At 62.9% G+C, this 56490-nt stretch carries 53 protein-coding genes, 1 rRNA gene, 1 other RNA gene and 1 riboswitch; of the genes, 33 read left to right on the top strand and 22 right to left on the bottom strand.

Translation table 11 applies throughout. The annotated features are described in order from the left end of the window. The 6 genes from JaAD80_RS16550 to JaAD80_RS16525 form a co-directional block, all read left to right on the top strand. Nucleotides 1–825 (top strand): MFS transporter (locus JaAD80_RS16550; RefSeq protein WP_180979452.1); only part of this gene is annotated, 825 nt, incomplete at its 5' end. Beyond that, nucleotides 822–1373 carry a DUF3833 domain-containing protein gene (locus JaAD80_RS16545; protein ID WP_374755249.1) on the top strand — a complete coding sequence of 184 codons (552 nt, stop codon included), beginning with the start codon at nucleotides 822–824 and terminating at the stop codon, nucleotides 1371–1373. The genes JaAD80_RS16550 and JaAD80_RS16545, both read left to right, overlap by 4 nt. Then, complete coding sequence (locus JaAD80_RS16540) at nucleotides 1370–2137, top strand: SDR family oxidoreductase (RefSeq protein ID WP_102295567.1); 768 nt, start codon at nucleotides 1370–1372, stop codon at nucleotides 2135–2137. Before JaAD80_RS16545 ends, JaAD80_RS16540 begins: the two co-directional genes overlap by 4 nt. Next, entirely contained in the window at nucleotides 2134–2598 is a 465-nt protein-coding gene (locus JaAD80_RS16535) for a nuclear transport factor 2 family protein (RefSeq protein WP_102295565.1), read from the top strand. Before JaAD80_RS16540 ends, JaAD80_RS16535 begins: the two co-directional genes overlap by 4 nt. A 974-nt stretch (nucleotides 2599–3572) precedes the next feature. Further along, nucleotides 3573–4637 carry a porin gene (locus JaAD80_RS16530; protein ID WP_102295563.1) on the top strand — a complete coding sequence of 355 codons (1065 nt, stop codon included), beginning with the start codon at nucleotides 3573–3575 and terminating at the stop codon, nucleotides 4635–4637. Between the two features lie 151 nt (nucleotides 4638–4788). Next, complete coding sequence (locus JaAD80_RS16525; protein WP_102295562.1) at nucleotides 4789–5358, top strand: hypothetical protein; 570 nt, start codon at nucleotides 4789–4791, stop codon at nucleotides 5356–5358. A gap of 71 nt (nucleotides 5359–5429) precedes the next feature. Here JaAD80_RS16525 and JaAD80_RS16520 read toward each other — a convergent pair whose 3' ends face one another. Further along, nucleotides 5430–7133: a thiamine pyrophosphate-binding protein gene (locus JaAD80_RS16520; RefSeq protein ID WP_102295560.1), complete on the bottom strand. Its 1704-nt coding sequence runs from the start codon at nucleotides 7131–7133 to the stop codon at nucleotides 5430–5432. 242 nt (nucleotides 7134–7375) lie between these two features. Here JaAD80_RS16520 and rnpB point away from each other — a divergent pair. The 17 genes from rnpB to JaAD80_RS16435 all read left to right on the top strand — a co-directional run bounded on the left by rnpB (nucleotide 7376) and on the right by JaAD80_RS16435 (nucleotide 26440). Beyond that, nucleotides 7376–7735, top strand: an RNA gene (gene rnpB, locus JaAD80_RS16515) — RNase P RNA component class A. Nucleotides 7736–8397: 662 nt separating this feature from the next. Continuing rightward, nucleotides 8398–8826: a division/cell wall cluster transcriptional repressor MraZ gene (gene mraZ / locus JaAD80_RS16510; RefSeq protein WP_086145305.1), complete on the top strand. Its 429-nt coding sequence runs from the start codon at nucleotides 8398–8400 to the stop codon at nucleotides 8824–8826. Nucleotides 8827–8835: 9 nt separating this feature from the next. Beyond that, entirely contained in the window at nucleotides 8836–9804 is a 969-nt protein-coding gene (gene rsmH, locus JaAD80_RS16505) for a 16S rRNA (cytosine(1402)-N(4))-methyltransferase RsmH (protein WP_102295558.1), read from the top strand. Continuing rightward, nucleotides 9801–10070 (top strand): cell division protein FtsL, encoded by a 270-nt coding sequence (gene ftsL, locus JaAD80_RS16500; protein ID WP_010394930.1) that lies wholly within the window; start codon nucleotides 9801–9803, stop codon nucleotides 10068–10070. The genes rsmH and ftsL overlap by 4 nt, the downstream gene beginning before the upstream one ends. Continuing rightward, a complete protein-coding gene (locus JaAD80_RS16495) occupies nucleotides 10070–11848 on the top strand; it encodes a penicillin-binding protein 2 (RefSeq protein WP_102295557.1) in 1779 nt (592 codons plus the stop codon). Before ftsL ends, JaAD80_RS16495 begins: the two co-directional genes overlap by 1 nt. Before the next feature lie 8 nt (nucleotides 11849–11856). Continuing rightward, entirely contained in the window at nucleotides 11857–13371 is a 1515-nt protein-coding gene (locus tag JaAD80_RS16490; protein ID WP_102295555.1) for a UDP-N-acetylmuramoyl-L-alanyl-D-glutamate--2,6-diaminopimelate ligase, read from the top strand. Between the two features lie 11 nt (nucleotides 13372–13382). Next, nucleotides 13383–14813 (top strand): UDP-N-acetylmuramoyl-tripeptide--D-alanyl-D-alanine ligase, encoded by a 1431-nt coding sequence (gene murF / locus JaAD80_RS16485; RefSeq protein WP_102295554.1) that lies wholly within the window; start codon nucleotides 13383–13385, stop codon nucleotides 14811–14813. Between the two features lie 2 nt (nucleotides 14814–14815). Next, nucleotides 14816–15991: a phospho-N-acetylmuramoyl-pentapeptide-transferase gene (mraY, locus tag JaAD80_RS16480; RefSeq protein WP_034748886.1), complete on the top strand. Its 1176-nt coding sequence runs from the start codon at nucleotides 14816–14818 to the stop codon at nucleotides 15989–15991. Next, nucleotides 15991–17571 (top strand): UDP-N-acetylmuramoyl-L-alanine--D-glutamate ligase, encoded by a 1581-nt coding sequence (murD, locus tag JaAD80_RS16475; RefSeq protein WP_102295552.1) that lies wholly within the window; start codon nucleotides 15991–15993, stop codon nucleotides 17569–17571. The genes mraY and murD overlap by 1 nt, the downstream gene beginning before the upstream one ends. Continuing rightward, the gene (ftsW, locus tag JaAD80_RS16470) at nucleotides 17571–18782 is read left to right on the top strand and encodes a putative lipid II flippase FtsW (RefSeq protein ID WP_102295550.1); all 1212 of its coding nucleotides are present in this window, start codon (nucleotides 17571–17573) and stop codon (nucleotides 18780–18782) included. The genes murD and ftsW overlap by 1 nt, the downstream gene beginning before the upstream one ends. After that, complete coding sequence (murG, locus tag JaAD80_RS16465) at nucleotides 18779–19873, top strand: undecaprenyldiphospho-muramoylpentapeptide beta-N-acetylglucosaminyltransferase (protein WP_258003031.1); 1095 nt, start codon at nucleotides 18779–18781, stop codon at nucleotides 19871–19873. Before ftsW ends, murG begins: the two co-directional genes overlap by 4 nt. Nucleotides 19874–19883: 10 nt before the next feature. After that, entirely contained in the window at nucleotides 19884–21287 is a 1404-nt protein-coding gene (gene murC, locus JaAD80_RS16460; RefSeq protein WP_102295549.1) for a UDP-N-acetylmuramate--L-alanine ligase, read from the top strand. Between the two features lies 1 nt (nucleotide 21288). Then, nucleotides 21289–22257, top strand: coding sequence for a D-alanine--D-alanine ligase (locus tag JaAD80_RS16455; RefSeq protein ID WP_180979451.1), 969 nt, complete (start codon nucleotides 21289–21291; stop codon nucleotides 22255–22257). A gap of 1 nt (nucleotide 22258) precedes the next feature. Then, nucleotides 22259–23071 (top strand): cell division protein FtsQ/DivIB, encoded by an 813-nt coding sequence (locus JaAD80_RS16450; protein WP_102295545.1) that lies wholly within the window; start codon nucleotides 22259–22261, stop codon nucleotides 23069–23071. A gap of 41 nt (nucleotides 23072–23112) precedes the next feature. Next, nucleotides 23113–24345, top strand: coding sequence for a cell division protein FtsA (gene ftsA, locus JaAD80_RS16445; protein WP_010394955.1), 1233 nt, complete (start codon nucleotides 23113–23115; stop codon nucleotides 24343–24345). Between the two features lie 154 nt (nucleotides 24346–24499). Continuing rightward, the gene (ftsZ, locus tag JaAD80_RS16440; protein WP_102295543.1) at nucleotides 24500–25708 is read left to right on the top strand and encodes a cell division protein FtsZ; all 1209 of its coding nucleotides are present in this window, start codon (nucleotides 24500–24502) and stop codon (nucleotides 25706–25708) included. A gap of 225 nt (nucleotides 25709–25933) precedes the next feature. Further along, on the top strand, nucleotides 25934–26440 hold the full coding sequence (locus JaAD80_RS16435; protein ID WP_102295541.1) for a peroxiredoxin: 507 nt from the start codon (nucleotides 25934–25936) through the stop codon (nucleotides 26438–26440). 171 nt (nucleotides 26441–26611) lie between these two features. On the opposite strand, the gene JaAD80_RS16430 is transcribed toward JaAD80_RS16435, so the two are convergent. Continuing rightward, nucleotides 26612–27379, bottom strand: a complete 768-nt coding sequence (locus JaAD80_RS16430; protein WP_102295539.1) for a class I SAM-dependent methyltransferase — start codon at nucleotides 27377–27379, stop codon at nucleotides 26612–26614. A 104-nt stretch (nucleotides 27380–27483) separates the two neighbouring features. Here JaAD80_RS16430 and JaAD80_RS16425 point away from each other — a divergent pair, with 104 nt between their 5' ends. The 3 genes from JaAD80_RS16425 to lpxC all read left to right on the top strand — a co-directional run bounded on the left by JaAD80_RS16425 (nucleotide 27484) and on the right by lpxC (nucleotide 30270). Next, on the top strand, nucleotides 27484–28257 hold the full coding sequence (locus JaAD80_RS16425) for a helix-turn-helix transcriptional regulator (RefSeq protein WP_102295537.1): 774 nt from the start codon (nucleotides 27484–27486) through the stop codon (nucleotides 28255–28257). Nucleotides 28258–28416: 159 nt separating this feature from the next. After that, a complete protein-coding gene (locus tag JaAD80_RS16420; RefSeq protein WP_102295576.1) occupies nucleotides 28417–29259 on the top strand; it encodes a DMT family transporter in 843 nt (280 codons plus the stop codon). 75 nt (nucleotides 29260–29334) lie between these two features. Beyond that, entirely contained in the window at nucleotides 29335–30270 is a 936-nt protein-coding gene (lpxC, locus tag JaAD80_RS16415) for a UDP-3-O-acyl-N-acetylglucosamine deacetylase (protein WP_102295536.1), read from the top strand. 128 nt (nucleotides 30271–30398) lie between these two features. Here lpxC and JaAD80_RS16410 read toward each other — a convergent pair whose 3' ends face one another. Next, nucleotides 30399–30908: a DciA family protein gene (locus JaAD80_RS16410; protein ID WP_102295534.1), complete on the bottom strand. Its 510-nt coding sequence runs from the start codon at nucleotides 30906–30908 to the stop codon at nucleotides 30399–30401. A gap of 280 nt (nucleotides 30909–31188) precedes the next feature. Here JaAD80_RS16410 and secA point away from each other — a divergent pair, with 280 nt between their 5' ends. From secA to JaAD80_RS16380, 6 genes are all read left to right on the top strand, one after another. Further along, nucleotides 31189–33957 carry a preprotein translocase subunit SecA gene (gene secA, locus JaAD80_RS16405; protein WP_102295532.1) on the top strand — a complete coding sequence of 923 codons (2769 nt, stop codon included), beginning with the start codon at nucleotides 31189–31191 and terminating at the stop codon, nucleotides 33955–33957. A 153-nt stretch (nucleotides 33958–34110) separates the two neighbouring features. Further along, nucleotides 34111–35349, top strand: coding sequence for a bifunctional glutamate N-acetyltransferase/amino-acid acetyltransferase ArgJ (gene argJ, locus JaAD80_RS16400; RefSeq protein WP_102295530.1), 1239 nt, complete (start codon nucleotides 34111–34113; stop codon nucleotides 35347–35349). After that, a complete protein-coding gene (locus JaAD80_RS16395) occupies nucleotides 35346–36227 on the top strand; it encodes an ATP-binding protein (RefSeq protein ID WP_102295528.1) in 882 nt (293 codons plus the stop codon). Before argJ ends, JaAD80_RS16395 begins: the two co-directional genes overlap by 4 nt. Further along, nucleotides 36224–36646 carry an NUDIX domain-containing protein gene (locus tag JaAD80_RS16390; protein WP_102295526.1) on the top strand — a complete coding sequence of 141 codons (423 nt, stop codon included), beginning with the start codon at nucleotides 36224–36226 and terminating at the stop codon, nucleotides 36644–36646. The genes JaAD80_RS16395 and JaAD80_RS16390 overlap by 4 nt, the downstream gene beginning before the upstream one ends. Nucleotides 36647–36764: 118 nt before the next feature. Beyond that, on the top strand, nucleotides 36765–36974 hold the full coding sequence (locus tag JaAD80_RS16385) for a DNA-binding protein (RefSeq protein ID WP_102295525.1): 210 nt from the start codon (nucleotides 36765–36767) through the stop codon (nucleotides 36972–36974). 12 nt (nucleotides 36975–36986) lie between these two features. Next, on the top strand, nucleotides 36987–37403 hold the full coding sequence (locus JaAD80_RS16380; protein WP_102295523.1) for a PIN domain-containing protein: 417 nt from the start codon (nucleotides 36987–36989) through the stop codon (nucleotides 37401–37403). Nucleotides 37404–37426: 23 nt separating this feature from the next. Here JaAD80_RS16380 and yacG read toward each other — a convergent pair whose 3' ends face one another. From yacG to cobT, 19 genes are all read right to left on the bottom strand, one after another. Next, the gene (gene yacG, locus JaAD80_RS16375) at nucleotides 37427–37615 is read right to left on the bottom strand and encodes a DNA gyrase inhibitor YacG (protein WP_071325269.1); all 189 of its coding nucleotides are present in this window, start codon (nucleotides 37613–37615) and stop codon (nucleotides 37427–37429) included. 11 nt (nucleotides 37616–37626) lie between these two features. Continuing rightward, nucleotides 37627–38382: a cell division protein ZapD gene (gene zapD / locus JaAD80_RS16370; protein ID WP_034748811.1), complete on the bottom strand. Its 756-nt coding sequence runs from the start codon at nucleotides 38380–38382 to the stop codon at nucleotides 37627–37629. A gap of 62 nt (nucleotides 38383–38444) precedes the next feature. Continuing rightward, nucleotides 38445–39092, bottom strand: coding sequence for a dephospho-CoA kinase (gene coaE, locus JaAD80_RS16365; RefSeq protein WP_102295520.1), 648 nt, complete (start codon nucleotides 39090–39092; stop codon nucleotides 38445–38447). 39 nt (nucleotides 39093–39131) lie between these two features. After that, nucleotides 39132–40001, bottom strand: coding sequence for an A24 family peptidase (locus JaAD80_RS16360; protein WP_102295519.1), 870 nt, complete (start codon nucleotides 39999–40001; stop codon nucleotides 39132–39134). 107 nt (nucleotides 40002–40108) lie between these two features. Beyond that, nucleotides 40109–41305 carry a type II secretion system F family protein gene (locus JaAD80_RS16355; RefSeq protein WP_102295517.1) on the bottom strand — a complete coding sequence of 399 codons (1197 nt, stop codon included), beginning with the start codon at nucleotides 41303–41305 and terminating at the stop codon, nucleotides 40109–40111. Between the two features lie 73 nt (nucleotides 41306–41378). After that, nucleotides 41379–42851: a DHA2 family efflux MFS transporter permease subunit gene (locus tag JaAD80_RS16350; RefSeq protein ID WP_258003030.1), complete on the bottom strand. Its 1473-nt coding sequence runs from the start codon at nucleotides 42849–42851 to the stop codon at nucleotides 41379–41381. 111 nt (nucleotides 42852–42962) lie between these two features. After that, nucleotides 42963–44420, bottom strand: a complete 1458-nt coding sequence (locus tag JaAD80_RS16345; protein ID WP_258003029.1) for a cobyric acid synthase — start codon at nucleotides 44418–44420, stop codon at nucleotides 42963–42965. Next, the gene (locus tag JaAD80_RS16340) at nucleotides 44417–45223 is read right to left on the bottom strand and encodes an ABC transporter substrate-binding protein (protein WP_102295514.1); all 807 of its coding nucleotides are present in this window, start codon (nucleotides 45221–45223) and stop codon (nucleotides 44417–44419) included. The genes JaAD80_RS16345 and JaAD80_RS16340 overlap by 4 nt, the downstream gene beginning before the upstream one ends. Next, nucleotides 45220–46119 (bottom strand): cobalamin-binding protein, encoded by a 900-nt coding sequence (locus JaAD80_RS16335; protein WP_102295512.1) that lies wholly within the window; start codon nucleotides 46117–46119, stop codon nucleotides 45220–45222. The genes JaAD80_RS16340 and JaAD80_RS16335 overlap by 4 nt, the downstream gene beginning before the upstream one ends. After that, the gene (cobD, locus tag JaAD80_RS16330; RefSeq protein WP_102295510.1) at nucleotides 46116–47102 is read right to left on the bottom strand and encodes a threonine-phosphate decarboxylase CobD; all 987 of its coding nucleotides are present in this window, start codon (nucleotides 47100–47102) and stop codon (nucleotides 46116–46118) included. Before cobD ends, JaAD80_RS16335 begins: the two co-directional genes overlap by 4 nt. Further along, the gene (gene cbiB / locus JaAD80_RS16325; protein WP_102295508.1) at nucleotides 47095–48048 is read right to left on the bottom strand and encodes an adenosylcobinamide-phosphate synthase CbiB; all 954 of its coding nucleotides are present in this window, start codon (nucleotides 48046–48048) and stop codon (nucleotides 47095–47097) included. Before cbiB ends, cobD begins: the two co-directional genes overlap by 8 nt. Beyond that, the gene (cobU, locus tag JaAD80_RS16320; protein ID WP_102295572.1) at nucleotides 48042–48608 is read right to left on the bottom strand and encodes a bifunctional adenosylcobinamide kinase/adenosylcobinamide-phosphate guanylyltransferase; all 567 of its coding nucleotides are present in this window, start codon (nucleotides 48606–48608) and stop codon (nucleotides 48042–48044) included. Before cobU ends, cbiB begins: the two co-directional genes overlap by 7 nt. Nucleotides 48609–48615: 7 nt before the next feature. Continuing rightward, a complete protein-coding gene (gene cobO, locus JaAD80_RS16315) occupies nucleotides 48616–49248 on the bottom strand; it encodes a cob(I)yrinic acid a,c-diamide adenosyltransferase (RefSeq protein WP_102295507.1) in 633 nt (210 codons plus the stop codon). Next, entirely contained in the window at nucleotides 49245–50018 is a 774-nt protein-coding gene (locus JaAD80_RS16310) for an ABC transporter ATP-binding protein (RefSeq protein ID WP_102295505.1), read from the bottom strand. The genes cobO and JaAD80_RS16310 overlap by 4 nt, the downstream gene beginning before the upstream one ends. A gap of 7 nt (nucleotides 50019–50025) precedes the next feature. Continuing rightward, nucleotides 50026–51051, bottom strand: a complete 1026-nt coding sequence (locus tag JaAD80_RS16305; RefSeq protein WP_102295503.1) for an iron ABC transporter permease — start codon at nucleotides 51049–51051, stop codon at nucleotides 50026–50028. Between the two features lie 86 nt (nucleotides 51052–51137). Next, nucleotides 51138–53099 carry a TonB-dependent receptor domain-containing protein gene (locus tag JaAD80_RS16300; RefSeq protein WP_258003028.1) on the bottom strand — a complete coding sequence of 654 codons (1962 nt, stop codon included), beginning with the start codon at nucleotides 53097–53099 and terminating at the stop codon, nucleotides 51138–51140. A gap of 31 nt (nucleotides 53100–53130) precedes the next feature. After that, a riboswitch (cobalamin riboswitch) is annotated at nucleotides 53131–53373 on the bottom strand. Nucleotides 53374–53417: 44 nt separating this feature from the next. Then, the gene (locus JaAD80_RS16295; RefSeq protein WP_102295500.1) at nucleotides 53418–53972 is read right to left on the bottom strand and encodes a histidine phosphatase family protein; all 555 of its coding nucleotides are present in this window, start codon (nucleotides 53970–53972) and stop codon (nucleotides 53418–53420) included. A 4-nt stretch (nucleotides 53973–53976) separates the two neighbouring features. After that, nucleotides 53977–54789, bottom strand: a complete 813-nt coding sequence (locus tag JaAD80_RS16290) for an adenosylcobinamide-GDP ribazoletransferase (protein WP_102295570.1) — start codon at nucleotides 54787–54789, stop codon at nucleotides 53977–53979. 3 nt (nucleotides 54790–54792) lie between these two features. Next, nucleotides 54793–55833, bottom strand: a complete 1041-nt coding sequence (gene cobT / locus JaAD80_RS16285; protein ID WP_102295498.1) for a nicotinate-nucleotide--dimethylbenzimidazole phosphoribosyltransferase — start codon at nucleotides 55831–55833, stop codon at nucleotides 54793–54795. Between the two features lie 464 nt (nucleotides 55834–56297). Here cobT and JaAD80_RS16280 point away from each other — a divergent pair. Next, nucleotides 56298–56490: ribosomal RNA gene (locus tag JaAD80_RS16280) — 16S ribosomal RNA — on the top strand; the annotation flags it as partial.

Below are 56490 nucleotides of genomic sequence, written 5' to 3'. Positions count from 1 at the left end.
TGCGGCCTGCTGGGCGTGATCCTGGCGGCGGGCCTGACCGCCGTTTTCGGCTACGACGGCTTGTCGCTGGCCTTTGCCATCTGCCTGCTGGCGTCGGGTGCGCTGCTGCTGGCGCGCGCCCCCCGTCCCGCCGTGCACGCCAGAGCCCAAGCGCCGTCGCCCGGCGGCTGGAAAGTGCCGTTTCGCCAGCGCGCGTTTCGCTGGCTGTTTGCCGTGCTGCTCGTCAATGGCGTGGCGGCCGCCATTCCCGCCACCCTGTTCCTGTTCTTTGCCAGCGACTATTTGCGCCTTGGCCACTACGCGGGTCCCTTCCTGATCGTGTATTTTTGCGCGGCGGCCGTCTCGATGCCCGTGTGGGTGGCCCTGGCGCGCCGCTTTGGCGAGGCGCGCGCCTGGGGTGGCGCCATGCTGCTGGCCGCCGCCGTGTTTGTCTGGGCCTATGGCCTCGGCGCGGGCGCCGCCTGGGGTTTCGCGGCCATTTGCCTGCTGTCGGGCCTGGCCCTGGGCGCCGACCTGGCCTTGCCGCCGGCCCTGCTGGCGGGACTGATCGGCGCTGCCGGCCATGCCGAACGGCACGAAGCGGCGTATTTCGGCTGGTGGAACTGGGGAGTGCAGATGAGCCTCGCCCTGGCGGCCGGCATCGCCTTGCCCCTGCTGGCCTGGCTCGGCTATGTGCCGGGGCAGGGCGGCGGCTTGCCGGCCCTCTCGGCGGCCTACGCCTTGCTGCCCTGCGTCCTGAAACTGCTGGCGGCGCTGCTGCTGTGGCGCGCGCCCCTGCAGCATATATATACACACACTACGGAGACCCGCATATGCGCCTCATGACTTTTTGCAAACGCGGCATGACAGCGGCGGCCTTGCTGCTGGCGCTGGCCGCCTGCTCCACGCCGCCCACGCCGGCCACCTACGCGCAGGAATTGCCGAAGCTGGACCTGCAGCAATACTTCAATGGCACCCTCGATGCGCACGGCATCTTCCAGGATCGCGGCGGCAAAGTCGTCAAACGCTTCACGGTGGTGATGCGCGCCAGCTGGGTGGGCGAGACGGGGACGCTCGACGAGGATTTCACCTATGCGGATGGCAGCAAGCAGCGGCGCGTGTGGACCTTGCGCAAGACGGCGCCGGGGCGCTTCATCGGCACGGCACCTGACGTGATCGGCGAGGCCGTCGGCGAAGTGGCCGGCAACGCGCTGCGCTGGCAATATGTGCTGGCGCTGCCCGTCGATGGCACGGTGTACCACGTCGACTTCGAGGACTGGATGTTCCTGATGGACGACAAGGTCATGCTCAACCGCGCCGCCATGAGCAAATTCGGCTTCGGCCTGGGCGCCGTGACCCTGTCGTTCAGCAAGCGCCCGCAGGCGGCCCCATGAATCGCAAGATCAGCAGCTGGGCAGGCAAGCACGTGTGGATCATCGGCGCCTCCAGCGGCATCGGCGCGGCCTGCGCCAGCATGCTGCTGGAGCAGGGCGCGTGCGTGGCCCTGTCGGCGCGCCACCGTGCCAGCCTGGAGCAATTGTGCGTAGGACAGCCGCTGGCGCTGGCCTTGCCGCTCGATATCACCGAACCGCTGCAAGTGCGCGCCGTGTGCGATGAGCTGATCCGGCAATGGTCGCATGTCGACCTGATACTCGTGGTCGCCGGCGGCTACCAGGCCATGCGTGCCGACGATTTCGACCTGGAAGCGGCGCAAAGCCTGCTGGCCCTGAACGTGGGCGGCGTCTTCAATTGCCTGGCGCAGGCCTTGCCGTTGCTGCTGCGCCAGGGCGCGGGCGGGATCGGCATCGTCGCCTCGGTGGCAGGCTACGGCGGCTTGCCGAAGGCGCTCGCCTATGGCGCCAGCAAGGCGGCGCTGATCAACCTGACGGAGTCGCTGTATCTGGACTTGCATCCACGCGGGATTGATGTGTATCAAATTAACCCTGGCTTTGTTGCCACCCCCTTGACCGCCGGCAATGATTTCACGATGCCGGCCCTGATCACGGCGCAGCAAGCGGCGGCGGCCATGCTTGATGGCATCGAACGGGGGCGGTTCCACATCCACTTCCCCAAGCGCTTTACCAATAGCATGCGGCTGGCGCGGCTATTGCCGTACCGCGCGTATTTTTGGCTGATTCGCAAGGTAACAGGACTATGACTGAACAAGAGAGCAGTGTCGTGCCCGCTGTTGCCCCCGAAGGCGCGCTCGCGCGCCTGGTGGGCTTCTATGAAAACCTGAGCCTCGAAGGGCTGGCCCAGCTGGGAGCCGTGTATGCGCCCGAGGCCCGCTTCAAGGACCCGTTCAATGAGGTGGCGGGGCATGCCGCGATCCTGGCCATCTTCGAGCACATGTTCGTGCAGGTCGATGCGCCCCGCTTTGTCGTGCTCGACAGTATGGGGCAGGGCGAGCAGGCGTTCCTGACCTGGGAGTTTCGTTTCCGCATGAAACGCTGGGTCGCCGGGGAACAGTGCATCCGCGGCGCCACCCATGTGCGCTTCGATGCGCAGGGGCGGGTCGTGCTGCACCGTGACTATTGGGATGTCGCCGAGGAACTGTACGAAAAATTGCCATTGCTCGGTGGTTTCATGCGCCTGCTGCGGCGCGCAGGGCGGCGTTGATGCCGGCGCGTCGCCATTTCAGGAAAGAAATGGCTGAAGGGCGGCGGCAGGCCGGGAGAAATGTTGCGCAAGAAGCTTGATCTGGGTCAAAGTGTCGTTTTTTTGAAACAAATATATCGAAATATTGAGAAGGCAACATTGTAAGAAATTGTTTCAACTGATGCGCAATTTGCAAGCAATAGTCGTCCGCGACCGGCGTCGGGCACCTCCGCCAAATGGCTGAGGTCGGCATGGAAAATAGTTCTGCCAATGCAATTTAAATTACCGGAAAGTCAGTTATTCCATTGTCAGTCTGACTAGTTTCCTAACGCTTGCGCCGACGTCGAAATTTCTCCCTACGCCCCTGAATCATGCGGCGGCGCACCAAAAAAGTGCGCACTATTTCCCATTTTCGGGCACGCCACAGCAAACATTGGCAATGCGGTGTATGCTTCGTCCCGTTTATCCATTATCACCTTACAAATTGTGCGCTTTGTCGTGTAAATCATGGACGGCGAATGACGGGTAAAGCATGTTGACGTTTTAATCATGCGCCTGATACTGTTGCACTAATACAACGGGTGTCCACAAGGCATGCGCTATGATGGAATGGTCAATCAGGCCAATGCATTGGTTGGCAAGGGGCACTGGCTCTGTCGCGTAGTACGGTTGGCGATGGTCGGGATGCCTGAAAAAGCCCTCGGCCTGGTACCGGAAGTAACATGTTGGAACTTGATGGAATGTGAAACGGTCGTTATAGTGCCGCTTCCGGTGCCCTCTGAGCACCCGAAACGGCGCACGAATGACGGTCGTTATGCAGCCTCAAGCTTATCGGTGCAATAGCGTGCCGATACCGATATGAATGTTCCTCTGACCGGAACAGCAATGTGGCAGGTGGAGACCTTGCCCTCACTCATAAAAAGCGCTCTGTTAGAGCGCAGCTCGAGATGCATAGGCTGTATTACTTTTTGCTTCAAAAATTAAAGGAAATTGCAATGAAAAAAACTCTGATCACCCTGGCAGTCCTGGCAGCAGCCACCGGCGTAGCCCAAGCTCAATCGAGCGTTGTTATCTACGGTACCGTTGACGCTGGTTTCGTCAGCGAGCGCGGCGGTGTTAACGGCAACGTTAACAAGCTGGACAGCGGCGTTGCTTCGGCTTCCCGTATCGGCTTCAAAGGCACCGAAGATCTGGGCAGCGGCCTGTCGGCACTGTTCGTTCTGGAATCGGGTTTCAACGTTGACAGCGGCGCGCAAAATGCAAACGAAGGCCTGTTTGGCCGTCAAGCCTATGTTGGCCTGAGCAGCAAAACGACCGGTACCCTGACCCTGGGTCGTCAATACACCCCTTGGTACAACACCCTGTCGAAAGTTGCTGACCCATTCGCAGTTGGCTACGCTGGTTCCGCTAAGAACTTGTTCCCATCGAACACCCGTACCAGCAACACCGTGCTGTACGCATCGCCAAACTTCAACGGCTTTGACGCTGACGTGGCTTACACCTTCGGCGAACAAGCTGAGTCGAACAAAATCGGCCGCAAAATCGGCGCGTCGGCTGGCTACTCGAACGGTCCTCTGAACGCTCGTATCGCTTACAACAACACCAGCAACGACACCGCGCTGACCGAAGCTGGTAGCGGCCGTAACTGGTTGGCTGCAGCTAACTACGACTTCGCAGTTGTTAAAGCTTACGTCGCATACGGCGTGAACAAAGGCCTGAACAGCGCCATCCGCAACAACGGCAACGTTAACGCGTTTGACTACACTTCGGCTGGCTTCAGCACCGACAGCGCTACCGCCCTGATCGGCGCAACCGTACCAGTTGGCGCCGCTGGCACCGTGATGGCTTCGGTTATCCACGTCAACGACAAAAACGCTGCTAACGCTGATGCTAACCAGTTCGCAGTGGGCTACTCGTACGCTCTGTCGAAGCGCACCAGCACCTACGCTTCGTACGCCAAGATCTCGAACAAAAACAACGCTGGCTACACCGTTGGTAACAACAGCAATGCTGGTACGGGCGACAAAGCCTTCAACGTTGGCGTTCGTCACTCGTTCTAATATTCGCGCAAGCGAAGCTTAGTACCGCTGCAGGCATCCCTTCGGGGATGTCTTCAAGCAAAGAAACGCGTCTCCAGGCTAGTCCTGGCGGCGCGTTTTTGCATTCGCGGCGGCAGTTATAATGTTGCTGTTACTAAAGTATAGGAATGCCATGTATTCAATGAAATCGCCGCGCCTGGCCGCCATGCTGGCCGCGCTGTTGCTGGCAGGCGCCAGCGGCGCCGCTGCCGCCGCCGTCAAGGGCAAGAAGCCAGCCGGACTGGAGCGCTATGGCGTGGCCGTGTATTCCGACCTGTGCCTGCAGAAGGACAGCGGCGAAATTGGTGGCCAGCGCGTTACCCTGCACCGTTTTGCCGAGGCCGATTCCGTCATCTATGAATTCACGGCAGGCGCCCTGAGCTGGCCCATCGTCGCCAGCGACGTCAATCTCGATGCCGCCACGGGCGCGTTCGACTTCACCATTACGGGCGCCGACAGCGAAGAGCGCACCATCGCCGGCAAATTTTCCAGGGATGGCCAGACCCTGACCCTGGAAGGCGATTACTGCGGCGGCAATGTGCGCATGCCCATGAAGCTGAGCCGCGTGCGCGACTTTGGCCGCGCCTTGAAAACGTGCACGCCATGCCCGGTCGTGCCCGAAGCGCCCGCCGAGGCGGAACCAGCCGAGCCGGCACCGGCCGCGCCCCTGCAGGAGAGCGCGCCCGCGCCGTCCGCCGCATAGCTTGTTGTCGTATGAAATGAAAAAGGCCCGGTATCGACCGGGCCTTTGCCATTTTGCAGCCTGCAGCGGGCCTATTTTGCCAATTGCGCCTTTTCCGCCGTGGCGCGGATGGTGGCCAGGGTGGCGTTCGGCGTGATCAGGTTGCCGTCATAGCGCAGCTCGATCAAGGCCGGCAAGCTGTGTGCCTGGGCATGCGCCAGCGCGCGCCGTAGGGCGGGAGCGAACTCTTCCGTTGTATTCACCACTTCGCCGTGCGCGCCATACGCCTGCGCCAGCGCCGCGAAGTCCGGGTTATGCAAGGTCGTGCCCGATACGCGGCCCGGGTAGTCGCGCTCCTGGTGCATGCGGATGGTGCCGAACATCTGGTTATTGAAGACGATGATGACCACGCCTGCCTGATATTGCACGGCGGTGGCCAGTTCCTGGCCATTCATCATGTATTCGCCATCGCCGGCAAAGGTGATCACGGTGCGCTCGGGATGCACGATTTTTGCCGCCACGCCGGACGGCACGCCATAGCCCATGGCGCCGTTGGTCGGCGCCAGCTGCGTGCGCATGCCGCCGTAGCGGTAGAAGCGGTGTGCCCACGAGGCATAGTTGCCGGCGCCATTCGTCAGGATGGTGTCAGCCGGCACTTGCTCCATGATCTCCTGCGTTACCTGCCACAGGTCGAGCGGCGCCTGGCCATCCTGGAAGATGGGCGGCTGCTGCTGGTAGGCGGCCAGCTCGGCCCTGGCTTCGGCCGGAGTCTGCTGCCAGGCGGCTGCGTCGACGGGCGCCATGGCGGCCAGCATCGCGCATATTTGCGGCATGCCGCTGTTGATCATCAGTTCAGCCTGATAGACGCTGCCCAGTTCCTCGGCATCCGTGTGGATGTGCACCAGGCGCTGGCGCGGCACGGGCGAGTCGAACAGGGTATAGCCGCCCGTGGTCATTTCACCGAGGCGCGGGCCGATGGCGATGACCAGGTCGGCTGCCTTGACGCGCGCGGCCAGTTTCGGGTTGATGCCGATGCCGACGTCGCCGATGTAGTTCGGGTGGGCATTGTCGAGCAAGTCCTGGAAACGGAAGGCGCACGCGACGGGCAGATGGTTGCTTTCGGCGAACTGTTGCAGGTCGGCGCAGGCTTGCGGCGTCCAGGTGGTGCCGCCCAGCAGCACCAGCGGACGCTGCGCCCCGGCCAGCATGGCGCGCAGCTGCTGCAGCTGTGCCGTGGAAGGGGCCGCCTGCACGGGCTGGTAGGGGCGCGTATCGGCCACGGCCGCCATGGAAATAAGCATGTCTTCCGGCAAGGCCAGCACGACGGGGCCGGGGCGGCCGCTGGTGGCCACCTGGAAGGCGCGCGCCAGGTATTCGGGGATGCGCTCGGCGCGGTCGATCTGCGCCACCCACTTGGCCATCTGGCCGTACATGCGGCGGTAGTCGATTTCCTGGAACGCTTCGCGGTCGACGAAATCGTTGCCCACCTGGCCAATGAAGAGGATCATCGGGGTCGAATCCTGGTAGGCCGTGTGCACGCCGATCGAGGCATTGGTGGCGCCCGGGCCGCGCGTGACGAAGCAGATGCCGGGCTTGCCCGTCAGCTTGCCGTAGGCTTCTGCCATGAAAGCGGCGCCGCCTTCCTGGCGGTTGATGATGAAGCGGATGCCCGAATCGTGCAGGGCGTCGAGCACGTCGAGGTAGCTTTCGCCAGGCACGCCAAAGGCGGTGTCGACGCCGTGGATCTGCAGGGCATCGACCAGGATCTGGCCACCGGTACGGGATTGTTGCGTCATGTTCGGCTCTTTATGTTCTAGTGGGGTGGCAAAGAAAAATCGGACAAACGGTGCGCATGCGCCGCATCGGCACGCGCGCAGCTTGCGCCATTCTATGTGAGCCGATTTGGCCCGGCTTTTGAAATGGCGACACCGAATTACACAATCCCCCAGGCGGGGGCCGGCAAAGGGCCCGGCCGGCCGTGTCGCACCCGCACAGGCCTTTTTGCAGAAACATGCTGCGGCGCGGTACAATGCCGGGTGAAGCAGGCCAGACAGTCGCTGGCTGGCGCAGCAATGCGCCGGCGGGAGGAAGGTCCGGACTCCATAGAGCGGGGTGACGGTTAACGGCCGTCCGCTGAAAGCCGACCCGGCGTACTTGTATGTTGGGGGAGTATAAGGCGAGGAATAGGGCCACAGAGACGAGCGTATTAAGTTACGGTGAAACGCGGTAACCTCCACCTGGTGCAATTTCAAATAGGCACGCGATGATGCTGCTCGCGGAGCGTGCGGGTAGAAAGCTTGAGCGCCCGAGTAATCTGGCGCCTAGAGGAATGACTGTCATAGCGCCGACCGCAAGGAAGGCGCCGTAACAAAATCCGGCCTACCGGCCTGCTTCACTTGAATTCATGCTTCCTGGCGCGCCAGGCAGCGACATGGCGCGCGGCAGATGGATGCTGCGCGCCACCCAAAAAGCCCCCGCAACGGGGCTTTTTTTGTTTCTAAAAATATAGCGTTTAAGATAAAGTTGTATAGACAACTAAAAATGAACAATTGGTTAAAGTTTCTTGGTTTTAATTAATTGCTGCATTGCAAAATAAGTTTTCGGTGCTGAAGCCAGCCCCGGAAAATGGCGGAAGGGGGTGTCCTGTGCAGTATTTTTTTGCCGAAAACCAAGTCTTTCCTGCGGGTAAATTACCGTTGTGTCCGACTGACGAAAGTATTGTCATGTGTCAACTAACTGTAAAAAATTCAATTTTTCGATTTCGTCTTTTTCGATGTTTACGGTAGGAAAACACATGTGTGCAGATGAGGTACCACATTCACTATCTGTCATAAGTATCTAATTTATCGATATATTTTTATTTGAGACTCCTTCAACGATATGCGCTAAGTCCTTAATTTCATTAATAAAATTCCTGTTTTGCCAATCGGAAACCGCTTGACCACTATCTTTGCTTACTCTAAAGTGGGCAACTGTGTGAAAAAGTGTATTTTTGTGGGAAATTATCCCTGGCAGCGCGGCACCACGATGTCGCAACCCAAGCTAAAAAAAAGGTCTTCCGTGTTTCAAGGCGCGTCCGCAATCAATCTCGATGCCAAAGGCAGGATGTCTATCCCTGCCAAGCACCGTGACGCGCTGGCGATTCAATGCGAAGGCCGCCTGACCCTCACCAAACACCCGGATGGCTGCCTGCTGTTCTTTCCCCGTCCCGTGTGGGAAAGCCACCGCCAGCAAATCGCCACCTGGCCCATGTCGGCGCGCGCCTGGCAGCGCATCTTCCTCGGCAACGCCTGCGACGTCGAGCTGGACTCGGCGGGCCGCGTGCTGATCTCCCCTGAATTGCGCAACGCCGTCGGGCTGTCGCGCGAAGTGATGATGATCGGCATGGGCAGCCACTTTGAAATATGGGATGCCGCCAAACTGGCCGAACAAGAACAGCAGGCGATCGATGCCGGCACCCCCGATGTACTCTCCAATTTTTCTTTCTAAGGCTCCGTAATGACACTACTCACGGTGCCGGAATTTCAGCATCGCACGGTGCTGCTTGATGAAGCGGTCGACGCGCTCGACCTGTCGGGCGAACGCGCGCATGGCATTTATGTCGACGGCACGTTTGGCCGCGGCGGGCATAGCCGATTGATTCTGTCGCGCCTGGCGGACGACGCGCGCCTGATCGGCTTCGACAAGGACTTGCAAGCCATCGCCACGGCCGAACAGATCGCCGACCCCCGCTTCCAGATTGTCCACGACAGCTTTGCCACCATGACGGCCAGCCTGGCCGAACGTGGCGTGCGGCAGGTCGATGGCATCCTGCTCGACCTGGGCATCTCGTCGCCGCAAGTCGACGACGCGGCGCGCGGTTTCAGCTTCCGCAACGACGGACCGCTGGACATGCGCATGGATACCACGCGCGGAATCTCCGCAGCTGAATGGCTGGCGGTGGAAACCGAGCAGAATTTAGAGAAAGTGATACGCGATTATGGGGAAGAACGGTTTGCTTTTCAGATTGCAAAGGCGATTGTTGCTGGCCGGGCAGTCCAGCCAATTTCAAGCACACGACAGCTTGCCAGCATCGTGGCAGGCGCCGTCAAGACCCGCGAGAAGGGTAAGGACCCCGCTACCCGCACCTTTCAGGCCATACGCATTTTCATTAACAAAGAGCTCGAGGATCTCGAGATCGGTTTGAATCAGGCGTATGCCTGCCTGGCGCCCGGCGCGCGCATGGCCGTGATCAGTTTCCATTCGCTGGAAGACCGCATGGTCAAGCGCTTCTTCGCCTCGAAGGCGAACGTCGAGCAGCCTGACCGCCGCCTCCCGATCCGCGCGGTCGACTTGCCGCAGCCGGAAATGAAGCTGATCTCGAAAATGAAGCCGTCCGACGCCGAGATCGAGGCGAATCCGCGTTCGCGTTCGGCCGTGATGCGCGTGGCGCAGCGTTTGCCCATTCCAGCTGGCGGCCCCCGATGACTGGCAAGCTGTGTGTCGTGCTGTCGGCCCTGCTGGTGTGCTGCGGCCTGTCGCTGGTGAATGCGCAATATCAGTCGCGCCACCTGCTGATCGACCTGGAGCGCGCGCAAGCGCTGTCGCGCCAGCTCGACATCGACTGGGCGCAGCTGCAGCTGGACCAGTCCACCCTGGGCAAGCACGAACGCATCGAAGCCATTGCGCGGCGCGACCTGAGCATGACGCCGCTGACGGCGGCACGCACGCAGTACCTGACGGAGGGTGAATAATGAAGTTGGGCGGTAACAGCAACGGCCGGGTGGCGGCATCGACAGGCGTGCCATTCTCGAAGAACCCCGTACTGGCAGTGCGTCTGCCCGTCTGGCGTTCGCGCGTCGTGCTGTTCCTGCTGTTCTTCGCTTTCGCCGGCCTGGGCGCGCGCGCCCTGTGGCTGCAAGGCGTGTCGACGCAGTTCCTGCAAAAGCAGGGCAAGGCGCGCTACGAGCGCACCCTGGAATTGCCGGCCACGCGCGGCAAGATCACCGACCGCAACGGCCAGGTGCTGGCTTCGTCCGTTCCCGTGAAAGCCATCTGGGCGATTCCCGACGACGTGCTGCAGGCGTCGCCCGAAAAAATCAATGCGCTGGCCGGCCTGCTGGAAATGAACGTCAACGAATTGCGCAAGAAGCTCGATTCGGACCGCAGCTTCGTCTACCTGAAACGCCAGGTCGAGATGGACGTGGCCGACAAGATTTCCAAGCTGGGCATCGACGGCATCGACGAGCGCAAGGAGTACAAGCGCTTTTATCCGCAGGGTGAAGTGATGACCCACGTGGTGGGCTTTACCAATGTGGAAGACGTGGGCCAGGAAAGCATGGAACTGGCGCAGCAGAAAACCCTCGTCGGCACCACCGGCAGCCGCCGCGTGATCAAGGACCGTCTGGGCCACATCGTCGAAGACATCGGTTTCATCCACGAACCGCACGACGGCAAGGACCTGACCCTGTCCGTCGACAGCAAGATCCAGTACATCGCCTTCACCCAGTTGAAGGAAGCGGTGGAGAAATTCAATGCCAAGGCCGGCGGCGCCGTGGTGCTTGACGTGCACACGGGCGAAGTGCTGGCCCTGGCCAACTACCCGAGCTACGACCCGAACGACCGCCGCAAGCTCACCGGCCAGCAGTTGCGCAACCGCGTCATGACCGATACCTTTGAGCCCGGTTCGACACTGAAGCCGATCACTGTCTCGCTGGCGCTCGACACGGGCAGGGTCAAGCCGGGCACCCTGATCGACACGGGACCTGGCCGCTACACCATCGCCGACCGCACGATCACCGACACCAAGCCGCACGGCGTGATCAATGTCTCCGAAATCATCGAAATGTCGTCGAACATCGGCACCTCGAAAATCGCGCTGGGCATGCCATCGCAGGAAATGTGGGAGATGTTTACCAAGGTGGGCTTCGGCCAGCAGCCGAAATGGGGTTTCCCCGGCGCCGTGGCCGGCCGTGTGCGCCCGTATAAATCGTGGCGCCCGGTGGAACAGGCGACCATGAGCTACGGTAACGGCATTTCCGTCTCGCTGATCCAGTTAGCGCGCTCCTACATGATGTTCGCGCGCGACGGCGACACGATTCCCCTGTCGTTCCAGAAGGTCAATGAACTGCCCGTGGGCCAGCAAGTGATCAAGCCGAAGACGGCCGCCGAAATGCGCGCCATGCTGGAACTGGTGGTCTCCGGCGCGCACGGCTCGGCCAAGCGCGCCCAGGTCGCCGGCTACAGGGTCGGCGGCAAGACCGGTACCGCCTATAAAGTGGAAAACGGCCGCTATGCGATGCCGCGCAAATATATCGGCTCTTTCGTGGGCATGGTGCCGATGTCGGCGCCGCGCTTCATCATTGCCGTGATGATCGATGAACCGACCGGCCCGGCCCACTATGGCGGCCAGGTTGCCGCTCCCGCTTTCGCGGCGATTGCGACCAACGCGCTGCGCGCGATGAACGTACCGCCCGATTCCTCCGTTACCGAAATCGTGGTCCCGGCCAATGCCGGCCCGGAGGCCATGTGAAGTCACTCATGACCATACAAGACATCAGTTTGTGGATCAAAGCGGCTGCCCCGAACGGGCAGCTGACGTCCGACTCGCGCCGCGTGCAGCGCGGCGACGTGTTTTTCGCCTATGCCGGCGCCACGCATTTCATCGCCGCCGCCATCGAGCAGGGCGCCGCCGCCATCGTGTTTGACGATACAGGTTTCTCCTGGGATGCAGCCTGGAATGTGCCGCAGCTGGCCGTGGCCGACCTGAAACGCCTGGCCGGTCCCATCGCCCACGCGTTCTACGGCATGCCTGACAGCGCCATGTTCAGCGCCGGCGTGACGGGCACGAATGGCAAGACCTCGTGCGCGCTGTGGCTGGCGCAAGCGCTGGCGCGCCTCGGCGAAACTGCGTCCGTCATCGGTACTTTGGGCGTTGGCCTGTGCAAGCCGCGTGGCGCCATCGAATTCGACGTCACAGGCTACACCACGCCGGACGCCGTGCTGCTGGCGCGCAAACTGGCCGCCATGCGCGACGCCGGCGCGCAAGCCGTCGCCATCGAGGTGTCGTCCATCGGACTGGACCAGGAACGCGCGGCCGGCATGCATTTCGATGTCGCCATGTTTACCAACCTGACGCGCGACCATCTCGACTATCACGGCGACATGGCCGCCTACGAGGCGGCCAAAGTAAAACTGTTCGACTGGCCGGGCCTGAAAACGGCCGTCATCAACCTCGATGACGCCATGGGCCTGCGCCTGGCGCGCCACGTGGACGGCAAGCTGGCCGGTGAATATCCCGTCATCGGCTATACCTTGCAGGACGCGGCCAGCTTGCCCGACCTGCCCGGTGTGCTGATGCTGCGCGCCAGCCAGTTCCGCAGCCGCAATGCGGGCACGGACTTCCACCTGGAATGCCCGCTGGGCGTGGCGCTGGTCAAGACGCAGCTGGTGGGCCACTTCAATATCAGCAACGCGCTGGCCGTGCTGGGTGCCTTGCTTGCGCACGGCAGCGGCTTGCGCGCCGCCGTCGACGGCATCGAATCGCTGCAGCCGGCCCCGGGCCGCATGCAGCAGGTGGGCGGCCAGGAAGCGCCGATGGTCGTCATCGACTACGCGCACACGCCGGACGCGCTGGAAAAAACCCTGGCTGCCTTGCGCCAGGTGGCGCAGGAGCGGGGCGGCGAACTGTGGTGTGTATTCGGCTGCGGCGGCGACCGCGATCCGGGCAAGCGTCCGCAGATGGGCGCCATCGCGCAGCTGGCCGACCACGTGCTGGTTACCAGCGACAATCCGCGCAGCGAAGATCCGCACGCCATCATCGCGCAGATCGTCGCCGGCATGCGTGCCGATGGCGCGCAGCCGCAAGCGATCGAAGACCGCGCCGCGGCGATCCTCTCGGCCATCAAGCATGCGGCCAAGCCGGACGTGATCCTGTTGGCGGGCAAGGGCCATGAGCCATACCAGGAAATCAAGGGCAAGAAACTGCCGTTCTCCGATGCCGACCATGCGCAGCTGGCCTTGTCCGCGCGCCTGACGATGATGAGGACGAACTGATGGATAGCTTGATGCGCGCAACCCTGGCAGAACTGATGCCGTCGCTGGACGGCGCGCAGCTGACGGGCGACGCCGTTTTTGACGGCGTGTCCACCGACAGCCGCAGCGCCCCGGCAGGTTCCTTGTTCGTCGCCCTGCGCGGCGAGAGTTTCGATGCCCATGACTTCCTGGAACAGGTGGCCGCCAGCGGCGTGGCCGCCGTGGTGGTCGAGCGCCTGCCCGCAAGCTGGGACAGCGCCAGGGTGCCGGCCATCGTGGTGCCCGATACCCTGGTGGCGCTGGGACGCATCGCCAATCACTGGCGCGCGCGTTTCAATTTACCCGTCATCGGCGTCACCGGCAGCAATGGCAAGACCACCGTCAAGGAGATGATTGCATCGATCCTGGCGGCGGCCTTTGGCGAAGAAGGCCGCCTGGCCACGCGCGGCAACCTGAATAATGAAATCGGCGTGCCCCTGACCCTGTTCCGCCTGAGCGGGCAGCACAAGGCGGCCGTCATCGAGATGGGCATGAATCATCCGGGTGAAATCGCACGCCTGGCGGCGATTGCCGCGCCAACCCTGGCGATGGTCAACAACGCACAGCGCGAACACCAGGAATTCATGCATACGGTGGAAGCGGTGGCGCGCGAGAACGGCGCCGCGCTGGCGGCCCTGGGCGCTGACGGCGTGGCCGTCTTCCCGCATGGCGATGAATTTACGCCCGTGTGGCGTGAGCTGGCCGGTGCGCGCGCCGTCATCACCTTCGGCCTGTCGAAAGAGGCGGACGTGAGCTGCACACACCGCGCGGCCGAGGATTTTGGCAGCGACATGTTCGTCAGCGTGCGCGCACAAGACGGCAGCCTGCGCCAGTTCTTCATCGGCTTGCAGGCGGCGGGCGAGCACAATGTGCGCAATGCGCTGGCGGCGGTGGCCTGCGCCATTGGCGCCGGTATCGCCATCGACCATATCAAGCAGGGCCTGGAGGCGTTTTCTCCCGTGAATGGCCGCCTGCAGAAAAAACGCGCGGCCAACGGCGCCACCATCATCGACGACACGTACAACGCCAATCCGGATTCGGCGCGTGCGGCCATCGACGTGCTGGCGCAAGCGGCCGCGCCGCGCATCCTGGTGCTGGGCGAGATGGGCGAAGTCGGCACGCAGGGGCAGCAGTTCCACGAAGAGATCGGCGCCTACGCCGCCGCCAAAGGCATCGAACACGTGCTGGCGACGGGCGGCCTGGCGCGCCATCTGGTCAATCCGGCACAGGCTGCCGCAAGCCAGGAATCAGGCACGGTCGTGGAGTTTTTCGAACAGTTCGACGGTTTGCTGGCGGCGCTTGATGCGCATTTGTCCGGCCGTTCGGATGCAACAGTATTAATCAAGGGCTCCCGCTTCATGAAAATGGAACGGGCCGTGCAGCATTTGATTGGTTCAAACAACAAAAACAAGGAAGCTCACTAATCATGCTGCTCTGGCTCGCTCATTATTTCCAGGACGACATTGGCCCACTGCGGGTCTTTAACTTCATCACGTTCCGCGCCGTCTTCGCCACCCTGACGGCGATCCTGATCGGCCTGTGCGCCGGTCCCGCCGTGATCCGCATGCTCACGCGCATGAAAGTTGGCCAGGCCGTGCGTACGGATGGTCCGCAAACGCATTTGAAAAAACACGGCACCCCGACCATGGGCGGTGTGCTGATCCTCATCGCCATCGGCATTTCCACCCTGCTGTGGGCCGACCTGTCGAACCGCTTCATCTGGCCTGTGCTGATCGTCACCCTGGGCTTTGGTGCCGTCGGCTGGGCCGATGACTACCGCAAGGTGGTGCACCAGGATCCGGAAGGCATGCGCTCGCGCGAAAAATACTTCTGGCAGTCGCTGATCGGCATCGTCGCCGCCTTCTACCTGGCCTTCTCCGTCTCCGTCTCGGAACCGGATGCGGGCCACGTATGGAATCTGATCTACGCCTGGGTGCAGTCCGGCTTCGCCATGGACCTGCCGCCAAAAGCCGACTTGATCGTGCCATTCTTCAAGACCATCAGCTATCCGCTGGGCGTGTGGGGCTTCATCGCACTGACCTACTGCGTCATCGTCGGCACCAGCAACGCCGTCAACTTTACCGATGGCCTCGACGGCCTGGCCATCATGCCAACCGTGATGGTGGGCACGGCCCTGGGCCTGTTCGCCTACCTGACCGGCAACGCCACCTATGCGCGCTACCTGTTCATCCCGCACATCCCGGGCGCCGGCGAACTGGTGATCTTCTGCGGCGCGCTGGCCGGTTCGGGCCTGGCCTTCCTCTGGTATAACACGCACCCGGCCAAGGTCTTCATGGGCGACGTCGGCGCGCTGGCACTGGGCGGCGCACTGGGCACCATCGCCGTCATCGTGCGCCAGGAAATCGTCCTGTTCATCATGGGCGGCATCTTCGTCGTCGAAACGCTGTCCGTGATCATCCAGGTCGTCTGGTTCAAGTACACCAAGAAACGCTATGGCGCTGGCCGCCGCGTCTTCCTGATGGCGCCCTTGCATCACCATTTTGAACAAAAAGGCTGGAAAGAGACGCAAGTCGTCGTGCGTTTCTGGATCATCACCATGATGCTGGTGCTGCTCGGCCTGACCACCTTGAAGCTGCGCTGATGATGTACCTCGATAAAACCGCACTGGTACTGGGCCTCGGCGAATCGGGGCTGGCCATGGCCCTGTGGCTGGCGCGCAGCGGAGCTTGCGTGCGCGTGGCCGACACGCGTGAAGCGCCGGAGCGCCTGGCCGCCCTGCAGGCCGCCGTGCCGCAGGCGCGGTTCATCGCCGGCGCCTTCACGGCGGAACTGCTCGATGGCGTCGATTTCGTCGCCGTCAGCCCCGGTCTGGCGCCGCAGCGTGAACTGGCGCACATCGCGCCGGCCGCCGCCGAAAAAAATATCCCCGTGTGGGGCGAGATCGAACTGTTCGCGCAGGCGCTGGCCGCCCTGAAGGCCGAACGCGGCTATGCGCCGAAAGTCGTCGCCATCACGGGCACGAATGGCAAGACGACGGTGACCAGCCTGGTCGGGCTGTTGTGCGAACGCGCTGGCCTGGCCACGCGCGTGGCCGGCAATATCAGCCCGGCGGCGCTCGACGTGCTGCGCGAGGTGCTCGATGCCGAGCCGGCGCCTGTTACCGCCGCTGTCGAAGCAGAGGGCGAGGCAGCTGAAGCCATTGAAGTGGCCGAACCTGTCGCCAGCACCTTGCCGCAAGCGTGGATCCTGGAGTTGTCCAGCTTCCAGCTGCACACGACCTTCAGCCTGCAGGCCGATGCGGCCACGGTATTGAATCTGTCGCAGGACCACCTGGACTGGCATGGCGACATGGCCTCCTATGCTGCCGACAAGGCGCGCATCTTTGGCGATGAAACCGTGCGCATCCTGAACCGCGACGACGCGCTGGTCATGCACATGGCCAATCCGCTGGCCGACACCATCACTTTTGGCACGGGCGAACCGGCGGACGTCGACAGCTTTGGCCTGGTCAACGAACGCGGCATCTTCTGGCTGGCGCAAGCCGTGCCTAGCGAAGAAGTGATCGAGAAGAAGCGCAAGAAGAATGATCCGGCGCCGGAACCGGTGCCGACGATGGCGAAAAAACTGATGCCGGCCGACGCCTTGAAAATCCGCGGCCAGCACAATGCGGCCAACGCGCTGGCGGCGCTGGCCCTGTGCCGCGCCATCGGCCTGCCATTCGCGCCGCTGCTGCATGGCTTGCGCGAATACCAGGGCGAACCGCACCGGGTGGAACTGGTCACGGCTGTCAATGAGGTCGAATACTACGACGACAGCAAGGGTACGAACGTGGGCGCGACGGTGGCGGCCCTGTTCGGCCTGGGCAAGGCGTTTGGCGGCGCGGAGCAGCGCCTGGTGCTGATCGCCGGCGGCGATGGCAAGGGGCAGGATTTCTCGCCGCTGGCAGAACCGGTGTCGCGCTATGTGCGCGCCGTGTTGCTGATCGGCCGCGATGCACCCGCCTTGCGCGCGGCGCTCGAGCCGGCCGGCGTGGACATCGTCGATTGCGCCACCTTGCCGGAAGCCGTCAAGCTCGCCAGCAGCCTGGCGCTGGCGGGTGACGCGGTGCTGCTGTCGCCTGCGTGCGCCAGCATGGACATGTTCAGGAACTATGCGCATCGCGCACAGGTGTTTGTCGACGCCGTGCGCGACATCGCCCTGGAAAACGGACAGGATATCTGATGGCCTTCCAACTGCCATTCCGCTTCGGTTCCGGCTCGGCTGCCAAGCCGCTGGATGGCCGCGCGCGGCAGTCGAAGATGATGGAGTACGACCAGCCGCTGGTCTGGGTGGTCTTGCTGCTCATGTTGCTGGGCATGGTGATGGTGTATTCGGCGTCGATCTCGCTATCGGATGCGCGCAAATTCGCCGCCTACACGAACAATTATTTTGTCGTGCGCCAGGCGCTGTTCATCGGCGTGTCGATCATCGTCGGCGCGATGGTGTTCCGCATCCGCATCGCCACCTGGCAAAAGATGGCGCCGTGGCTGTTCATCGGCACCCTGGTGCTGCTGGTGATGGTATTGATACCGGGCCTGGGCGTCTCGGTCAACGGCGGGCGCCGCTGGCTGAATCTGCCGGGCCTGCGGCCGCAGCCGTCCGAGCTGATGAAGGTGGTAATGGTGCTGTACGCGGCCGACTACACGGTGCGCAAGCAGGAATACATGCACAAGCTGACCAAGGGCTTCATGCCGATGGCGCTGGCCGTCAGTTTCGTCGGCCTGCTGCTGCTGATGGAACCCGACCTGGGCGCCTTTGGCGTGATCGTCTGCATCGCCATGGGCATTCTGTTTTTGGGCGGTGTCAACGCCATCTGGTTCGGTAGCATCGGTGCCATGCTGACGGCGATTTTCGTCACCATCATCGCCTTGTCGAAATTCCGCCGCGAGCGGTTTTTTGCGTATCTCGATCCATGGCAGGAAGACAATGCGTTGAACAAGGCTTACCAGCTGACGCACTCGCTGATCGCCTTCGGACGCGGCGAACTGTTTGGCGTGGGCCTGGGCGGCAGCGTGGAAAAACTGCATTACCTGCCCGAAGCGCATACAGACTTTTTGCTGGCCGTGATCGGCGAGGAACTGGGCCTGGTGGGCGTGCTGATCGTGATCGGCATGTTTTACTGGATCATCAAGCGCGCCTTCGACATCGGCCGCCAGGCGATCGCCATCGACCAGACCTTCGCGGGACTCACGGCGAAGGGCATCGCTATCTGGATCGGCGTGCAGACCTTCATCAACATGGGCGTGAACCTGGGCCTGCTGCCGACCAAGGGGCTGACCTTGCCCCTGATGAGTTATGGCGGCACGGGCGTACTGATTAACTGTATCGGCCTGGCGATTTTGCTGCGCATCGATTACGAAAACCGGATCCTCATGCGCGGGGGCCGGCTATGAACAACGTGACGAATTTGAAACCGACGAAAAGACTGATGATCATGGCGGCCGGTACCGGCGGCCATATTTTCCCTGGCCTGGCGATTGCGCAGACCATGCGCGCGCGCGGCTGGGAAGTGAGCTGGCTGGGCACGACCCACGGCATGGAGCAGGAACTGGTGCCGAAAAGCGGCATTCCCATGGACGCCATCGCGTTCTCCGGCATGCGCGGCAAGGGTCTGGCACACACCATCCAGGGTGGCTTCAGGATGCTGGCCAGCTTCTTTGCGATCCGCCGCTTCATCGCCCGCCGCAAGCCGGACGTGGTGATGGGCATGGGTGGCTACGTCACCGTGCCGGGCGGCCTGATGGCGCGCCTGAAGGGTGTGCCGCTGGTGCTGGTCAATGCCGACGCGGCGCTGCTGCTGTCGAACAAGACCCTGGTGCCGCTGGCGCAGCAGGTGTGCTTTGGCTTCCCTGCCGATTTCGGCAGCGCGGCCGGCAAGGCCGTCGTCACGGGCAATCCCGTGCGCGCGGAAATCCTCGCCATGGCGGCGCCGGCCGCGCGTTTCGCTGGCCGCAGCGGACCGCTGCGCATCCTGGTGGTGGGCGGCAGCCTGGGCGCGAAAGCGCTGAACGACAATCTTCCAGCCGCGCTGGCCTTGATGCCGGCAGGCGAACGTCCGCTGGTGACGCACCAGTCGGGCAAGAAGAATATCGACGCCCTGCATGCCGCGTATGCGCAGGCGGGCGTGCAAGCCAATGTGGTCGACTTCATCGACGACATGGCCAAGGCGTATACGGAAGCGGACCTGGTGATTTGCCGCGCAGGCGCCATCACCCTGTCGGAACTGACGGCGGCCGGCGTGGCCAGCGTGCTGGTGCCACTGGTGGCATCGACCACCAGCCACCAGCGCGACAACGCGCAATGGATGGCAAAACAAGGTGCGGCGATTCATCTGCCGCAGACGGAAATGAGTGCGGCGTCGCTGAGCGCACTGCTGGCATCGCTGACGCGTGATGCCTGCCAGCAGATGGCGCAGGCGGCACTGGCAGCAGGCAAGCGCGACGCCAATGAGGCGATCGCACACGTATTGGAAAAACTGGCATGAGGTTAGCGCTGTGAAGCATAAAGTAAACAATATCCACTTTGTCGGCATTGGCGGCAGCGGCATGAGCGGCATCGCCGAAGTGCTGGTCAACCTGGGCTACAAGGTGTCGGGCTCCGACCTGGGCAGCAATGCGGCAACGCAGCGCCTGGCGAGCCTGGGCGCGACCGTCATGCTCGGTCACGCGGCGGAAAATATCGGCGACGCCGATGCGGTGGTGACCTCGGGCGCCGTGCCGCAGGACAATCCGGAAGTGGCGGCCGCGCGTGCGCGCAAGATCCCGCTGGTGCCGCGCGCCGTGATGCTCGGTGAATTGATGCGCCTGAAACGCGGCATCGCCATCGCCGGCACGCACGGCAAGACGACGACGACCAGCCTGGTCGCGTCCGTGCTGGCGCAGGGTGGTCTCGACCCGACTTTCGTCATCGGTGGCCGTCTGACCAGCGCCGGCGCGAACGCCAAGCTGGGTTCGGGCGACTACCTGGTGGCCGAAGCCGACGAATCGGACGCCTCGTTCCTGAACCTGACGCCGATGATCGAAGTCATCACGAATATCGACGCCGATCACATGGACACGTATGAGCACGATTTTGAAAAGCTCAAGCAGGCTTTCGTGCAGTTCACGCACCGTCTGCCGTTCTATGGCCGCGCCATGCTGTGCATCGACGATCCGCACGTGCGCGCCATCATCCCGTCCGTCACCAAGCCGGTTACGACCTACGGTTTCGCGGAAGACGCGCAAGTGCGCGCCGTCAACGCGCGCGCCGTGGGACTGGAAATGCACTTCACCGTGCTGCAGGAAGGCTATCCGGATCTGGACGTGGTGCTGAACCAGCCCGGCATGCACAATGTGCAGAATGCCTGCTCGGCGATTGCCATCGCGCGCGAAATCGGCATCGCCGACAGCGCCACCCAGCAGGGCCTGGCGGAGTTTTCCGGCGTCGGCCGCCGCTTCACGCGCTATGGCGACGTGGCGCTGCCGAACGGCGGCAGCTTCGCCCTGGTCGACGATTTCGGCCATCACCCTGTGGAAACGGAAGTGACACTGGCCGCCGCGCGCGCCGCCTATCCTGGCCGCCGTCTGGTGCTGGCGTTCCAGCCGCACCGCTACAGCCGCACGCGCGACCTGTTCGAGGATTTCGTGAAAGTGCTGGGCGCCCCGGACGTGCTGCTCTTGTCCGAAGTGTATGCTGCGGGCGAAGCGCCTATCGTCGCCGCCGACGGCCGCGCACTGGCGCATGCGCTGCGCGCGCGCGGCAAGATCGAACCGATTTTCGTCGAGTCCATGACCGACATGGCCGACACCATCATGAGCGTGGCGCGCGACGGCGACGTCGTGCTGACCATGGGAGCGGGCTCCATCAGCGGCATCCCGCAACAACTGACGACGTATCAATCCAACACTGTAAAGGCCTGATGTGAACCAAGCTTCAGCTATCGATGTAAAACAATTGGGCAAGGTCGGCGTGCTGTTCGGCGGCAGCTCGGCCGAGCGCGAAGTGTCGCTGATGTCCGGCACGGGCGTGCTGGCCGCCTTGACAAGCCGTGGCGTGGATGCGCATGGCTTCGACACGGGCGAACGCAGCCTGGCCGAACTGGCCGCTGAAAAATTCGACCGCGTCTTCATCGCGCTGCACGGCCGCTTCGGCGAAGACGGCAGCCTGCAGGGCGCGCTGGAACAGCTGGGCATTCCCTACACGGGCAGCGGCGTGATGGCGTGCTCGGTGGGCATGGACAAGGTCTACACCAAGATGATCTGGCTGATGCACCAGCTGCCGACGCCCAAGTACGCGGTGCTGGACGATAGCTCGGACCTGGCCAAGGTGGCCGTGGAACTGGGTTTGCCGCTGATCGTCAAGCCGCCGCATGAAGGTTCGAGCATCGGCATCACCACGGTCAACGAGGCATCGGCCTTCCAGGCGGCCTACGACATCGCTGCCGGACTCGATGATTCGGTGCTGGCCGAGGAATTCATCAAGGGCCGCGAGTTCACCGTGGCGATCCTGGGCAAGGGCGCTTCGGCGCGCGCGCTGCCACCGATCGAAATCGTCGCGCCGCAAGGCAATTACGACTACCAGAACAAGTACTTCACGGACGATACGCAGTATTTCTGCCCGCCGCAGCTGGACCCGGCGATCGTCGCGGAGATGGAACGCATCGCCGTGGAAGCCTACCGCGCGCTCGGCTGCGAAGGCTGGGGACGGGTCGATGTGCTGATGCGCGCGGCCGACAGCAAGCTGTTCCTGCTGGAGGTGAATACCTCGCCCGGCATGACGGGCCACTCGCTCGTGCCGATGGCAGCGCGCGCGGTGGGCACCAGCTATGAAGACCTGTGCCTGGAAATCGTCGCCGGCGCGCGCCTGAAAATGCACAAGGGACAGCACTGATATGTGGCATGACGCTAAAAGCCTGAACACGACCGCCAACGGCTTGCTGGCCGCGGTTCTGGTCGTGTGCGTGGCAGCCGGCGTCTGGTGGGTCTCGCAGCGTCCGATGTTCGACCTGCGCACCATCAAGGTGGAAAGCGCGGACGACAAGGGCCTGCGGCATGTGAATTACCTGACCCTGCGCAGCGGTACGCTGGGGCGCATCAAGGGCAATTTTTTCACGACCAACCTGGAAAGCGTGCGCGGCGTGTTCGAGTCGGTACCCTGGGTGCGCCGCGCCAGCGTGCGCCGCGAGTGGCCGAATCAGCTGATCGTGGCGCTGGAAGAACATGAAGCGCTGGGAACGTGGGGCGAGGATGGACGGCTGCTGTCGGTCAAGGGCGACGTGTTTACCGCCAACGTGGCCGAAGCGGAAGACGACCATGAATTGCCAGCGTTTGCCGGCCCCGATGGCAGCGAAAAGGAAGTACTGGCCACCTACGTGCAGCTGGCAAAGTGGTTTGCGCCGCTGAAGATGGTGCCGGAAACCCTGTCGCTGTCGAGCCGCTATGCGTGGACCGTGAAACTGAATAACGGCATGAGCGTGGCGCTGGGACGCGAACAGAATCATACGACCCTGAAGGCGCGGGTCGACCGGCTGGTGGGTATTTATCCGCAGCTGGCGAGCCGCCTGGAAAATATCGACACGATCGACATGCGTTACCAGAATGGCCTGGCGCTCAGTTCCGCCGGCCTGGTGATACCGGCCGAGGGCAAGGATGGCAAGCCAGTGATGAAGAAGAAAAACAGTAGTCCGATTAAAAAACCGACTTAACCCAATAACTTAATTTATAGCCCATACAGTAGGCGACAGAAATGACAAAAGACGCGAAAAACCTGATCGTCGGCCTCGACATCGGCACCTCGAAAGTGGTGGCGGTGGTAGCCGAAGTGATGTCCGACGGGCGCCACGAAGTGATCGGGCTGGGCCAGCACGAATCGAAAGGCCTGAAAAAAGGCGTGGTGGTCAATATCGAGGCCACGGTGGAATCCATCCAGCGCGCGCTGGAAGAGGCCGAGCTGATGGCCGACTGCAAGATCCGCAATGTGTACGCGGGCATTGCCGGCAGCCATATCCGCAGCTTCAATTCCAGCGGCATGGTGGCCATCAAGGACAAGGAAGTGACGGCGACCGACGTGGCGCGCGTCATCGAGACGGCAAAAGCGGTTAACATTCCGACCGATCAGCAATTGCTGCACACGGTGCCGCAAGAGTTCATCGTCGACAGCCAGGAAGATGTGCGCGAGCCGATCGGCATGAGCGGCATCCGCCTGGAGGTGAAGGTGCATATCGTCACCGGCGCCGTGTCGGCGGTGCAGAACATCGTCAAGTGCGTGCGCCGCTGCGGCCTGGAAGTGTCGGACCTGATCCTGCAGCCGATGGCGTCCGCCGATGCGGTGCTCACGCCCGATGAAAAGGAACTGGGCGTGGTGCTGATCGACATCGGCGGCGGCACGACCGATGTGGCGGTGTTCTCCGATGGCGCGATCCGCCATACGGCAGTCATTCCCATCGCCGGCGACCAGATCACCAACGACATCGCCATGGCCTTGCGCACCCCGACCGCGGAAGCGGAAGAAATCAAGATCCGCTATGGCGTGGCCAAGCAGGTCCTGGCCGATCCTGGCGAATCGCTGGAAGTGCCTGGCCTGGGCGACCGCGGCCCGCGCAACCTGTCGCGCCAGGCGCTGGCGGCCGTGATCGAGCCGCGCGTCGAAGAGCTGTTCGCCATGGTGCACCAGGTGGTGCGCGAATCCGGTTATGAAGGCGTGCTGTCGTCGGGCATCGTGCTTACGGGCGGCACGTCCATCATGCCCGGCATGGTGGAAATGGCGGAAGATATTTTCCTGAAACCGGCGCGCCTGGGCACGCCCGAGTATCGGGGACAGCTGGCCGACGTGGTGCGCAGTCCGCGCTATGCCACGGTGCTTGGCCTGCTGCTGGAAGCGAAGAAGCAATACCTGCGCGGCCACATCGTGACGCGTCAGGACGGCTCGGTGAAGGCAGTCTGGCAGCGCATGAAGGAATGGTTTTTAGGGAATTTTTAAGGGCATGATTTTCGCCCGGCAGTACAGGTTTTTTGGCAGCATCGCAGGTACACACACATAACTTTATTTTATATTTAACCGCAGTTTTCAATCTCCAGTTCTCCTACCAATATGAGGCCTGGCGCTTGGAAACCGCATCTGATAGGAGCACATCATGGAGTTCGATATGGTCGATAACACAGCTTTAGGTACCGTCATCAAGGTCGTCGGCGTCGGCGGTGCGGGTGGCAATGCAGTCCAACACATGATCAACAAAGGCATGTCGGGCGTGGAGTTCATTGCCGCCAATACCGACGCACAGGCCCTGTCGACATCGAAGGCCCATAACATCATCCAGATCGGCGACACGGGTCTGGGCGCTGGCATGAAGCCTGCAGTCGGCCGCCAGCTGGCCGAAGAGTCGCGCGCGCGCATCGCCGATTCGCTGCGCGGCGCGCACATGGTCTTCATCGCCGCCGGCATGGGCGGCGGCACGGGCACGGGCGCCGCTCCCATCGTGGCCGAAGTGGCCAAGGAACTGGGCGCGCTGACGGTGGCGGTGGTTTCCAAGCCGTTCTCGTACGAAGGCCAGAAGTGCATGGACATCGCCGACGAAGGCCTGGAGCAGCTGTCCCTGCACGTCGATTCGCTGATCATCATCCTCAACGAAAAGCTGGAAGAGATCTACGAAGACGAAAGCATGCTGGAATGGATGCAGCACGCCGATGATGTGCTCAATAACGCGGTGGCCGGCATTGCCGAGATCATCAACGTGCCGGGCCACATCAACGTCGACTTCAACGACGTGAAAACCATCATGGGCGAGCAGGGCAAGGCCATGATGGGCACGGCGACGGCGTCCGGCGTCGACCGCGCGCGCATCGCCGCCGAACAGGCTGTCGCTTCGCCGCTGCTGGACGGCATTGATCTGTCCGGCGCGCGCGGCGTGCTGGTCAACGTCACGGCCAGCCGTGGCCTGAAGGGCAAGGAGATCAAGGAAGTCATGGCTGCCGTGCGCGCGTTTGCCGCGCCGGATGCGTCGATCGCGCAAGGTATCGCCTACGACGATGCCATGGGCGACGACATCCGCGTTACCGTGGTGGCGACGGGCCTGGGCCGCGCGAAGAAAAACATCCAGCTGGTACCGCAGCAAGTGCTGCGCACCGGTACCCACAACAGCCCGTTGACCCCGTCGGCGGCGATGGGCGGCGCGCAGGCTGCGACGACCACCGTGGGCGTGGCCACGCCGGCAGCCGGTTTCGACGGCATGAAGGCACCGGCCGTATGGCGCCGCGAATCGGCTTCCGAGCAGGTGCGCGCGATGGAAAAGAATGGCATGGAGACGTATGACATTCCAGCATTCCTGCGCAAGCAAGCCGATTAAGGCAGCTTGATGCATGCAGCGATGACGGCGGCCTGAGGGCCGCCGTTTTTTTATCCGCCTTCTTGATCTTTGGCTTTGCCTTCTCGGCCATTTTCTGCACAAATACGGCAAGTCAGGCATACTATCGCGCAGTGTCGGCAGCTTGCCGGCAGAACCAGATCACGGGCGTGGTCCGCGTCAAAGAAGCGGGCAGCGCCTTCAACCGACAGTACACAAGGAGTCAACATGACCATCAAGATCGGCGACACCCTGCCAGAAGGCACCCTGGCTGAATTCATCGAAAACGAAACCGAAGGCTGCGCACTGGGCCCGAACACGTTCAACGTGCAAGACCTGGTCAAGGGCAAGAAGATCGCCATCTTCGGCCTGCCAGGCGCGTACACCCCGACTTGCTCCGCACAGCACGTGCCAGGCTACGTCAAGCATGCCGCCGACCTGAAAGCCAAAGGCGTCGATGAAATCTGGTGCATCTCCGTCAATGACGCGTTCGTGATGGGCGCCTGGGGCCGCGACCAGAAAGCCACCGGCGTGGTACGCATGATGGCTGACGGCAACGCCGCCTTCAGCAAGGCCCTGGGCCTGGACGCCGATTTTTCCAAGCACGGCATGGGCACGCGCTCGCAGCGCTACTCGATGCTGGTCGACAATGGCGTCGTGACGCAATTGAACATCGAGCAGGGCGGCAAGTTTGAAGTGTCGAATGCCGAGACGCTGCTGGGCCAGCTGGCTTAAGCAGAGTGCAGGCTGGGCAGGTCGGCGTGGGTCGGCTTAGCGCAGCATAAGCCGACGTGCTGCGTTTGCATCACGTTTGCTCTGGCATTGTTGGATTACGCGCCTTGCGCTAATCCAACCTACCCAAGCTACGCGTAAATCAAAACGGCGCCATCGGCGCCGTTTTCACGTTTATTGCACCTGCGGCTTGGTCGCCTCGAACATGGCCGCATCGATGCTGAACGAATAATCGTCCTGCAGCGCGAAATAGCTCCGCGCTTCCTCTGGCGCGCCGTCGAACAGGTTGCGGATGGCCGCCACGCGCTCGCCCGGCGTGCGCATGCGCGCCACCCACTCGTCGAACTGCATCGTCAGTTTCCACACGCTGCGCAAGCTGTGGCTAAAGCCCGCATTGTTGAATTTGGCGCCCCATTCGCACGTGCGGTAGTCGCGCACGTGGGAAGCGTCGCGCAGCATTTCCACCGCCTGCAAGGTGCTGTCGTACAGGGCCGTCTTCGGCGCCACGATGTCGACCACCAGCAAGGTGCCGTTCGGGCGCAGCACGCGCCACGCCTCGGCCAGCGCCGCCGCCACGTCGTTCCAGTGGTGTGCGGAAAAGCGCGTGACGACCATGTCGAAGCTGGCGTCGGCAAACGGCAGGCGCGCCACGTCGCCCTGTTGCGTGCTGATGTTGTGCAAGCCGCGCTGTGCCTTGGCGTGCTCGACCACGTCGAGCATGGGTTGCGCCAGGTCGTAGGCGACGACCGATTGCGCCACGGGGGCGACGGCAAAGCTGGCGTGGCCGGCGCCGCAGCCCAGGTCCAGCACTACCGGCCTGCCATGGCGGCGCGCGCATTCCTGCATCAGCACCAGGTCGGCGCCTTGCGCGTGTACTGCGCTGCTCAGGTAGGCATTCGCCGTCTTGCCAAACTGTTCGGTAACGACATCGTGCTGCTGCATGGTTTTCTCCTGGTGATGGGTGAGTACATGCAGAATAAGGATAAAATTATCCTGTAACAAGACCATAACTTATACTGGTATATCCACTACCATGCAGACTTGCCATGTCGAATAAACTCGCTGAATTCATCCGCGCCCGGCGCGAAGCCGTCACCCCCGCCATGGCTGGCTTGCCCGGTGGCGGACGGCGCCGCACGCCCGGCTTGCGGCGCGAAGAGCTGGCGCAGCTGTGCGACGTCAGTCCCACCTGGCTGACGTGGCTGGAGCAGGGCCGTCCCGTGTCGGCATCGGCCAGGATGCTGGCGCGGCTGGCGCAGGTGCTGCAGCTGAGCTCGGCCGAGCGCGCCTATCTGTTCGAGGTGGCGGACAAGCATGACCCCAGCCATGGGGCAGGCGAGGGCGACGGTCCTGCCGCCGCCGAGCTGGTCGCCATCGTGGCCGCCATCGATGCGCCCGCGTACATCCTCGACCGCGCGTGGAACGCCGTGGCGTGGAATGGCGCGGCGGCCACCCTGTTTGCCGGCTGGCTGCATGACGACGCGGTCGCACCGAACCAGCTGCGCTTCATGTTCCTGGAGGCGGGCGCGCGCGCGCTGGTCGTTGGCTGGCCGGAGCGGGCGCAGCGGCTGGTGGCGGAGTTTCGCGCCGACATCGGCCGCCAGGCGGACCAGGTGCCGCTGGCTGGCCTGATCGCCGAACTGGCCGGGGCCAGCCCTGAATTTCGCCTATGGTGGGGCGCGCAGCAGGTGCAGGGGCGCGATGGCGGCGTGCGGCGCTTCCAGCATCCGCTGCAGGGTCTGCTCAGCTACCATCAGGTGACCCTGCATCTGGCGCGCCAGCATGAATTGAAACTGGTGATGCTGTTGCCTGTGTCATAAGGAAAAGCGGCCGCGCTTGCTATAATCTGGCTGACCGCTTGCCCTGCCTTTTCAGGCCATGCTGTCCTGGCTCCGGCCGTCGCCATGATGACGGTCCCGCTCTTTCGCCAGGAGTCTGTCCTGATATCCCGTCATTCCAACTTGCGCAGCATCTACGTGATGCTGGTCGCCGTCGCCATGTTTTCCCTGATGGACACGGCCATGAAGCTGCTGTCCGCCCACTATCCCGCCATGCAGGTGACGGCCTTGCGCGCCTTGTCGTCGTTGCCGCTGGTCTGCCTGTACCTGCTGTACCGGGGCGCTTTCAAGCATGTGATGCGGGTGCGCTGGCCGCTGCACCTGCTGCGCGGCGCGCTTGGCGTGATGATGATCACCCTGTTCGCGTATGGCTTGAAGCGCATGTCGCTGGCCGAGGCGTATTCGCTGTTTTTCGTCGCCCCCTTGCTGATCACCATCCTGTCGGTGTTTATCCTGAAGGAACGAGTCGACTTGGCGCGCTGGTGCGCCATCGCCGTGGGCTTGCTGGGCGTGCTGGTGGCCCTGCGCCCCGACGGCTCGGGATTCTTTTCGCTGGCCGGGCTGGCCGTGCTGGGCTCGGCCGCCTGCTATGCGATATCGGCCGTCACGGGCCGCATCCTCAGTCGCACGGACGCCAGCGAAAGCATGGTCTTCTGGCTGATGGTGATGATGGCCCTGGGCGGCGTGGCCCTGTCCGCGCATGAATGGGTGAGCATCCGGCGCGAGGACTGGTGGCTGCTGGCGGGCTTGTCCGTCAGCGGCTTCCTGGGCCAGCTGGCCATTACCGAGGCGTTCCGGCATGGCAAGGCGTCCAGCGTGGCGCCGTTCGAATACTCGGCCCTGGCCTGGGGCATGGCCCTGGACTGGCTGCTGTGGCGCGCCTTGCCCGACCAGTACACATTGATCGGCGCGGCCATCATCATCGGCAGCGGCATTTACCTGGTGCGGCGCGAAGCCGTGCATGCGGAAAGCGAGCATCCTTGACGGCGCGCTGTGGTTTTTCTGGCGTGGACCATGCCTCGCCGCAACGAAAAGACGCCAAATGGATATAATCGACAGATGTTAAAACAACGCACTATCAAACAATTGGTCCGCACCATCGGTGTCGGCTTGCACTCAGGCACCAAGGTCGAACTGACCTTGCGTCCCGCCGCGATCGACACGGGCATCGTGTTTCGCCGCATCGACCTCGATCCCGTGGTGGAGTTTCCCGCCAGCGCCATGGCCGTGGGCGATACGCGCATGGCATCCGTGCTGATCAAGGATGGCGCCAGGGTGTCCACGGTGGAACACCTGATGTCGGCCGCGGCCGGCCTGGGCGTGGACAATATGTACATCGACGTGAATGCGGAAGAAATTCCCATCATGGATGGTTCCGCCTCGTCCTTCGTCTACCTGCTGCAGCAAGCGGGCGTGGAAGAGCAGCAGGCGCCGAAGAAATTCATCAAGGTCATCAAGCCCGTGGAAGTTCGCCATGGCAAGGGTGACGCGGAGAAATGGGCGCGACTGTCGCCGTATGACGGCTTCAAGCTCGATTTCTTCATCGAATTCAACCATCCTGCCGTCGATGGCACGATGCAGCGCGCCTCGGTCGATTTTGGCGACGTGTCGTATGTGCACGATGTGGCGCGCGCGCGCACCTTCGGCTTCATGCAGGATGTGGAAAGCTTGCGCGGCATGGGCCTGGCGCGTGGCGGTTCGCTGGAAAACGCCATCGTCATGGACGAGTACCGCATCCTCAACGCGGACGGCTTGCGCTATGAAGACGAGTTCGTGCGCCACAAGATCCTCGACGCCATCGGCGACCTGTACCTGGTGGGCCATCCGCTGCTGGCGTACTACACGGCACACAAGTCGGGCCACGCGCTGAACAACCAGCTGCTGCTGGCGCTGTTGGAGCAGCCCGATGCGTATGAAATCGTTTCGTTCGCCACGAACGAGGCGGCGCCGCAATCCTACTTGCGCCAGATGGAACGCGAGTGGTCCCTGACGTAGGTCGGATTAGCGGGGCGACGCCCCGCGTAATCCGACAACCATGCTGGCACTGATCGTGTGTTGTCGGATTACGGCCCGAAAAGCCTAATCCGACCTACGCGATATGCGTTAATGTAGCGCCGTAATTCTCAGTCCCGCGGTTCGCGGTGGTGGCGGACCATGTTGCGCAGCGCCGCGATCAGCTGTTCATTCTGCTTCGAAGCGGGCAGGGCCGTGCTCAGTTCTTCCAGTGCCGACATGGCTTTTTCCGGCAAGACCAGCGCCCGCGTGTGCACGATGGGCGCGATGCTCTTGATCACTTGCACTTTCAGCTTGATGCCTGAAATCTGCCAGCCCTTCTTTTCCAGTTCTCCCTGCAGTTTCGGCAATTGCTGCTTGAGCTTGGCTGCCAGTGCAGCGTTCGGCGTCGCCAGCACCAGCTGGCCGCTCTCGAATTGCAGGATGTCGCAATGCTCGAACATGGCCGGCAAGGCCCTGGCACAGTCTTTTTGCAGGGCGGCCAGGCGCGTGACGGTGGGCATCAGGGAGGCCATCGTCGCATTGCCGCGCAGAAAGTCGGTCGCGCCCGTGACGGCCGGGCCAGAGCGGGCAAAGCCGTAGCCGCGGCGCGGTGCCGGAGAATAAGTGGGAGTTCGCATGGGCGAAACATATCACAACTGGCGCGCGCATGACGAGCAGGGCGGCCGGTGACTTCCGGGGCGGCTCGCGGTATTTCCATACAGTATGGAAAATGTCCGCAATTTCTGCCATTTGTTTATCATTAAGCTATTGTTATATGGCGCATTACCCCAACCATGTCGGGAACGCATGATAAAATCATCGTCTTTTGCCATAGTCGAACTCCGTGCGGTGACACGATACCTACCTCGATGTTCCCTACCGAGCTTTTTTTAACGGCGTTTTTTCAAGAATTCAAGCATGTCATTACTGACCCAGATTTTCGGTAGCCGCAACCAGCGGCTGCTCAAGCAATACCAAAAAACGGTACGCGAGATCAATGCGCTCGAGCCGGCCATCGAAAAACTGTCGGATGCCGAGCTGCAAGCGAAGACGCCTGCCTTCAAGGAACGCATCGCCGCTGGCGAATCGCTCGATGCCTTGCTGCCGGAAGCGTTTGCCGTCTGCCGCGAGGCCAGCAAGCGCGTCTTGCGCATGCGTCACTTCGATGTGCAGATGATCGGCGGCATGGTCTTGCACTTTGGCAAGATCGCGGAGATGGGCACGGGTGAGGGCAAGACCCTGATGGCAACCTTGCCAGCCTACCTGAACGCCTTGTCGGGCAAGGGCGTGCATATCGTTACCGTCAATGACTACCTGGCACAGCGCGATGCCGAGACCATGGGCCGCCTGTATGCGTGGCTGGGCCTGTCGACGGGCGTGAACATGTCGCAGATGGAGCACAGCGCCAAGCAGCAGGCGTACAGCTCGGACATCACCTACGGCACGAACAATGAATTCGGTTTCGACTTCCTGCGCGATAACATGGTCTACGAAGCGCGCGAACGCGTGCAGCGCAGCCTGAATTTCGGCATCGTCGATGAAGTCGACTCGATCCTGATCGATGAAGCGCGTACGCCTTTGATCATTTCGGGCCAGGCCGAGAACCATACCGACCTGTATCACAAGATCAATGAAGTGCCTGCGCGCCTGACGTTGCAGATCGGCGAAGAAACGCCGGACGGCAAAGGCAAGGTTGAAGTGCCGGGCGACTATACCAAGGATGAAAAAGCCCACCAGGTGCTGCTGACGGAAGCGGGCCACGAAAAGGCCGAGCGCATCCTGATGGAAATGGGCCTGCTGCCCGAAGGCGCCTCGCTGTACGATTCGGCCAACATCACCCTCGTGCACCACCTGTATGCGGCCCTGCGCGCGCACGCCCTGTACTTCAAGGATCAGCACTATGTGGTGCAGAACAATGAAGTGGTGATCGTCGATGAATTCACGGGCCGCCTGATGACGGGCCGCCGCTGGTCCGACGGCTTGCACCAGGCTGTCGAAGCGAAGGAAGGCGTCAAGATCCAGAACGAGAACCAGACCCTGGCCTCGATCACCTTCCAGAATTACTTCCGCATGTACGCCAAGCTGGCCGGCATGACGGGTACGGCCGATACCGAAGCGTACGAATTCCAGGAAATCTACGGCCTGGAAACGGTCGTGATCCCGCAAAACCGTCCGCTGCAGCGCAAGGACCGTCAGGATCAGGTCTACAAATCGTCGGCCGAAAAGTACAACGCGATGCTGAACGACATCCGCGACTGCTACGAGCGCGGCCAGCCTGTGCTGGTGGGTACGACCTCGATCGAGAACTCGGAACTGCTGTCGGGCATCCTGACCAAGGCCGGCTTGCCGCATAACGTGCTGAACGCAAAACAGCATGCGCGCGAAGCGGAAATCATCGCCCAGGCAGGCCGTCCGAAGGCCATCACCATCGCCACCAACATGGCCGGTCGCGGTACCGACATCGTGTTGGGCGGTAACGTGGAAAACCAGATCAAGTTCATCGAAGCCAATCCTGAGCTGAGCGACGCCGACAAGGCTGCGCAGGCGCAGAAACTGCGCGATGAATGGCAGTCGCTGCACGACCACGTGGTCAATGCGGGCGGCTTGCACATCATCGGTACCGAGCGCCACGAATCGCGCCGCGTCGACAATCAGCTGCGTGGCCGTGCCGGTCGCCAGGGCGATCCGGGTTCGTCGCGCTTCTACCTCTCGCTCGACGACGCGCTGCTGCGCATCTTCGCCGGCGACCGCGTGCGCGCCGTGATGGACCGCCTGAAAATGCCGGAAGGTGAACCGATCGAGGCAGGCATCGTCTCGCGTTCGATCGAATCGGCCCAGCGCAAGGTGGAAGCGCGCAACTTCGACATCCGCAAGCAATTGCTGGAATACGATGACGTCGCCAACGACCAGCGCAAGGTAATTTACCAGCAGCGTAACGAGTTGCTGGAAACGACCGACATCTCGGACATGATCGCTTCCCTGCGCCACGGCGTGTTCACCGACCTGGTGCACCAGTACGTGCCGGAAGAATCGGTGGAAGAGCAGTGGGATATCAAGGGCCTGGAAAATACCTTGTCCGGCGAATGGCTGATCGACTTGCCGCTGCAGCAAATGCTGGAATCCGATCCGACCCTGACGGACGAAGAGATCCTGGAAAAAGTGCTGGCCTCGGCCGACGCCGTGTACCAGTCGAAGATCGATATCGTCGGCAAGGAATCGTTTGGCGGCTTCGAGCGCAATGTCATGCTGCAAAGCGTGGACAGCCACTGGCGCGAACACCTGGCGGCGCTCGATCACCTGCGCCAGGGTATTCACCTGCGCGGCTATGCGCAGAAGAATCCGAAACAGGAATACAAGCGCGAAGCGTTTGAACTGTTTGGCCAGATGCTCGACATGATCAAGAACGACGTCACGAAGCACGTGATGACGGTACGTATCCAGTCGCGCGAAGAAGTCGATGCCGCCGAACAGGCAATGCAGCAGTCGCACGTGGAAAACGTGCACTACCAGCACGCCGAATTCGACCCGAACGCGGCGCCGGAAGAACTGCTGGCGCCTGTGGCCGGCGGCAACATGGACAACGTCGACGACATGAGCGTGAGCATGGGCGTCAAAGTGGGCCGCAACGATCCATGCCCTTGCGGCAGCGGTAAAAAATACAAAGCTTGCCACGGCAAGCTGGCATAAGGCGGTTTGACAGCCTGAGCAAAAACGGAGACTACGGTCTCCGTTTTTTTATGCCTTTTCAATTGGCTGGCGCGCATGTGTGGGCGCGCATGTTCACCGGTGCCGCGAAGGCGCTACAATAGCGCTTCCATTTTCCCTCGCAGAAGAACTCCTATGGCCGTCAATTCTCCCAAGCCCCTCGCCGCCGACTTGCAAGCCGTCGCCGGCATTGAAATCGGTGTTGCCGAAGCCGGTATCAAGAAACCCAACCGCAAGGATTTGCTGGTATTGAAACTGGCGCCGACGGCCACCGTGGCCGGCGTGTTTACCCTGAACCGCTTCTGCGCCGCGCCCGTGCAAATCTCGAAGGCCAATCTGGCCGCCGTCACAGCCGGCGCCGCGCCGATCCGCGCGCTGCTGGTCAATACAGGCAATGCCAACGCGGGCACGGGCGAATCGGGCCTGGCTGACGCGCAGGCCAGCTGCGCCGCGCTGGCCGAGCTGCTCGGCTGCACGCCGCAGCAGATTTTGCCGTTCTCCACCGGCGTGATCCTCGAACCGCTGCCGGTGCAGCGCCTGGTCGCCGGCTTGCCGCAAGCCGTGGCTGCGCTGACGTCCGACAACTGGTTCTCGGCCGCCGAAGCCATCATGACCACCGACACGCAGCCAAAAGCCGGCTCGCGCAAGGTCACCATCGGTGGCCACGCGGTGACACTGACGGGCATCAGCAAGGGTGCCGGCATGATCAAACCGAACATGGCCACCATGCTGGGTTTCCTGGCGTTTGACGCCACCGTGGCGCAACCGGTGCTGGACCAGCTGGTGAAACAGGCAGCCGACAAGTCGTTCAACTGCATCACCATCGACGGCGATACGTCCACCAATGACTCGTTCATGCTGGTGGCCACGGGCGCCGGCAGCCTGGTGATCGATTCCATCGATTCGCCGCACTACGCGGAACTGGCGGCTGCCGTCACCGAACTGTCGACCTTCCTGGCGCAAGCCATCGTGCGCGACGGCGAAGGCGCCACCAAATTCATGACGGTCACGGTGGAAGACGGCCGCAACGTGGAAGAGTGCCGCAAGATCGCCTATTCCATCGCCCATTCGCCGCTGGTGAAAACCGCGTTCTTCGCCTCCGATCCGAACCTGGGCCGCATCCTGGCCGCCATCGGCTATGCGGGCGTGGACGACCTGGACGTGGGCCAGCTGAACCTGTACCTGGACGACGTGTGGGTGGCCAAGAACGGCGGCCGCAATCCCGACTACCAGGAGCAGGACGGCCAGCGCGTGATGCAGCAAAGCGAAATCACCATCCGCGTGAAACTGGCGCGCGGCGATGCCACGGCCACCCTGTGGACCTGCGACTTGTCGCATGACTACGTGTCGATCAACGCCGACTACCGCTCATGACCAGCCTCGATCAATTCCTGATCCGCGCCGAGGCCTTGCTGGCGCGGGTGGAAGCGATCCTGCCGCAGGCCGTGCCCGCGCCGGACTGGAACAGCTTTGCCTTCCGCTGGCGCCGCCGGCCGGGCGCGCTGCCTTGCCTGCAGGCCGTGGCGCATGTGTCGCACATCGCGTTCGACGACTTGCACAATATCGGCACGCAAAAAGCGCAGATCGAGCAGAACACGCGCCAGTTCGTCAGCGGCCGCCCCGCCAACAATGTGCTGCTGACGGGCGCGCGCGGCACGGGCAAGTCGTCGCTGATCAAGGCTTGCCTGAACCAGTTTTCCGGCCAGGGCCTGCGCCTGATCGAAGTGGATAAAGCCGACCTGGCGGACTTGCCCGACATCGTCGACCTGGTGGCGGCGCGCCCCGAGCGCTTCATCATCTTTTGCGACGACCTGTCGTTCGAGGAAGGCGAGAGCGGCTACAAGGCGCTGAAAGTGGCGCTTGACGGCAGCATCGCCGCGCAATCGGACAACGTGCTGATCTACGCCACCTCGAACCGGCGCCACCTGATGCCCGAGCGCATGTCGGACAATACCAGCTACAAGACGGACGACAACGGCGATTTGCATCCGGGCGAGACGGTGGAAGAGAAAATCTCGCTGTCCGAGCGCTTCGGCCTGTGGCTGTCGTTCTACCCGTTCAAGCAGGATGACTACCTGGATATCGCCGCCCACTGGCTGGCCACGTTCGGCTGCACGCCGGAGCAGATCGCGCAAGCGCGCGGCGACGCCCTGCGCTGGGCCTTGCAGCGCGGTTCGCGTTCGGGCCGGGTAGCCTGGCAATTCGCGCGCGACTATGCGGGGAAACTTCCTGCGGGAAAGCTGGCGCAATGAGCGCAGTCAAAATCCAACCGGTCGACGTTGCCGTCGGCATCCTGATGAAGCCGAATGGCGACGTGCTGCTGGGCCAGCGCCCGGCCGGCAAGCCGTATGACGGCTATTGGGAGTTTCCAGGCGGCAAAGTCGAGCCGGGCGAAGCCATTCTCGATGCGCTCAAACGCGAGTTTGTCGAGGAGCTGGGCCTGTATATCGACAGCGCCGAAGCCTGGTGCGGCGTGGAATATGTGTATCCGCACGCCCATGTGCGCCTGCATTTCTACATCAGCCGCGACTGGCGGGGCGAGCCGCAAAGCCTGGAAGGGCAGGCGTTCGCCTGGCAGGGCACGGTGGGCGTCGAGCCCTTGCTGCCTGCCACCATTCCCCTGCTGGAATGGTTGGATGAGGTACGCCGGGAATCCCTCGCGCCCGCATAATCTTACTTGTGCCAGCGGGCAGCAGCATGCTGCGTGCTGGCGCAAGCTTTCCTGTTACTTTCCTTGTATCGCGCGCGCTTTGCGCTACAGTGCTTTCATCACGCACCGGGAGTCTCGCATGCCGCTGACACTGACCTTTACCGATACCGATGAATTGCTGATTGCCGCCTTGCACAAGCGTGCCCGCGCGCACGGGCGCAGCATCGAGGACGAGCACCGCGACATCCTGCGCAGCGCCTTGCGGCCGCTGCCGAAGCGTCCGCTCGACGATATTTTGCGCAGCATGCCCGACGTGGGGCTGGATGCGGATTTCGAGCGCCGCCCCTGAATCACCACGATTATGCCCGCTTACCTGCTCGATACGGATGTGATCGTTGCATCGCGCAAGGGCAGCGCCGCACAGGCGGGCGTGGCCGATTTTTTCGAGCGGGTGGCACCCGAGGCGCGCTATGTGCCGGTGCAGGTGATCGCGCAATTGCGCGCAGGGATACAGTGCAGCTGGCGGCGCGAGGCGGCGTTGGAAGCACTGGCGCTGGAAGGCTGGCTGGAAGCCGTGCTGGCGGAATATGCGCCGCGGCTGCTGGAATTCGACCTCGATTGCGCGCTCGTGTGTGCGCGTCTGCATGCCCGCGGCCAGACGCACGGCGTCGATAGGCAGATCGCGGCGATGGGTATCGCCTATGGCTTGACGGTGGTCAGTGGCAGGCTCGACAGTTTCGCGGCGCAGGGGCTGCGCCTGGAAAATCCGTTTAAGTGAGGCGTACGGCGGCTTATTACATCTTACTGCGGCTTGTTGTCTTCGTCTGCCAGCGGATCTTCAAACGGGTCGGCGGCGGGGATCGTGTATTTTTCCTCGGCCCAGGCACCCAGGTCGATCTGTTTGCAGCGTTCCGAGCAGAAGGGGCGGTATTTGTTGGCTTCAGTCCATTCGACTTTGGCGGCGCAGGTAGGGCAGTTGACTACGGTCATGGCAATTACAGTTAAAAATTACAGAGCGTGAGCTCGAATGGGACATCTTCTTCCAGCGGCTTGGGTTTCAAGTCGCCGCCCTGGGTAGTGAAGCGCACCCACAGCATGTATTTGTTGGCGGAAATTTCCGGAATGGCGCCGCTGTTTTCATCCAGGCTCAAACGCAGCATCTGGTACACCTTGCCTTGCAGCATTTGCTGGTAGCTGCCGCCGTTGGCGATCAGTTTAACGGGGCCGCCGGAATCGCGCAGCAGGCGCAGCACGAGTGCCAGCGCATCGAACAGGGGCGCCAGCGGGGCGAACCACGCATGGATATCGGTCAGGCGCTGCTCCGAGCTGCGTTTTTGCCAGGCAAAGTAGGACGGCAAGTCGAATTCGCAGGCGCCGCCCGGGATGATGGTGCGGCCACGAATGCTCATCAGCCATTCATTGTCGCGGATATTCTGGCCCGTCTTGCCTTGCGCCGCCACCAGGGCGCCGCTGACACTGTCGAGTTCGCCCAGGATGGCATCCAGGGTTTCCGGTTCCACATTGGGGTTGCTGCGGTAGCCCAGCAAACTCTGGCGCTGGCGCTCGAGTTCCTGCAGCAGGTCGGACTTCAGGTCGGCGCGGCCGGCCACTTCAAGCATATCGAAAATAGTTGCCAAGGCAACATGATGCTGCATTGCATGTTCTTGCTGAATGAAGAACTTGAATTTGTCGTACAAGTCTTCCAGCCGCAACAAGGTACGTATGCGTTCATTGAAAGGGTATTCGTAGACAATCAAAATAATTCCCTTAAGTAAGGACCTGCAAACAATCCCGTGATTTTGAACCAAGCGTCGACAAATTACAAACGTTGCGACCCGTTTCCGGCCATTCTTTTTGAAAATGCCAGATATAAATCGTGCAACTGGGCGATCTGCGGTTCCAGCGCCGCCAAATCGCCATTGTTGTCGATCACATCGTCCGCTGCCGCCAGGCGCATGGCGCGCGTCGCCTGCGTGGCCATGATGGCTTTGACTTGTTCTTCCGATAAGCCGTTGCGCGCCATCACGCGCGCGACCTGCAGGCTTTCCAGGCAATCGATGACCAGCACGCGGTTGACCCTCTCCACCCAGCCGCCCGACTCGATCAGCAGGGGCACGGCAAAGATCACGTAGCTGCCCGTCGCCTCGGCGGCCGCCGCCAGCGTGGCCTGGCGGATGCGCGGGTGCAGGATGGCTTCCAGCTTCGCCTTCGCGGCGGCGTCGGAAAACACCAGCTTGCGCATTTTGTTGCGGTCGAGGGCGCCGCGCGCGTCCGCAAAATCGGGACCGAATTGCGCCACCAGGGCAGGCATGGCCGCGCCATTCGGCGCCGTCAGGCTATGCGCGATCTGGTCGGTATCGACGATGGAGGCGCCGCGTGCGGCGAACAGGTCGGCGACCGTGCTCTTGCCGCAACCGATACCGCCAGTGAGTCCCACGCTGAAGTAGGGCGCGTTCTGTATGTGCATCTTTTATCCTATGCTGGGCAGCGTCGCTGCTGTAAAAAATCAGCCTGTCAGGCCGAAGGTGAGTCGTGACAGCGGTGCGCCGTACAGGAGGGTGACCAGACCCGCCGCGGCCAGGTAAGGGCCGAACGGAATGACCTTGTCGCGGCTGTGCCTGGCAAAGACGATCAGGCCGATGCCGACCACGGCGCCGACGATGGAGGACAGCAGGATGATCGTCGGCAGCATGGTCCAGCCCAGCCAGGCGCCGAGCGCCGCCAGCAACTTGAAGTCACCATACCCCATTCCCTCCTTGCCTGTCGCCAGCTTGTAGGCCCAGTAGACACTCCACAGCGCCAGATAGCCGGCGGCCGCGCCGATGACGGCGTCTTGCAGGGGGGCGAATGTGCTATTGATATTCACCAGCAGGCCGGCCCACAGCAGCGGGTAGGTCAGGTCATCGGGCAGAAATTGAGTATCCGCATCGATGAAAGTCATGGTGATCAGCAGCCAGGCAAAGACGAGCGCGGCCAGGCCCGTCCAGCCGCTGCCGAAGTGCCAGATCAACAGGGCCGACAGCGCGCCCGTCAGCAGTTCCACCAGCGGGTAGCGCAAGGAGATGGGCGCCTTGCACGCACTGCACTTGCCACGCAGCAGCAAGTAGCTGATGACGGGAATGTTTTCCATGGCCGTGATGCGGTGGCCGCAGGCGGTGCAGTTCGAGTGCGGCAGCATCAGGTTGTAGCGCTCCGTGTGCGGCGGCGGCTGGCCGTTGGCCTGCGCCACGTCATTGTCGAACTCGCGCTGCATCATGTTTGGCAGGCGGTGGATCACCACATTCAGGAAGCTGCCGACGATCAGGCCGAACAGGGCAGCGACGAGGGCGACGGGCAGATTGCCGGGCGCGGCGAACAACAGGGTATCTTGCAGCATGGTGAACTAGTCCGGGGTGATGAATGTTGCCGCGCAAACATTGGGTGGCACTGCCGCAGTGTAAGACATCCGCCCGCGCCTGGGGGCGTTTTGCTCGCGGCGATCTGTCAAATCACCGCGCCCAGCTTGAAAATCGGCAAATACAGGGCGATCACCAGGCCGCCCACCAGCACGCCCAGCACCACCATCAGCGCCGGTTCCATCAGCGCCGACAGGATGGCCACCGTGGCTTCGATTTCGCTTTCGATGATGTCGGCCGCGCGCGACAGCATGGCGTCGAGCGCGCCGGACTCTTCGCCGATGAGGGCCAGCTGGGTCAGCAGCGGGGGAAACACGCCGCTGTGCTGCATGGCCAGAGCCAGGCTGCCGCCGGCGCGGATTTCGCGCTCGATGCGGGCCGTCGCTTCCTGGTATTCGGCGTGATGGGCGGCGGCGCCCACCAAGTCGAGCGAGTCGAGCAGGGGCACGCCGGCGGCGAACATGGCGGCAAGGGTGCGCGTCCAGCGGGCAACCGCCGCCTTGCGCAAGAGCGGGCCGAACAGGGGCAAGCGCAGCGCCTGCACTTGCGCATGCCGGCGCAGGCCAGGTGAACGGCGCCAGGCCAGGCGCAGCAGCAGGCCGGCCGCGGCCAGCCCCGTCAGCAGGGCCAGCCAGTGGCGCACGAGAAAGGCCGACAGGCCCATCACGGCCAGGGTTGGCAGCGGCAAGGGCGCGCCGAAACTGTCGAAGACCTGGCGAAACGCCGGCACGACGACGCTCATGATGAGGGCCGTGACGACGATGGCGACGAGCACGATGGCCAGCGGATACATCAGCGCGCCTCGTATCTGCCGCCGCAGGGCGATGGACTTTTCTTGGTGCGTGGCCAGGCGCGCCAGCAATTCCTGCACGATGCCGGCCTGCTCGCCGGCCGCCAGCAGGTTGCAATACAGCGCGTCAAACAGCAGGGGAAACTGGCGGAACGCCTGCTGCAGGCTGCTGCCCGCTTCGATAGCGTGGCGCAAGTCCTGCATCAGCTCGGTGATGGCGGGCTTGGCGTGGCCCTTGCCGGCGATGTCGAAGGCGTGCAGCAGGGGCACGCCGGCCGCCATCATGGTCGACAGCTGGCGCGTAAACAGGGCGATATCCTTGTGCGTGATGGCCTTTCCGGGCGCCGCGCGCGCGGCCTTGACCTCGCTGGCCAGGATGCCCTGGCGCCGCAGCGCGACACTGGCGGCGCTGGCGTCAAGCGCGCGCAGGACGCCAGCGACCGCCTGGCCATGGCGGTCCGTGCCCTTCCATGCAAACCGCTGCTCGGCCGCCATGTGCGCCTCCTGCTGTCACGGTAGCAGCGGCAGGCCGAAGCGCCAGTGGCGCTGGCAGCAAGCTTGATGTGGCTCAGCTTTTCGAGGTTTGTACTTCCGTCTGCACAACAGCCTGGGCCTTGACCTCGTCCGCATCGTCCTCGTCGCTGTCCGTGCCCTTGCTGATGCTCTCACCATCGTCGCGGCGCAGGGTCCAGAACGTCAGGGACGAGAGGATCGTCAACGCCGCCAGGGTCAGGAAGGCGTGGTGCAGGGCCGTGCTGAGCATGGCGCGGTCCGATTGCGGCATGTCGCCCAGGTACCAGCCCGTGATCAGCGAGCCGAAGGCCAGGCCAAAGCTCATCGACAGCTGCTGCATCGAGCTGGCGATGGTGCTGGCCATGCTGGAATCGCCCTTGTCGACGTCGGCATAGGCGATGGTGTTCATGCTGGAAAACTGCAGTGAGTTAAAAAAGCCCATGCACAGGCTGATGGCGACAATCACGTACAGGGGCGTGCCGACATTCACCAGCGAAAACATGGCGATGGTTACGCCGATCAGCACCGTGTTGACGATCAGCACTTGACGATAGCCGAAGCGGGCCAGCACGCGCGCGGAAATGAATTTCATGCCCATGGCGGCGGCCGCCGATGGCATCATCAGCAAGCCCGACTGCCAAGCCGGCAGTCCCAGGCCCAGCTGGTACAGCAGCGGCAACAGGAAGGGCAGGCCACCCACGCCCAGGCGCGTGACGAAGCCGCCCACCACGGAGACGCGGAAGGTACGGATCTTGAACAGGGTCAGGCGCAGCAGCGGGTGCAGCACTTCGCTCGAATGCCAGGCATACGCGGCCAGCAGGCTGATGGAAATGAACAGCAGCACGGCGGCCGAGGTGGGGTCGATCTTGTGTTCGCCAAAGACTTCCAGCAGCCACGACAGCAGCGCGATGCCCGTGCCGAACAGCACCAGGCCGATCAGGTCCAGCGGACGCGGCTTGTCGCCGTAGTAATCGGGCATGTAGCGGTGCGCCAGGTACAGCGCCACCAGGCCGACGGGCACGTTGACGAAGAAAATCTCGCGCCACGACAGCCAGTGCACGATCAGACCGCCCACCGTGGGCCCCAGCAAGGGGCCGATCAGGGCCGGGATGATGACGAAGTTCATGGCCGCCAGCAATTGCGACTTGGGAAAGGTACGGATGATGGTGAGCCGGCCCACCGGCATCATCATGGCCGCGCCCACCCCTTGCAGCAGGCGCGCCGCCACCAGCATCGGCGAATTGACGGACAGGCCGCAGAGGATGGAGGCGATGGTGAAGATGGCGACAGCGGCGGAAAACACGCGCCGCGTGCCGAAGCGGTCGGCCATCCAGCCGCTGATGGGAATGCACACGGCCAGGCTCAGGATGTAGCTGGTAACGACGGCTTTCAGGCTCAGCGGTGTTACGTTCAGGCTGGCGGCCATGGCGGGAATGGCGGTGTTGACGATGGTGGAGTCGAGTTGCTCCATGAACAGGGCGGTGGCGACCACCCAGGGAAGGTAGCTTTTAATCGGGGAACTGGACATGGATGCGTGGCCTGGTAAGGAGTGCTGCGCCTGGGGAATGCCAGCAATTGTCACATAAATGGGCGCGCTGCGTCGCCGCCGCAGCGCCCTGTTGTTGCTGCTATGAAATTTTTATCGGCATTCCAGCTTTTCCAGTGCCTCCAGCAATGGCAGTGCCGCATCGGCGATGCGCTCCAGGCTCGCTTCGCGCAGGGCAGCGGTGTCGACCGTGTGCGCCGACGCCAGCCCCGCCCAGCGCAGCAGCGCGGAACAGGCGGCGGGCGTGTCGAACATGCCGTGCAAATAGCTGCCCAGGATTTGCCCGTCCTGTGACACGGCGCCTTCCGGCCGGCCCGCGATGACAAAGGCGGGCTGCTGCAAGGCCGCGCCATGCGACACGCCCATGTGGATTTCATAGCCGGCCACGGCAGCTTGATCCGCGCCGGCAAACGCGCAGTGGCCCGCCACCTGCTCCAGCGTTTTTTGCGCCGTCAGCTCGGTCGCCATGTCCAGCAGGCCCAGTGCCGGCGATGCGCCGGCTTGTCCTTCCACGCCCAGCGGGTCGTGCACGGACTGCCCCAGCATCTGGAAGCCGCCGCAGATGCCGAGTACCTTGCCGCCATAGCGCAGGTGTTTCGCCAGGTAGGCGGGCCAGCCCTGCTGCCGCAGCCAGGCCAGGTCGCCGCGCGTGTTTTTACTGCCGGGCAGGATCACCAGGTCGGCCGGCGGTATCGGCTGCCCCTGTCTGATAAATTGCAGGTCGATGCCGGGATGCGCGCGCAGGGCGTCGAGATCCGTGTGGTTGCTGATGCGCGGCAGCTGCGGCACCACCACCTTGAAGGCGCCCCGTTCGGCCTGCATCGCCTCGACGGCGTCTTCCGCGTCGAGGAACAGGCCTTGCAGATACGGCAGCACGGCCAGCACGGGTTTGCCCGTCTGCTGTTCCAGCCATTCGATGCCCGGTTGCAGCAGCGAGATGTCGCCGCGGAAGCGGTTGATGACAAAGCCGATGATGCGCGCCCGCTCGCTGTCGGACAGGCACGCCAGGGTGCCGATGATGTGCGCGAAGACGCCGCCCCGGTCGATGTCGGCCACCAGGATCACGGGACAGTCGACGGCTTCCGCAAAGCCCATGTTGGCGATGTCGCGCGCGCGCAAATTGACTTCCGCCGGGCTGCCCGCGCCTTCGACGACGACGGCGTCGTATTGCTGGCGCAAGCGCGCGTACGATTCCAGCACGGCGCCCATGGCGATGGTTTTATATTGCTGGTAGTCGCGCGCATCCATCTCGGCGCGCACCTTGCCGTGGATGATCACTTGCGCGCCCGTGTTCGACGACGGTTTCAAAAGCACCGGGTTCATGTCCGTGTGCGGCGCGATGCCGCAGGCCAGCGCCTGCAGGGCCTGGGCGCGGCCGATCTCGCCGCCGTCCGCTGTCACGGCGCTATTCAGGGCCATGTTTTGCGGCTTGAACGGCGCCACCGTCGCGCCGCGCCGTTTCAGCAGGCGGCACAGGGCAGCGACGACGGTGCTCTTGCCCGCGTCGGAGGTCGTGCCCTGCACCATCAGGGCGGGAAAGGGCGACTTCATGCCTGCCGCTCCTGCCAGTTTTGCCACTGCGCGATGATGTCGCTGATCTGGCGCAAGCCCTCCGTGATGGCGGCTGGACCGGGAGAAAGTATGTCAGGCGACTTGATTTCGAAGAGCATGCCATTGCGTACGGCGGGAATCGCCTCCCAGCCAGCGCGTGCCGCCAGTTGCGCCGGCTGGAATTTCTTGCCGCACCAGCTGGCGATGATGATGTCGGGCGCGCGCGCGACTACCGCCAAAGGATCGGCGATGATGCGTTCCTTCGCGCCCGGCTGCGTCGACAGTTCCGGGAAGGCGTCGGCGCCGCCGGCGATCTCGATCAGTTCCGCCGCCCAGCCGATGCCGCTCATCAGAGGTTCGTTCCACTCTTCAAAGTAAATCACGGGCTTGCGCGTCCAGGCGGCGGCGCGGTCGCGGGCAGTGGCGATGTTCGCGCGCAGGCTGGCGATCAGCGCCTGGCCCGCTTCCTCGCGCCGCACCAGCGCGGCCAGCACGGCGATCATGCGCAGGATGCCGTCCACCGTGCGCTGGTTGAACTGGTGCACTTCGATGCCGGCGTTGACCAGGTCGCGGCAGATGTCGGCCTGCATGTCGCAAAAGCCGATCACCAGGTCCGGCTGCACGGCCAGGATGCGTTCCAGGTTCGCCGATGAAAAACCGCTGATCTTGGTTTTTTCCTCGCGTGCGCGCGATGGCCGCACGGTAAAACCGGAAATGCCCGCGATGGTGTCTTCGGCGCCCAGCGCATACAGGGTTTCCACCGCTTCCGTCGACAGGCAGGCGATGCGCTGGTAGTAGCTCATTGCGCTGCCTTGGCACGGCGCTGGCGCGCTACTTCCAGCTGTTCGCACATGGCGGCCGTGCCTTCGATCATGCGCGGACCGGCGCGGTTCAGCAAGTCGCCATTCAGCCGGAACAGGTTATTCTTGCGCACGGCCGTCATCGACGGGAAGGCACGCCACATGGCCAAGCCGCCTTCGCTGCGCGGGTCGCTCTTTTCACTGGTGCCGAAAATGACTTCCGGGTCTTCCTGCAGCACGCCTTCCGGCGTGACGACGGGCGCCACCACCTTCATCGCGGCGAAGATATTCTGTCCGCCGCACACGCGCATGGAGTCGCTGATGATGCTCGAACCGCTGAGGGTATACAAAGGCTTATCCCATACCTGGTAAAACACGCGCACGGGCGGGCGTTGCGCGTACTGCGCCGTCAGGCTGGCCAGTTTGTTGCGCAGCTGCGCGGCGACGGGTTTGGCCACTTGTTCTGTTCCCATCAGCTGGCCCAGGCGTTCGATGCCGCTGGGGATGTCGGCCAGCTTGCGCGGCTCGCTGTGATAGATGGGTACTTTCAGCTGGCGCAGCATGGCGATCTGGCGCTCGGCGCTGCCATGCATCCAGACGACGATCAGGTCCGGCTTCATGGCGATGATGCGCTCCATGTCGTACTGGCGGTTGTCGCCCACTTGCGGAATTTTCTTCGCCGCTTCCGGGTAGTCGCTGTAGCTGACGACGCCGACGATCTTCTCGCCGCCGCCGGCCGCGAACAGCAATTCCGTGATGTGCGGCGCCAGCGCCAGGATGCGCTGCGCGGGTTTTGCCACGGTGACGGTATTGCCATCGTCGTCGCGCACGCTGATGGCGGCGTGCGCCTGCAGCGAAATCAGTCCGGCCAGCAGCAATGCGGTTTTCAGGTGGTTCATGTCTTTTTCCATGCGGTGAGGGCCTGCTGCAGGCGCAGCCAGGCGGGTTCGTCGGGGGGCAGGCCCAGGCGGATGCCGTGGGCCGCGTGGCGGAACAGGCGCACCCAGATGCCCGCTTCCGCCATGTGGCGCCAGAAGGCCTCGGCGCGTTCTTCCGGCCACCACTGGAACAGCGCCGTGCCGCCGCTGGCGATGCCGTGGGCGGCCAGCAGTTGCTGCAGGCGCGCGCCTTCGCCACGCAGGCGGTCACGCATGGCGCCTTGCCAATGCGTGTCGGCGAGGGCCGCCAGCGCCACCTGCTGCGCCGGGCCGCTGACGGTCCACGGTCCCAGCATGTCGGCCAGCTGCGCCAACAAAGCGGGAGGGCCGGCGACAAAGCCCAGGCGCAATCCCGCCAGGCCAAAGAATTTGCCCACCGAGCGCAGCACGATCAGGCCCGGCTGGCCGCTATGGGGGCCGAGGCTGGCGTGCGTTTCCGTGTCGGCAAACGCTTCATCGACCACCAGCCAGCCGCCGCGCGCGGCCATCCTGCCCGCCCATGCCAGCAGCAGTTCGGGGGCGATGCGCTCCCCGGTGGGGTTGTTCGGGTTGCAGATCACCAGCACGTCGCAGCTGTCAACGGCATCGGCCAGCTGCGCATATGGCATTTGCCGCAAGTGATGGCCGTGCTGTCCCCAATGGTGCGCGTGTTCCGCATACGAGGGCGCGGCCACCACCACGCGCGACGGCGCGCGCAGCCGGGGCAGGGCCTGGATGGCAGCCTGCGTACCTGCCAAGGGCAGCATGGCTGGCGCGTCGTAGTAGGCGCAAGCGGCAGCGGCCAGCGCGGGATCGGCTTCCGGCAGCCGGTGCCAGGCGCTGGCGTCGGGTGCTGGCGCTGCATACCCGTGCGGATTGATGCCTGTCGACAGGTCGATCCAGTCGGCGATGGGCCGGCCATATTCGCGCGCGGCGTCGCGCAGGTTGCCGCCATGTTCAAGCAAGGTATTTCCCTTTCAGGTAGTACAGGCCCGCCAGCAGCGCCATCCAGATCAGCCACAAGACGGCAGTTTCGGCCACCAGGCGCCAGGCGCGGTCGATGTCGCGCGCTTCGGCGGGACGGCCGCTGCCCAGCGGCGGACGGCGTTCCAGTTCGCCGTCGTAGATGGCGTCGCCACCGAGGGCCAGTCCCAGGGCGCCGGCGCCGCTGGCCATCACGGGACCCGCGTTCGGGCTGCCCCAATTTGGCGCCTGGCTGCGCCAGCACTGCCAGGCGCGTTTTTTATCGGCCATGCGCTTTCCCAGCAAGACGTAGGACAGGGCCGTCAGGCGCGCCGGCAGGTAATTCAAGATGTCGTCGATGCGCGCGGCGCAGCAGCCGAACCAGTCGTAGCGCGCATTGCGGTAGCCCCACATGGCGTCGAGCGTATTCGCCAGGCGGAACAGCACGGCGCCGGGGCCGCCCGCCACGGCAAACCAGAACAGGGTGCCGAAGACGGCGTCGTTGCCGTTTTCCAGCAGGGATTCCGTGCTGGCCTTGGCCAGGCTGGCCGCGTCGGCGTTGGCCGTGTCGCGGCTGACGATGCGCGCCGTCAGCAGGCGCGCGTTGTCCAGGTCATCGATGGCCAGGGCGTCGGCGATCGGCTGATTGTGGTCGCGCAGGCTGCGCAGGCCCAGACATAGATACAACAGGGAGACGTGCAGGGCGGCACCGGCCAGGCCGCACAGCCACCAGGCGGCGTAGCTGAGTGGCAGCACGGCCAGCATCCATGCCAGCATGCCGCGCATGAAACGTGCGCGACCCCGGTTCAGCAGGCGTTCCAGGGCGCTGGCCAGGCGGCCAAAACCGACCAGCGGATGCCAGCGGCGCGTCTCGCCCAGCAGCATGTCGAGCAGCACGCCAGCCGTCATGAGGGCCGCCAGCATGGGCAGCGACAAGCCGCTCAGCATGGGCCGCCTTTCAGGTACAGCGGCAGGCCGGCGGCGACAAAGACAGCTTTGTCGCACACGGCGGCCACGGCCTGGTTCAAGCGGCCCGCTTCATCGGTGAAGCAGCGTGAGATGGCGCCGTAGGGCACGATGCCCATGCCCACTTCGTTCGACACCAGCACAATGTCGCAGCCGCTGTCTTCGATTTCCGCCAGCGCATACAGCAGGTGCGCGCGCTCGCTGTGAAACAGTTCAGGCAGGGCGATGTCGCCCACGTCCGGATAGGTCTCGCCGCTGGAAAACATCAGGTTGGTCAGCCACAGGGTCAGGCAGTCGACCAGCAACAGCCTGCCGGGCCTTGCTTCCCGCAGGATGGCCTCGCCCAGGCGCAGCGGTTCTTCGATAGTCACCCACCCGGCCGGGCGCTGCGCCCGGTGGTGCGCGATACGCGCGGCCATCTCGCCGTCGCCCGCCTGCGCCGTGGCGAGGTAGAGCACTTCCTTGCCGGAGGCTTGCGCCAGTTGTTCCGCATGGGCGCTTTTGCCGGACCGGGCGCCGCCGAAGACCAGGGTGCGCGTCATGGCGCTGTTACCACTCGGTGCCGATTTGCGCGCCGATGCCGGCCGCATACGCATGCTTGACGACAGCCATCTCGGTGACTGTGTCGGCGATGGCGATCAATTCGTCCGGTGCGCCGCGGCCCGTGATGACCACGTGCTGCATGTGCGGGCGCTCCAGCAGGTCGGCGATGACTTTATGCACGTCGAGGTAGTTGTACTTGAGGGCGATATTGAGTTCGTCGAACAGCACCAGGCCGTAGCTTGGGTCGGCCAGGAAGGTCTTCGCCTGTTCCCACGCCAGTTCGGCTTTTTCGATGTCGCGCTCGCGGTTCTGCGTTTCCCAGGTATAGCCTTCGCCCATCGCATGAAAACTGATTTCGTCGGGGAAGCGGCGCAGGAATTTTTCTTCGCCGGTCGACATGGCGCCCTTGATGAACTGCACCACGCCCACTTTCATGCCGTGGCCCATGGCACGGATGGCCATGCCGAAGCCGCTCGAACTCTTGCCCTTGCCATTGCCCGTGTTGACGATGATGATGCCGATTTCCTTGTCGGCCTTGGCGATGGCCGCATCGATGATGGCCTTCTTGCGTTCCATGCGCACGCGGTGGCGTTCGTTGATAGCGGCGGTATCCGCATCGACTGCTTTGTTCTCGCTCATTGCTGATCCTCTTTTGGTATGAATATCTTGCGTTTGCCGTGATCGATGATCTCGATCGGGTGGCCCAGGTAGTCGCTCAGGATGGATGCCTGCATCACCTCGGCCACGGCGCCGGCCAGCCAGCCGCCATCGCCCATCAGCAGCAGCGCATGGGTCGAGACGCTATGCGCCAGGTTCAGGTCATGCCCGACCATCACCACGGTTTTATTCTGTTCGCGGCACAGCCTGGCCAGCAGGCCCATGACGCTGACCTGATGCGCCAGGTCCAGCGCGTTGGCCGGTTCGTCCAGCAGCAGCAAGGGCGTATCCTGCGCCAGCATGGCGGCGATCGCCACGCGCTGGCGCTCGCCGCCGGACAGGCTGCGCACGTCGCGCTCGGCCAGGTGCTCCACTTCCATCGAGGCCAGCGCCGCCATGGCGATGCGCTGGTCGTCGCTGCCTTCCCAGTAATGGCTGTCGTGATATGGATGGCGCGCCGACAGCACCGTTTCGATCACGCGGTACGAGAAGGCGTCATGCCGCGCCTGCGCCAGGAAGGCCCGTTCGCGCGCCAGCGCTTCTAGCGGCCAGTCGACCAGGGCGCGGCCTTGTATCGTCACGTGGCCGGCATCGGGTTCGCGCAAGCCGGCCAGGGTGCGCAGCAAGGTGCTCTTGCCGGCGCCGTTGCGGCCGATCACGCTCCAGCATTCGCCCTCCCTGATTTGCCAGATGAGGTTTTCCACGAGGGAGCGCGTGCCGGCCTTCAGGCCCAGTTGGTAAGTGCGGATCATGCTTGTTTCATCCCCTGCGCAAGCGGTGCAATTGGTACAGGAAGACGGGCGCGCCTATCATGGCTGTGACGACGCCGACCGGCAGTTGCAACGGTGCCAGCACGGTGCGCGCCAGCGTATCGGCCAGCACGAGGAAGGTGCCGCCGGCCAGTGCGGCGGCGGGGATCAGCAGGCGGTGGTCGGGGCCGCAGGCGAAACGCAGCGCGTGCGGCACGATCAGGCCGACAAACCCCACGCTGCCGGCGCTGGTGACGGCGCTGGCAGTGAGCAGGCCGGAGCAGAAGAACAGTCCCTTGCGCAGGGCACCCACGCGCACGCCCAGGGTGCTGGCCGCTTCCGCGTGCAGGGCCATGATGTTGAGGGAACGCGCACAGCGCAAGGCGAAGAACAGGGCGCCCGCCAGTACCAGCCAGGGCATCACCCGCGCCGGGGCGCCGGACAGGTCGCCGATCATCCAGAAGATCATGCTGCGCAAGCGGCTTTCAGGGGCGATGGACAGCATCAGGGTGACGATGGCCATGCAGGCCGAGGCCAGGATCACGCCCGTCAGCAGCAGCAATGAAGCGCCGCCTTCGGCCGCCGCGCCGCCACGCAGGTCGCGGCGCGCAAAGAAATACAGCAGCATCGAGACGCCGACAGCGCCGGCAAACGCGGCCGCATCGACCACCCACAGCGCGCACATGAACAGCAGCGCGGCCAGGGCGCCGACGGAAGCACCGGCGGAAATGCCCAGCACATACGGATCGGCCAGCGGGTTGCGCAGCAGCGCCTGCATCATGACGCCGGCCAGCGACAGCGCCGCGCCAGTGACAAAGGCGGTCAGCGCGCGGCCCAGGCGCAGGTCGAGCAGGGTGGCGGCGAGGGTATCGGTCTTGCCCTGCACGACGTGGAACAGGGCGGAAGGCATGTCGGCGAGCGGAATCGCGATCGAACCGGTCATGCCGGAGAAAATCAGGCTGGCAACTGCGCACGCGGCCAGCACCGTGAGGATCACGGTGGCGCGGTGGCGCATATTGCGGAAAAATGGGTGCATGCATACCTTTAAAACGGGGACTGCGGAACTGCACTGCGGGCAATGGCATGGCGCCATCGCCCGCAGCTTACATCATTACTACATGCTTATTTCATGCCGTAGCGCACACCGACGAAGAAGTTGGAGCCGGCGGTATTGTAGTTACGTGCCAGTTCATACTTCTTATCAGTGATATTGTTCCAGCGCGCCAGCACCGACCAGTCCTGCGCCACTTGATAGGTAGCGAACAGGTTGACCAGGCCATAACCGCCCAGGCTGGTCGTGTTGGCAGGATTTTCAAAACGCTTGCCTGACAATTGCCATTCGGCGCCTGTATTCAGTTGACCGATGCTGTAGTCAGCTGCAAAGTTGGCGTGACGCTTGGCGCGGCGCACCAGCGATTTGTCCAGGGTTTGATCGCGAGGATCTTGCAGATCGATATTGCCGCTGAGACCAAAGTCGCCAAACTTGCGGCGCCCAGTCAGGGTAATGCCTTCCAGCAATGCCTTGTTGACGTTGTAGGCGCAGCCGAACGGATGAGTGGCCACTTCAACCGGGCAGGTATCCGCATAAATCAGCAAATCGGTCACGCGATTGTGATAGTACACGGCGCTCAGTTGCGTCTTGCCATCATCGTAGCGCAGGCCAACTTCAGCATTGCGGCCTTTTTCAGGACGGTTGCTGGCGATGCCGTAGCCCGGGTAATACAGCTCATTGTAGGTGGGCTGGCGGAAGCTGGTGCCATAGCTGGCCGTGGCTCGCAAGGCATTGTTGATCTGGTAGCCGTAACCAAGGCTGCCAGTAGTTGTCGAACCGGTTTCCGACATCTTGTCGCGGCGCAGGCTGGCGTTGAGCAGGTGCTGGTCGCGCTTCATGGTGTAGGAAGCCGCCAGCGACTTGGTGTCGCGGGCACGATTCAAGATCGGTTTGGCGCTGGATACGACTTCTTCCTTGCGGTAGCTGGCCAGCAATTGCAGCGTGTCGATGCCGATGGCAATGTCATTTTGCCAGTCGAAAGTCGATTGCTTGGTTTCCAGAGAGCTCTTGCCGGCCGCGCCCGCAGAGGTGTCCTCGTTGGCCTTGTCGCGCGCTTCGGCAAATTGTACTTTGCTGTGCCATCCTTGAACGAATTCATTGTTCATGAATACGCCGATGTTTTCCAGCTTTTGATTGCTGCGCGTATCATAGCCAGGGCCGCTATCGTACTGGGATTCAAGTTTGCTGTTCATGAACACCAGGCCCAGATCGTGTCCCTTGGCCAACTGGAAGCCAACCTGGCCCGTGACACTTTTCTTGTCATAGCCGTCTTTGTCGGCATTGTAAGAGAAGTTACCTGGCTTGGTGGCCGAAAAGCCGTCGCTTTTTTCCTTGCTGACGTTCAGCGAGTAGCTCAGGCTGTTGTAGCCACCGGTCGCACCCGAAACGCTTGCGTCATATTGACGCGTGGCATCGCTGCCGAAGCCGACCGACGCGCCAACCACGGGCGCGCCACTACCTTTTTTGGTGAAAATCTGGATGACGCCACCGATGGCATCGGCACCGTACAGGGTGCTCAATGGTCCGTAGACGATCTCGATGCGGTCGATGTTTGCCAGTGGAACCGGGCTCCAGTTGGCGGTGCCCAGGGTGGATGAACCGATGCGGACGCCGTCCACCAGAACGATATTCTGGGTGCTGTTCGCGCCACGGATGTACACCGACGCTGCGGTGCCTGCGCCGCCGTTGCGCGTCACTTCGATGCCGCGCTGTTTTTGCAGCAACTCTGTAACGGAACCTGCGCCCGAACGGGAGATTTCTTCGCTGGTAATGATGGCCGTATTGGCCAGCAGTTCGCTGGTTTTTTGCGGGGTGCGGGTTGCGGTGACGATCACTGGATCGAAGGTATCTGGCGTGGTCTGGGCGAAAGCGGCAGGCGCGGCAATGGCTAGCGCGAGCGACGTGAGCGCCGCGTGGCGGGAAACAGCATGGGTCATGATAATTTTCAGTAAGTAATATGCAACCAGCCGACGTCCCCGTAGGCCAGATTGAACAGAAGCGGGAAACTGAAGATGACGATCGAAGATGGCCAAGGACCATTCGGATCGCGAACATCCCCGTTCGCACACTTCCACCTGTCCTGGCCGGTATCCGGGCTGGCAAGTACGGCTATCCCACCTTCCCATGCTCGATGATTGCAAGCACAGTGGTTGTCAGAGATAGCTTGTCGCCCGCTTCCTGTGAGGAGGGATGACACTTGCTTACCGTTGCGGGGGCAGCACACGTTCGCCGCGAGTGCGGCATCGTGTTTCCCGTTTAACTGCGCTCATGGACATGAGCGCGGGCACCAAAACCCCGCCATTATACGTGCAGCAGGCGGGGTCTGAAATGCTTGGCTGGACAATTCGATATCAGAAATCGATGGATAACGCCGCGCCATAGGCGATTTTGTGGGCGGAACTGGCGGCCAGCAGGGCCGTTTCCTCCAATGGCAGCCCGGCTTGCAAAGCGCACAGCAGGCGGATGGTGCCCGCATGGCAGACGATGACCGCCGTTGCGTGTTGTTCGCGCAACAGATCGCGCAGGAAGGCTTCGACGCGGGTGGCCATCGCCAGCACATTCTCTCCGCCACCGGGCCGGTAATGCGCCATGTCGGCGGCCCAGGCATCGATTTCCGCGCGGGCGATCGCGTGCCAGGGCTGCATTTCCCAGCTGCCGAAATCCATTTCGGCCAGCCGCGCATCGAGCTGCAGGCCGCTGGCGGGCAGCTCGCGCGCCAGGCTTGATGCCAGTTCTGTGCAGCGGCGCAGGGGGCTGGCGTACAAGGGCACGTGGGCAGGAAGTGCCGTTTGCAGCGCGATGCGTATTTTCGCCATTTCTTCTGGGGCCACCGCCACGTCGCTGCGGCCATAGCAGATGCCGTTGTCGATGTGCGGCGCGGGGTGGCGGACGAGGATCAGGCGCATGCTGCTAATAGAAGGCGAAGTGCGCTGGCGCCTGGAAACTCGACAGGATGGCCAGGTAGATGGCCACTTCCGCCACCTGCTGCACTGCGCCCAGACAGTCGCCCGTGTAGCCCTGCAGGCGGCGCTGGCATTTGCGGCCCAGCCACCAGGCAGCGCCGGCAGCCACCACGAGCGCGAAGGCCAGCGCGCTCCGGTCGACGATGCCCAGCACGCCGCAGGCGATGGCGGGCAACATGCCGCAGACGGCGGCGATGAGGAATTCTGTTGTACGCATCTCCTGGGCCATGGGCTTGGCCTTGCCTTCGTCGCGCGCATAGTCCATGAGCCAGATCAGCGACACGGCGGCCAGGCGCGACAGAGGATGGGCGATGAACAGGGTCGCGACGATCACGGTGGGCGGTAGCGAAGCCAGCGCCGCGCATTTGAGGGCCAGCAGGCAGATGATGCCGATGGCGCCATATGCGCCGATGCGCGAATCCTTCATGATCTCCAGCACCCGCTCACGCGTCAAGCCGCCGCCAAAACCGTCGCACATGTCGGCGAAACCGTCTTCATGGAAGGCGCCCGTCAGATAGATGCCGGCGGCCACGGCCAGCAGCACGGCCACCGGCAAGGGCAAAAGCCAGCTGGCCAGCAGATACACGGCGCCGGAGATGGCCGCCACCACCACGCCCACCAGGGGGAAATAGCGCGAGGCATGCTGCAGCCATGCTGGCTCGAAACCCACCCAGCGCGGTATCGGCAGGCGCGTGAAGAACTGCAGCGCGATGAAGAACAGCCGGCACTGGTGGAGGATGGCGGTCAGGGGATGAAACATCATTTATTCTGCCGTGGATTTTTCGCTGACCTGGGCCGAGGCGAAGGTCGCCATCTCACGCATGAAATTGACGGCCGCGTGCAGCAGCGGCAAGGCCAGCGCGGAACCCGTGCCTTCGCCCAGGCGCAAATCGAGGTGCAGCAGCGGACGCGCACCAAGGCTGGCCAGCAACTGGCGATGGCCGTTTTCATCGGAGCAGTGCGAAAACACGCAGTAATCGAGGATGGCCGGCTGCAAACGCGCCGCGACCAGCAGGGCGCTGCTGACGATGAAGCCGTCGATCAGCAAAATCATGCGCCGTTCGGCCGCTTTCAGCATGGCGCCGGCCATCATGGCGATCTCGAAGCCGCCAAAGGTGGCCAGCACGGCCAGCGGCTCCTTGACTGTGGCGTGATGGGCGACAGCTGCTTCGATCACTCGTTGTTTATGCAACACGCCATCTTTCGACAGGCCCGTGCCGGCGCCCACGCAGTCGGCGACGGGCGTGCCCGTCAGCTTGTGCATCAGTGCGGCGGCAGCCGTTGTGTTGCCGATGCCCATTTCGCCAAATCCCAGCACATTGCCTTCCAGCGTGGCGACAAGGTCCATGCCCGCCTGCATGGCGGCTAGGCATTGTTCCTGGCTCATGGCGGGTTCCTTGGCAAAGTTGCAGGTGCCGGGCCCCTGCTTGCGGTCGAGCAAGCCGTCGCGCGGGCCGAAATCATGGTTCACGCCGGCGTCTACTATATAAAGGGCGCAATTGGCCTGGCGGGCGAAGACATTGATGGCGGCGCCGTTGCCAAGGAAGTTCTCCACCATTTGCCAGGTGACGCTTTGCGGGTAGGCGGAAATGCCTTCGGCGACGATACCATGGTCGGCCGCGAAAACGATGATGGCAGGCAGGTGCAATGCCAGTTGCGTGTCTTGCTGGATCAGGCCGATCTGGCGCGCCAGGGTTTCCAGCATGCCGAGGCTGCCCAGCGGCTTGGTCTTGCTATTGATGGCGTGTTCGAGGGCGCTGGCCAGTGCTGCATTGGCGGTTGGTGAAATGTGTGGGATAGGCATGGGAATCAGGGTGGATGAGGCAGGGAATTGTCGGTGCTACGATATCACACAGCAATATTTGCCCAACTGCAAATTAGCGCTTGCGAGGCGCGCGGGGCAGGGCTATAATTCGCCCCCTCGCTGAACGACGCATGCAAATGCTGACTGAGACGAGAAAAAAGAAGGAGTTGACGATTGTGCTGAAATGCTTCATACTCTTCCTTCTTCGCAGCTGACAAACACAACGCTTTGTCGATAGTGCGAAAGTAGTGCCGAATACAGTTCTTTAACAATTAACAGTCGATAAGTGTGGGCATTTGATGTAAGTGCAGCAGTGATCTTCGGATCGCTGTCAAACTTAAAATATCAAATGTTCACAAGAAATAATGAAATAGGATACTTCTTCGGAAGTAGCCTGTCAGTTTTTTGAGTGAGCGACCCGTCAGCAATGACGGTGCCAATAAAATGGCAAAGTAACAGAGATTAAACTGAAGAGTTTGATCCTGGCTCAGATTGAACGCTGGCGGCATGCCTTACACATGCAAGTCGAACGGCAGCACGGAGCTTGCTCTGGTGGCGAGTGGCGAACGGGTGAGTAATATATCGGAACGTACCCTGGAGTGGGGGATAACGTAGCGAAAGTTACGCTAATACCGCATACGATCTAAGGATGAAAGT

Origin of the sequence: Janthinobacterium sp. AD80 (assembly GCF_002878455.1) — a bacterium.
Classification (GTDB): Bacteria; Pseudomonadota; Gammaproteobacteria; order Burkholderiales; family Burkholderiaceae_D; genus Janthinobacterium.
The sequence above is the reverse complement of the archived record's forward strand: the minus strand, read 5'-3'. Positions and strand labels throughout refer to the sequence as shown.

Bases quoted from the DNA above. Each gene is read 5' to 3' on its own strand.
- JaAD80_RS16545 (WP_374755249.1), top strand. From the start codon at position 822: ATGACTTTTTGCAAACGCGGCATGACAGCGGCGGCCTTGCTGCTGGCG.
- JaAD80_RS16540 (WP_102295567.1), top strand. From the start codon at position 1,370: ATGAATCGCAAGATCAGCAGCTGGGCAGGCAAGCACGTGTGGATCATC.
- JaAD80_RS16535 (WP_102295565.1), top strand. From the start codon at position 2,134: ATGACTGAACAAGAGAGCAGTGTCGTGCCCGCTGTTGCCCCCGAAGGC.
- JaAD80_RS16530 (WP_102295563.1), top strand. From the start codon at position 3,573: ATGAAAAAAACTCTGATCACCCTGGCAGTCCTGGCAGCAGCCACCGGC.
- JaAD80_RS16525 (WP_102295562.1), top strand. From the start codon at position 4,789: ATGTATTCAATGAAATCGCCGCGCCTGGCCGCCATGCTGGCCGCGCTG.
- JaAD80_RS16520 (WP_102295560.1), bottom strand. From the start codon at position 7,133: ATGACGCAACAATCCCGTACCGGTGGCCAGATCCTGGTCGATGCCCTG.
- rsmH (WP_102295558.1), top strand. From the start codon at position 8,836: ATGACACTACTCACGGTGCCGGAATTTCAGCATCGCACGGTGCTGCTT.
- ftsL (WP_010394930.1), top strand. From the start codon at position 9,801: ATGACTGGCAAGCTGTGTGTCGTGCTGTCGGCCCTGCTGGTGTGCTGC.
- JaAD80_RS16495 (WP_102295557.1), top strand. From the start codon at position 10,070: ATGAAGTTGGGCGGTAACAGCAACGGCCGGGTGGCGGCATCGACAGGC.
- JaAD80_RS16490 (WP_102295555.1), top strand. From the start codon at position 11,857: ATGACCATACAAGACATCAGTTTGTGGATCAAAGCGGCTGCCCCGAAC.
- murF (WP_102295554.1), top strand. From the start codon at position 13,383: ATGCGCGCAACCCTGGCAGAACTGATGCCGTCGCTGGACGGCGCGCAG.
- mraY (WP_034748886.1), top strand. From the start codon at position 14,816: ATGCTGCTCTGGCTCGCTCATTATTTCCAGGACGACATTGGCCCACTG.
- murD (WP_102295552.1), top strand. From the start codon at position 15,991: ATGATGTACCTCGATAAAACCGCACTGGTACTGGGCCTCGGCGAATCG.
- ftsW (WP_102295550.1), top strand. From the start codon at position 17,571: ATGGCCTTCCAACTGCCATTCCGCTTCGGTTCCGGCTCGGCTGCCAAG.
- murG (WP_258003031.1), top strand. From the start codon at position 18,779: ATGAACAACGTGACGAATTTGAAACCGACGAAAAGACTGATGATCATG.
- JaAD80_RS16450 (WP_102295545.1), top strand. From the start codon at position 22,259: ATGTGGCATGACGCTAAAAGCCTGAACACGACCGCCAACGGCTTGCTG.
- ftsA (WP_010394955.1), top strand. From the start codon at position 23,113: ATGACAAAAGACGCGAAAAACCTGATCGTCGGCCTCGACATCGGCACC.
- ftsZ (WP_102295543.1), top strand. From the start codon at position 24,500: ATGGAGTTCGATATGGTCGATAACACAGCTTTAGGTACCGTCATCAAG.
- JaAD80_RS16435 (WP_102295541.1), top strand. From the start codon at position 25,934: ATGACCATCAAGATCGGCGACACCCTGCCAGAAGGCACCCTGGCTGAA.
- JaAD80_RS16430 (WP_102295539.1), bottom strand. From the start codon at position 27,379: ATGCAGCAGCACGATGTCGTTACCGAACAGTTTGGCAAGACGGCGAAT.
- JaAD80_RS16425 (WP_102295537.1), top strand. From the start codon at position 27,484: ATGTCGAATAAACTCGCTGAATTCATCCGCGCCCGGCGCGAAGCCGTC.
- JaAD80_RS16420 (WP_102295576.1), top strand. From the start codon at position 28,417: ATGCTGGTCGCCGTCGCCATGTTTTCCCTGATGGACACGGCCATGAAG.
- lpxC (WP_102295536.1), top strand. From the start codon at position 29,335: ATGTTAAAACAACGCACTATCAAACAATTGGTCCGCACCATCGGTGTC.
- JaAD80_RS16410 (WP_102295534.1), bottom strand. From the start codon at position 30,908: ATGCGAACTCCCACTTATTCTCCGGCACCGCGCCGCGGCTACGGCTTT.
- secA (WP_102295532.1), top strand. From the start codon at position 31,189: ATGTCATTACTGACCCAGATTTTCGGTAGCCGCAACCAGCGGCTGCTC.
- argJ (WP_102295530.1), top strand. From the start codon at position 34,111: ATGGCCGTCAATTCTCCCAAGCCCCTCGCCGCCGACTTGCAAGCCGTC.
- JaAD80_RS16395 (WP_102295528.1), top strand. From the start codon at position 35,346: ATGACCAGCCTCGATCAATTCCTGATCCGCGCCGAGGCCTTGCTGGCG.
- JaAD80_RS16390 (WP_102295526.1), top strand. From the start codon at position 36,224: ATGAGCGCAGTCAAAATCCAACCGGTCGACGTTGCCGTCGGCATCCTG.
- JaAD80_RS16385 (WP_102295525.1), top strand. From the start codon at position 36,765: ATGCCGCTGACACTGACCTTTACCGATACCGATGAATTGCTGATTGCC.
- JaAD80_RS16380 (WP_102295523.1), top strand. From the start codon at position 36,987: ATGCCCGCTTACCTGCTCGATACGGATGTGATCGTTGCATCGCGCAAG.
- yacG (WP_071325269.1), bottom strand. From the start codon at position 37,615: ATGACCGTAGTCAACTGCCCTACCTGCGCCGCCAAAGTCGAATGGACT.
- coaE (WP_102295520.1), bottom strand. From the start codon at position 39,092: ATGCACATACAGAACGCGCCCTACTTCAGCGTGGGACTCACTGGCGGT.
- JaAD80_RS16360 (WP_102295519.1), bottom strand. From the start codon at position 40,001: ATGCTGCAAGATACCCTGTTGTTCGCCGCGCCCGGCAATCTGCCCGTC.
- JaAD80_RS16355 (WP_102295517.1), bottom strand. From the start codon at position 41,305: ATGGCGGCCGAGCAGCGGTTTGCATGGAAGGGCACGGACCGCCATGGC.
- JaAD80_RS16350 (WP_258003030.1), bottom strand. From the start codon at position 42,851: ATGTCCAGTTCCCCGATTAAAAGCTACCTTCCCTGGGTGGTCGCCACC.
- JaAD80_RS16345 (WP_258003029.1), bottom strand. From the start codon at position 44,420: ATGAAGTCGCCCTTTCCCGCCCTGATGGTGCAGGGCACGACCTCCGAC.
- JaAD80_RS16340 (WP_102295514.1), bottom strand. From the start codon at position 45,223: ATGAGCTACTACCAGCGCATCGCCTGCCTGTCGACGGAAGCGGTGGAA.
- JaAD80_RS16335 (WP_102295512.1), bottom strand. From the start codon at position 46,119: ATGAACCACCTGAAAACCGCATTGCTGCTGGCCGGACTGATTTCGCTG.
- cbiB (WP_102295508.1), bottom strand. From the start codon at position 48,048: ATGCTGAGCGGCTTGTCGCTGCCCATGCTGGCGGCCCTCATGACGGCT.
- cobU (WP_102295572.1), bottom strand. From the start codon at position 48,608: ATGACGCGCACCCTGGTCTTCGGCGGCGCCCGGTCCGGCAAAAGCGCC.
- cobO (WP_102295507.1), bottom strand. From the start codon at position 49,248: ATGAGCGAGAACAAAGCAGTCGATGCGGATACCGCCGCTATCAACGAA.
- JaAD80_RS16310 (WP_102295505.1), bottom strand. From the start codon at position 50,018: ATGATCCGCACTTACCAACTGGGCCTGAAGGCCGGCACGCGCTCCCTC.
- JaAD80_RS16305 (WP_102295503.1), bottom strand. From the start codon at position 51,051: ATGCACCCATTTTTCCGCAATATGCGCCACCGCGCCACCGTGATCCTC.
- JaAD80_RS16295 (WP_102295500.1), bottom strand. From the start codon at position 53,972: ATGCGCCTGATCCTCGTCCGCCACCCCGCGCCGCACATCGACAACGGC.
- JaAD80_RS16290 (WP_102295570.1), bottom strand. From the start codon at position 54,789: ATGTTTCATCCCCTGACCGCCATCCTCCACCAGTGCCGGCTGTTCTTC.
- cobT (WP_102295498.1), bottom strand. From the start codon at position 55,833: ATGCCTATCCCACACATTTCACCAACCGCCAATGCAGCACTGGCCAGC.